The 57671-nt window shown below is 47.8% G+C and carries 55 protein-coding genes, 1 pseudogene and 1 riboswitch (2 of these 57 running past the window's edge); of the genes and pseudogenes, 26 read left to right on the top strand and 30 right to left on the bottom strand.

Annotation, left to right across the window (positions count from 1 at the left end; all coding sequences use genetic code 11):
* Both CP943_RS18430 and sspJ read right to left on the bottom strand, forming a co-directional pair.
* Window positions 1–848: the 5' portion of an amino acid permease gene (locus CP943_RS18430; protein ID WP_020452927.1), read on the bottom strand. Its footprint begins 556 nt before the window's first position; the window shows 848 of its 1404 coding nt (coding positions 1–848); it begins with the start codon at window positions 846–848; its stop codon lies beyond the left edge, outside the window.
* Between the two features lie 114 nt (window positions 849–962).
* Window positions 963–1139: riboswitch (Lysine riboswitch) on the bottom strand.
* A 159-nt stretch (window positions 1140–1298) separates the two neighbouring features.
* On the bottom strand, window positions 1299–1439 hold the full coding sequence (sspJ, locus tag CP943_RS18435; protein WP_003185183.1) for a small acid-soluble spore protein SspJ: 141 nt from the start codon (window positions 1437–1439) through the stop codon (window positions 1299–1301).
* A gap of 239 nt (window positions 1440–1678) precedes the next feature.
* Here sspJ and CP943_RS18440 point away from each other — a divergent pair, with 239 nt between their 5' ends.
* From CP943_RS18440 to CP943_RS18450, 3 genes are all read left to right on the top strand, one after another.
* Complete coding sequence (locus CP943_RS18440) at window positions 1679–2149, top strand: metal-dependent hydrolase (protein WP_023856262.1); 471 nt, start codon at window positions 1679–1681, stop codon at window positions 2147–2149.
* Between the two features lie 99 nt (window positions 2150–2248).
* Window positions 2249–4108, top strand: a complete 1860-nt coding sequence (locus tag CP943_RS18445; RefSeq protein WP_025809883.1) for an LTA synthase family protein — start codon at window positions 2249–2251, stop codon at window positions 4106–4108.
* Window positions 4109–4307: 199 nt separating this feature from the next.
* The gene (locus tag CP943_RS18450; RefSeq protein ID WP_023856264.1) at window positions 4308–5759 is read left to right on the top strand and encodes an MDR family MFS transporter; all 1452 of its coding nucleotides are present in this window, start codon (window positions 4308–4310) and stop codon (window positions 5757–5759) included.
* Window positions 5760–5798: 39 nt separating this feature from the next.
* On the opposite strand, the gene CP943_RS18455 is transcribed toward CP943_RS18450, so the two are convergent.
* Together CP943_RS18455 and CP943_RS18460 are read right to left on the bottom strand one after the other, a co-directional pair.
* Window positions 5799–6638, bottom strand: a complete 840-nt coding sequence (locus CP943_RS18455; RefSeq protein ID WP_020452931.1) for an aldo/keto reductase — start codon at window positions 6636–6638, stop codon at window positions 5799–5801.
* An 87-nt stretch (window positions 6639–6725) separates the two neighbouring features.
* Window positions 6726–7586 carry an ROK family protein gene (locus tag CP943_RS18460; RefSeq protein ID WP_020452932.1) on the bottom strand — a complete coding sequence of 287 codons (861 nt, stop codon included), beginning with the start codon at window positions 7584–7586 and terminating at the stop codon, window positions 6726–6728.
* 264 nt (window positions 7587–7850) lie between these two features.
* Between CP943_RS18460 and CP943_RS18465 the strand changes: the two genes are divergently transcribed.
* Both CP943_RS18465 and CP943_RS18470 read left to right on the top strand, forming a co-directional pair.
* On the top strand, window positions 7851–8975 hold the full coding sequence (locus tag CP943_RS18465; RefSeq protein ID WP_105981221.1) for an aminotransferase class V-fold PLP-dependent enzyme: 1125 nt from the start codon (window positions 7851–7853) through the stop codon (window positions 8973–8975).
* A gap of 76 nt (window positions 8976–9051) precedes the next feature.
* Window positions 9052–9462 carry a DUF5412 domain-containing protein gene (locus CP943_RS18470; RefSeq protein ID WP_101561474.1) on the top strand — a complete coding sequence of 137 codons (411 nt, stop codon included), beginning with the start codon at window positions 9052–9054 and terminating at the stop codon, window positions 9460–9462.
* A gap of 88 nt (window positions 9463–9550) precedes the next feature.
* On the opposite strand, the gene CP943_RS18475 is transcribed toward CP943_RS18470, so the two are convergent.
* The 3 genes from CP943_RS18475 to CP943_RS18485 form a co-directional block, all read right to left on the bottom strand.
* Complete coding sequence (locus tag CP943_RS18475; RefSeq protein ID WP_105981222.1) at window positions 9551–10435, bottom strand: carboxylesterase; 885 nt, start codon at window positions 10433–10435, stop codon at window positions 9551–9553.
* A gap of 474 nt (window positions 10436–10909) precedes the next feature.
* Window positions 10910–13246 carry an RNA polymerase recycling motor HelD gene (helD, locus tag CP943_RS18480; protein WP_105981223.1) on the bottom strand — a complete coding sequence of 779 codons (2337 nt, stop codon included), beginning with the start codon at window positions 13244–13246 and terminating at the stop codon, window positions 10910–10912.
* Between the two features lie 178 nt (window positions 13247–13424).
* Window positions 13425–14033, bottom strand: a complete 609-nt coding sequence (locus CP943_RS18485; protein ID WP_003185205.1) for a trimeric intracellular cation channel family protein — start codon at window positions 14031–14033, stop codon at window positions 13425–13427.
* Window positions 14034–14157: 124 nt separating this feature from the next.
* Here CP943_RS18485 and CP943_RS18490 point away from each other — a divergent pair.
* A pseudogene (locus CP943_RS18490) lies at window positions 14158–14681 on the top strand (GrpB family protein).
* Between the two features lie 95 nt (window positions 14682–14776).
* Here the strand turns inward: CP943_RS18490 and CP943_RS18495 are convergent.
* The 4 genes from CP943_RS18495 to CP943_RS18510 all read right to left on the bottom strand — a co-directional run bounded on the left by CP943_RS18495 (window position 14777) and on the right by CP943_RS18510 (window position 18692).
* Complete coding sequence (locus tag CP943_RS18495; protein WP_075212675.1) at window positions 14777–15262, bottom strand: GNAT family N-acetyltransferase; 486 nt, start codon at window positions 15260–15262, stop codon at window positions 14777–14779.
* A 94-nt stretch (window positions 15263–15356) separates the two neighbouring features.
* Window positions 15357–15770 carry a disulfide oxidoreductase gene (locus CP943_RS18500; RefSeq protein ID WP_003185211.1) on the bottom strand — a complete coding sequence of 138 codons (414 nt, stop codon included), beginning with the start codon at window positions 15768–15770 and terminating at the stop codon, window positions 15357–15359.
* Window positions 15760–16455, bottom strand: coding sequence for a thioredoxin domain-containing protein (locus tag CP943_RS18505; protein WP_020452939.1), 696 nt, complete (start codon window positions 16453–16455; stop codon window positions 15760–15762). The genes CP943_RS18500 and CP943_RS18505 overlap by 11 nt, the downstream gene beginning before the upstream one ends.
* A gap of 125 nt (window positions 16456–16580) precedes the next feature.
* Window positions 16581–18692, bottom strand: a complete 2112-nt coding sequence (locus CP943_RS18510) for a heavy metal translocating P-type ATPase (RefSeq protein ID WP_105981224.1) — start codon at window positions 18690–18692, stop codon at window positions 16581–16583.
* A gap of 255 nt (window positions 18693–18947) precedes the next feature.
* On the opposite strand from CP943_RS18510, the gene CP943_RS18515 reads away from it, so the two are divergent.
* The 14 genes from CP943_RS18515 to CP943_RS18580 all read left to right on the top strand — a co-directional run bounded on the left by CP943_RS18515 (window position 18948) and on the right by CP943_RS18580 (window position 35053).
* A complete protein-coding gene (locus CP943_RS18515) occupies window positions 18948–20168 on the top strand; it encodes an ABC transporter substrate-binding protein (RefSeq protein ID WP_105981225.1) in 1221 nt (406 codons plus the stop codon).
* Window positions 20169–20194: 26 nt separating this feature from the next.
* Entirely contained in the window at window positions 20195–21088 is an 894-nt protein-coding gene (locus tag CP943_RS18520; protein WP_023856274.1) for a carbohydrate ABC transporter permease, read from the top strand.
* Window positions 21085–21906 (top strand): carbohydrate ABC transporter permease, encoded by an 822-nt coding sequence (locus CP943_RS18525; RefSeq protein WP_020452943.1) that lies wholly within the window; start codon window positions 21085–21087, stop codon window positions 21904–21906. The genes CP943_RS18520 and CP943_RS18525 overlap by 4 nt, the downstream gene beginning before the upstream one ends.
* Before the next feature lie 23 nt (window positions 21907–21929).
* Entirely contained in the window at window positions 21930–24239 is a 2310-nt protein-coding gene (gene yicI / locus CP943_RS18530) for an alpha-xylosidase (protein ID WP_020452944.1), read from the top strand.
* A gap of 14 nt (window positions 24240–24253) precedes the next feature.
* A complete protein-coding gene (locus CP943_RS18535) occupies window positions 24254–27196 on the top strand; it encodes a glycoside hydrolase family 3 C-terminal domain-containing protein (protein ID WP_105981226.1) in 2943 nt (980 codons plus the stop codon).
* 224 nt (window positions 27197–27420) lie between these two features.
* The gene (locus CP943_RS18540; RefSeq protein ID WP_075212680.1) at window positions 27421–28164 is read left to right on the top strand and encodes a metal ABC transporter ATP-binding protein; all 744 of its coding nucleotides are present in this window, start codon (window positions 27421–27423) and stop codon (window positions 28162–28164) included.
* Window positions 28164–29021: a metal ABC transporter permease gene (locus CP943_RS18545; protein ID WP_020452947.1), complete on the top strand. Its 858-nt coding sequence runs from the start codon at window positions 28164–28166 to the stop codon at window positions 29019–29021. Before CP943_RS18540 ends, CP943_RS18545 begins: the two co-directional genes overlap by 1 nt.
* A gap of 28 nt (window positions 29022–29049) precedes the next feature.
* Entirely contained in the window at window positions 29050–29979 is a 930-nt protein-coding gene (locus tag CP943_RS18550) for a metal ABC transporter substrate-binding protein (RefSeq protein WP_023856279.1), read from the top strand.
* Between the two features lie 104 nt (window positions 29980–30083).
* Window positions 30084–30410, top strand: coding sequence for a four-helix bundle copper-binding protein (locus tag CP943_RS18555; RefSeq protein ID WP_020452949.1), 327 nt, complete (start codon window positions 30084–30086; stop codon window positions 30408–30410).
* A 109-nt stretch (window positions 30411–30519) separates the two neighbouring features.
* Complete coding sequence (locus CP943_RS18560; protein ID WP_003185233.1) at window positions 30520–31299, top strand: MurR/RpiR family transcriptional regulator; 780 nt, start codon at window positions 30520–30522, stop codon at window positions 31297–31299.
* 83 nt (window positions 31300–31382) lie between these two features.
* Entirely contained in the window at window positions 31383–32297 is a 915-nt protein-coding gene (gene pfkB / locus CP943_RS18565) for a 1-phosphofructokinase (protein ID WP_023856281.1), read from the top strand.
* A 13-nt stretch (window positions 32298–32310) separates the two neighbouring features.
* Entirely contained in the window at window positions 32311–33711 is a 1401-nt protein-coding gene (locus tag CP943_RS18570) for a PTS fructose transporter subunit IIC (RefSeq protein WP_026580109.1), read from the top strand.
* Window positions 33712–33717: 6 nt separating this feature from the next.
* Window positions 33718–34176 carry a PTS sugar transporter subunit IIA gene (locus CP943_RS18575; RefSeq protein WP_026580110.1) on the top strand — a complete coding sequence of 153 codons (459 nt, stop codon included), beginning with the start codon at window positions 33718–33720 and terminating at the stop codon, window positions 34174–34176.
* A gap of 25 nt (window positions 34177–34201) precedes the next feature.
* Window positions 34202–35053 (top strand): tagatose bisphosphate family class II aldolase, encoded by an 852-nt coding sequence (locus CP943_RS18580; protein WP_095323710.1) that lies wholly within the window; start codon window positions 34202–34204, stop codon window positions 35051–35053.
* A gap of 41 nt (window positions 35054–35094) precedes the next feature.
* On the opposite strand, the gene CP943_RS22520 is transcribed toward CP943_RS18580, so the two are convergent.
* The 11 genes from CP943_RS22520 to CP943_RS18630 form a co-directional block, all read right to left on the bottom strand.
* Entirely contained in the window at window positions 35095–35244 is a 150-nt protein-coding gene (locus tag CP943_RS22520; protein WP_023856286.1) for a hypothetical protein, read from the bottom strand.
* The gene (locus tag CP943_RS18585; protein WP_050820781.1) at window positions 35241–37676 is read right to left on the bottom strand and encodes a heavy metal translocating P-type ATPase; all 2436 of its coding nucleotides are present in this window, start codon (window positions 37674–37676) and stop codon (window positions 35241–35243) included. The genes CP943_RS22520 and CP943_RS18585 overlap by 4 nt, the downstream gene beginning before the upstream one ends.
* A gap of 36 nt (window positions 37677–37712) precedes the next feature.
* On the bottom strand, window positions 37713–37922 hold the full coding sequence (gene copZ, locus CP943_RS18590; protein WP_020452955.1) for a copper chaperone CopZ: 210 nt from the start codon (window positions 37920–37922) through the stop codon (window positions 37713–37715).
* A gap of 94 nt (window positions 37923–38016) precedes the next feature.
* Window positions 38017–38322, bottom strand: a complete 306-nt coding sequence (gene csoR / locus CP943_RS18595) for a copper-sensing transcriptional repressor CsoR (RefSeq protein ID WP_020452956.1) — start codon at window positions 38320–38322, stop codon at window positions 38017–38019.
* Between the two features lie 124 nt (window positions 38323–38446).
* Window positions 38447–38998, bottom strand: coding sequence for a DJ-1/PfpI family protein (locus tag CP943_RS18600; protein ID WP_003185255.1), 552 nt, complete (start codon window positions 38996–38998; stop codon window positions 38447–38449).
* An 85-nt stretch (window positions 38999–39083) separates the two neighbouring features.
* A complete protein-coding gene (locus tag CP943_RS18605) occupies window positions 39084–39845 on the bottom strand; it encodes a DeoR/GlpR family DNA-binding transcription regulator (protein ID WP_080131506.1) in 762 nt (253 codons plus the stop codon).
* A gap of 79 nt (window positions 39846–39924) precedes the next feature.
* A complete protein-coding gene (locus tag CP943_RS18610; RefSeq protein WP_105981227.1) occupies window positions 39925–41406 on the bottom strand; it encodes a rhamnulokinase in 1482 nt (493 codons plus the stop codon).
* A complete protein-coding gene (rhaI, locus tag CP943_RS18615; RefSeq protein WP_023856289.1) occupies window positions 41403–42623 on the bottom strand; it encodes an L-rhamnose isomerase in 1221 nt (406 codons plus the stop codon). Before rhaI ends, CP943_RS18610 begins: the two co-directional genes overlap by 4 nt.
* A complete protein-coding gene (locus tag CP943_RS18620) occupies window positions 42616–43005 on the bottom strand; it encodes a sensory rhodopsin transducer (protein ID WP_023856290.1) in 390 nt (129 codons plus the stop codon). The genes rhaI and CP943_RS18620 overlap by 8 nt, the downstream gene beginning before the upstream one ends.
* Window positions 43006–43059: 54 nt before the next feature.
* Window positions 43060–45129 (bottom strand): bifunctional aldolase/short-chain dehydrogenase, encoded by a 2070-nt coding sequence (locus CP943_RS18625; RefSeq protein WP_105981228.1) that lies wholly within the window; start codon window positions 45127–45129, stop codon window positions 43060–43062.
* Window positions 45101–45508 carry a hypothetical protein gene (locus tag CP943_RS18630; RefSeq protein ID WP_158700707.1) on the bottom strand — a complete coding sequence of 136 codons (408 nt, stop codon included), beginning with the start codon at window positions 45506–45508 and terminating at the stop codon, window positions 45101–45103. Before CP943_RS18630 ends, CP943_RS18625 begins: the two co-directional genes overlap by 29 nt.
* On the opposite strand from CP943_RS18630, the gene CP943_RS18635 reads away from it, so the two are divergent.
* Window positions 45487–46686 carry an MFS transporter gene (locus CP943_RS18635; protein WP_023856293.1) on the top strand — a complete coding sequence of 400 codons (1200 nt, stop codon included), beginning with the start codon at window positions 45487–45489 and terminating at the stop codon, window positions 46684–46686. The two genes, CP943_RS18630 and CP943_RS18635, sit on opposite strands and share 22 nt — an antisense overlap.
* Window positions 46687–46705: 19 nt before the next feature.
* Here CP943_RS18635 and CP943_RS18640 read toward each other — a convergent pair whose 3' ends face one another.
* The gene (locus CP943_RS18640; RefSeq protein WP_035337705.1) at window positions 46706–47932 is read right to left on the bottom strand and encodes an MFS transporter; all 1227 of its coding nucleotides are present in this window, start codon (window positions 47930–47932) and stop codon (window positions 46706–46708) included.
* A gap of 525 nt (window positions 47933–48457) precedes the next feature.
* On the opposite strand from CP943_RS18640, the gene CP943_RS18645 reads away from it, so the two are divergent.
* Window positions 48458–49207: a tRNA-dependent cyclodipeptide synthase gene (locus tag CP943_RS18645; RefSeq protein ID WP_105981230.1), complete on the top strand. Its 750-nt coding sequence runs from the start codon at window positions 48458–48460 to the stop codon at window positions 49205–49207.
* Window positions 49204–50424, top strand: a complete 1221-nt coding sequence (locus CP943_RS18650; RefSeq protein WP_105981231.1) for a pulcherriminic acid synthase — start codon at window positions 49204–49206, stop codon at window positions 50422–50424. The genes CP943_RS18645 and CP943_RS18650 overlap by 4 nt, the downstream gene beginning before the upstream one ends.
* Here the strand turns inward: CP943_RS18650 and CP943_RS18655 are convergent.
* The 3 genes from CP943_RS18655 to CP943_RS18665 form a co-directional block, all read right to left on the bottom strand.
* Complete coding sequence (locus CP943_RS18655; RefSeq protein WP_105981232.1) at window positions 50421–50876, bottom strand: radical SAM protein; 456 nt, start codon at window positions 50874–50876, stop codon at window positions 50421–50423. The genes CP943_RS18650 and CP943_RS18655 overlap by 4 nt on opposite strands.
* Before the next feature lie 16 nt (window positions 50877–50892).
* Window positions 50893–51372, bottom strand: a complete 480-nt coding sequence (locus CP943_RS18660) for a MarR family transcriptional regulator (protein ID WP_020452967.1) — start codon at window positions 51370–51372, stop codon at window positions 50893–50895.
* Between the two features lie 114 nt (window positions 51373–51486).
* The gene (locus CP943_RS18665; RefSeq protein ID WP_105981233.1) at window positions 51487–52665 is read right to left on the bottom strand and encodes an amidase; all 1179 of its coding nucleotides are present in this window, start codon (window positions 52663–52665) and stop codon (window positions 51487–51489) included.
* A gap of 183 nt (window positions 52666–52848) precedes the next feature.
* Between CP943_RS18665 and CP943_RS18670 the strand changes: the two genes are divergently transcribed.
* Window positions 52849–53898, top strand: a complete 1050-nt coding sequence (locus CP943_RS18670) for an oxidoreductase (protein WP_105981234.1) — start codon at window positions 52849–52851, stop codon at window positions 53896–53898.
* A gap of 31 nt (window positions 53899–53929) precedes the next feature.
* On the opposite strand, the gene CP943_RS18675 is transcribed toward CP943_RS18670, so the two are convergent.
* The 4 genes from CP943_RS18675 to CP943_RS18690 form a co-directional block, all read right to left on the bottom strand.
* Entirely contained in the window at window positions 53930–54565 is a 636-nt protein-coding gene (locus CP943_RS18675; RefSeq protein WP_020452970.1) for an FMN-dependent NADH-azoreductase, read from the bottom strand.
* A gap of 440 nt (window positions 54566–55005) precedes the next feature.
* A complete protein-coding gene (gene trhO / locus CP943_RS18680; RefSeq protein ID WP_105981235.1) occupies window positions 55006–55974 on the bottom strand; it encodes an oxygen-dependent tRNA uridine(34) hydroxylase TrhO in 969 nt (322 codons plus the stop codon).
* 196 nt (window positions 55975–56170) lie between these two features.
* On the bottom strand, window positions 56171–56326 hold the full coding sequence (locus CP943_RS18685) for a hypothetical protein (RefSeq protein WP_228767692.1): 156 nt from the start codon (window positions 56324–56326) through the stop codon (window positions 56171–56173).
* A 25-nt stretch (window positions 56327–56351) separates the two neighbouring features.
* Entirely contained in the window at window positions 56352–56945 is a 594-nt protein-coding gene (locus tag CP943_RS18690) for a sigma-70 family RNA polymerase sigma factor (protein WP_020452972.1), read from the bottom strand.
* A 157-nt stretch (window positions 56946–57102) separates the two neighbouring features.
* On the opposite strand from CP943_RS18690, the gene CP943_RS18695 reads away from it, so the two are divergent.
* Entirely contained in the window at window positions 57103–57252 is a 150-nt protein-coding gene (locus tag CP943_RS18695; protein WP_105981236.1) for a YvrJ family protein, read from the top strand.
* 93 nt (window positions 57253–57345) lie between these two features.
* Window positions 57346–57671, top strand: partial view of an oxalate decarboxylase family bicupin gene (locus CP943_RS18700; protein ID WP_020452974.1) — the 5' portion only. The gene runs 829 nt beyond the window's last position; the window shows 326 of its 1155 coding nt (coding positions 1–326); it begins with the start codon at window positions 57346–57348; its stop codon lies beyond the right edge, outside the window.

Consider the following 57671-nt stretch of genomic DNA (forward strand, 5'->3'; position numbering starts at 1 on the left):
TCCGATGCCTGGAGCTGATCGTGCGGGATGACGCCCATCGTTATTAAAGTGATGACCATATAAATGCCGAGCGCAATTAACAGTCCGGTAATCGTCGCGCGTTTGACATCGCGCTGGGATGATGCGCGCCCTGATAAGATTACCGCAGACTCGATGCCGACAAACGCCCACAGCGTTGAAATCGCCGCATTGTGAACCTGTCCGCCCAGCCCAATACTTTTGCCTTCTGATTCGATTGGAAAATAAAATGATTCGAATAAAGCCGTCTGAAAAACGAACAAACCTGCAACAATAAACAGGACAAACCCAAGCACTTTTGAAAAAGTTGCTAAAAAGTTCAGTTTGCCCGCTCCATTTATGCTGGAGACTAAGATGAAATGCGTCCCCCATAACAAGATTGTACATACGATAAATGTCAAGAGCTGGCCGAGTGTAACGGGGTGACCGCCGAGTTCAATCAGCTCGCGTCCGTCAGTTAAGATCGGCAGGAAAGTCGTCAAATAGCCTGCAAGGCTTGTAATGATGGCCACGTTGCTGATCCAGCTTGCCACCCAATACCCCCATACCATTGTAAAACCTGCCGCATTCCCTTTTTTAGGGTCTGAGAATAAAGCTCTTGCATAGCTTTGCGGACCTGCTTTAAGATCCGGGCGGCGAATGGATAAATGACCGAATACAAGGGCGATCATCAGCACCCCCGCACCCGTCACCAGCCATGCCGCCGTTACGCCGAACGGGCTTGCCGTCTGGGCGAGTGTGCTGGGGAGCATAAAAATCCCTGAGCCGACCATATTGCCGACAACAAAAGCGGTAAGAAGCCAGAAGCCCCATTTTTTTGTCTGTTCCATAAGATATAACCTCCGAGCATTTTATAAAAAATATGCCGGACCAGACCGTGAGATCATTCAAAATAAAAAAAGCATGAACAAAAGTCCATGCTTTGGTTAAACATACACTCTTGATCTCCGGATAGCCCTCCGCGGGAAAACCCGCGGCAGTCCTGCACTTATTCAATGCAGACCCAGCATAAAGAATGAATGGCTTCCTTATGCTTCGGCGCTGATGCCTTTTGCATATGATCATCGGCCCCATCAGCCTCACACATGCGACTCATCATCCGCGCAACCTCTACCTCACTAAGAGTTAAGAGTGAGGATTTATCACATATTCTGAAAAGAGGTTACCAGAGAAATTTTAATCTGTCAAAGGGAAGTGATGGAAAAACGGACAGCCGCGCCAAAAGGCCGCCTGTTTCGGCAGCCTTCTGCAGAATGGAAGACGGCGCTTCCATCTGTCATTTATCGGTTGTTTTTCTTTTTGTTGACCGCCTCTTGCAAAGGGTCTCCTTTCAGCGCTTGTCCTGCATCTTCAAGCGCCCCCCGAACGGCGTTTTGGTCCTTTTCCTTATTTCCTCTATCTTTATTGAAGAAAATACCCAAATGAATCACCTCTTTAAAAATGTGGTACAATTTTAATTTGGCTTATCACTTTAAAATTATGCAGAATCTTGAATGTGTTTTTTAACTGAAAACACCATATTCTAGATGTAAACATGCTGATTGCCTCAGGAAAATGCGTTTTTTGCCTGATAAGTTGCCACCATCTGTCTTGAAGGCCGCCAGAACTCTTGATATAGTTTTCATTAGGAAATTGTTATAGGTCTTAAAGGAGAAGCGATATGACAGGAAAAACACACATCATGGGAGGGGTCGCTTCTTGCACGGCTGCTGCTTATTTTTACGGATATGATCCAGTGTTCATGACAGCTTCGGGCGTTATCGGAGCATTGATTCCGGATATTTGCCATACAAAGAGCAAGATCGGCAGAAGGCTACCGATTTTATCAGCAGTGGTCAGTTCTGTCTTCGGGCACAGGACGTTTACACACAGCCTGCTCTTTTTGCTCATCACGGCATTTGCGGCACATTTATATTTTACAGATCAGAGCATATTTGTCGGATTGATGGCCGGAATGGCGAGCCATCTGCTCCTTGATGCCGGGACTGTAAACGGCATCAAACTTTTCTTTCCGTCCGCCATTAAGGTTCGGCTGCCCCTTTATATTAAAACCGGCGGGAAGGCGGAACAAGGCGTTCTGACTGTGCTCACCGTTGTTTCGTGCTATTTTATTGCGAACTTGATCGCCTGACGAAAGGGACGGTTTGACCGATTGCTGTATTATGCTTTGTTCAGTCGTTTTATCTTGGTGTTGTTTACCTGCGGGGATTATATGTGAGGAGCTATTTATATGAAAGAACAATTTTTTAAAAAGCAGTGGTTTTTATGCCTATCCATATTTTTTATGTGGATGAAAACGTACTTCATCTACAAGCTGGGCTTTAATTTACAAATCGACAACGCACTTCAGGAATTGATCCTGTTTATCAACCCGCTTAGCTTTCTCATCCCTGTACTCGGCATCAGCCTCTTTTTTCGCGAAAAAACGCAGCGCCTCTATTTAATCGGGGCTAATGTCGTCCTGACGGGCATCTTGATTGCAAACAGTATTTTCTATGGTTTCTACATCGATTTCATCACTGTTCCCGTCCTGTTCCAGGCAAAAAACCTCGGGGGGCTTGGGAGCAGTTTTCAGGAGCTGTTCAATCCGGTTTTCATCGCGCTTTTTCTGGATTTGGTTCTTTTGGTCTGGCTGGCAAAAACGCGCACTAGAACCGGCAAAAAGCTTTCCGCTAAAGCCGTTAAGATCTACTACGCGGCAGCCGCCGGCACGGTACTGTTTAATCTCGCCCTGTCGGAGCTGGATCAGCCGAAGTTTTTAAGCTACTCCTACGACAGGGAAGTGCTTGTAAAAAACATCGGCTTATATCAGTTTCATCTGTTGGACGGCATTTCACAGACCTTTAATTTGACACAAAAAGCTGTCGCTGATGAAAACAGCCTGGCAACGATCGAGAACTACACAAACGCTGACTACAGCAAACCGAACCAAGATATGTTCGGGATTGCCGAAGGACGAAACGTCATCTTTGTAACGCTTGAATCCACTCAGACATTTGTCATTAATGAAAAGGTGAACGGGCAGGAAATCACGCCGTTCTTAAACAAATTCATTCAAAAAAGCTATTATTTCGACCATTTTTATCAGCAGACCGAACAGGGAAAAACGTCCGATTCGGAATTCATTGTCGCCAATTCGCTCTATCCGTCTCTGAGCGGTTCGGTGTTTTTTACGAAGAGCGAAAATGCGTACAATTCGATGTATAAAACACTGGCGAACCACGATTACAGAACATCGGTTTTCCACGCCAACCATAAAAAATTCTGGAACAGGGACGTCATGTACAAAGCCCTTGGCATCGACAGCTTTTATGACGTCTCCCATTTTCATGTGACACCTGAAAATTCAACGGGCTGGGGGCTGAAGGATAAGGAGTTTTTAACGCAATCGGCCGACTTGATGAAAGACTTGCCGCAGCCCTTTTACAGCAACCTGATCACATTGACGAACCACTTTCCGTTCCAAATTGATGATAAGGATAAGCTGATCGATGAATACGACTCGGACAGTGAGATTTTAAACCGGTATGTCACGACGGTACGCTATGAAGACGAATCATTGAAGCATTTCATTGCAAAACTGAAGAAAAACGGCCTTTACGACAATTCCGTGATCGTCTTCATGGGAGATCACTACGGCATATCAGAAGCGCACAACGATGCGCTGGCTCAATTTTTGGGCAAAGACGAAATCACCCCTTACGATACCGTTCAGCTGCAGCGTGTGCCGCTGATTATCCACATTCCGGGGGTAACGGATCAAGACCCGAAAACGATATCTGAAACAGGCGGCCAAATTGATGTCAAACCGACATTGCTCCATTTGCTCGGAATTGATACAAAAGGCATGATTCAATTCGGTAATGACCTGTTTTCGAAAGAAAGAATGCCTTTCGCTGTGTTAAGAAACGGCAGCTTTATAACAGATGATTATATCTACACGAAAAATACGTGCTACAGCAAAAAAACCGGGGACATGATCAACGACAGTGAGGACAAATGCGGTCCGCTCATAGAGAAGGCGAATCAAGAGCTTTCCCTTTCCGATAAGATTATTAACGGTGATTTGCTGAGATTTTATAAAAAATAATCCGTCCCCTTTAAGCCGGATTCCCCCGGCTTAAAGGGGCTGTTTAAATTGAGGGACAGCTGGGTATTATATACCGAATGTTAAAAATGAACTTGCGGTTTTGCAGTTCCTTCGTTACCCTAAATAAAAAGAGAAGTTATTTCGAGTACCGATTATTTCATAAAGTGTTATAAAAAATGATAAATAAGAAGGTTTTAATATGAGTGAAACACAGCATAAGACAAATCAATTGCCGATTGTTGCCGTCTTGATTATGGGGACTTTTATCGCCATTTTGAATCAGACGCTATTGACCACCGCTTTGCCTCCGATCATGAGGGACTTAAACATTACGCCGGGGCTTGCCCAATGGCTGACGACCGTTTTTATGCTCGTGAATGGGATCATGATTCCAGTTACGGCTTTTTTAATTGAAAAATTCACGACGAGAAAGCTGTTCATGGCGGCAATGTCTTTATTTACGGCTGGGACTCTGATCTGCGCCTTGTCATTCAGCTTTCCGGCGCTGATTGCAGGACGCGTCGTCCAGGCGGCCGGCGCGGGCATTATGATGCCATTGATGCAGACGGTGCTTTTATTGATTTTCCCAAAAGAAAAGCGTGGATCAGCGATGGGAATGGTCGGGCTTGTGATTGCCTTCGCTCCCGCTGTCGGACCGACCCTGTCAGGCTGGATCGTCGACCGCTACCCTTGGGAAGTATTGTTTTATCTGTTGCTTCCGTTTGCCGTTATCGACATGATTGCCGCACACTTTATTTTAAAAAATGTCACCGAACAGACGTCACCTAAGATGGATGTTACTTCCATCATCTTGTCTTCACTTGGCTTCGGCGGCATTTTGTACGCCTTCAGCAGCGCCGGTGTTGCGGGCTGGACGGGTGCGGACGTGCTGGCTGGCTTCGCGGTCGGCAGCGTTACGCTGTTTTGGTTCATTTGGAGGCAGCTCCATTTGGAAGAACCGATTTTGGAATTCAGGGTATTTAAATATCCGATGTTTACACTTGCGACGATTATCGGGATGGTAGTCTTTATGTCGATGATCGGAGCGGCGACGATCGTGCCGATGTATATGCAGGATATGCGCCATTTCACGGCGATGGAATCGGGAATGATGCTGTTTCCGGGAGCTGTCGTGATGGGGCTGATGTCTCCGATTACCGGAAGAATTTTTGACAAAATCGGCGCGCGGATCTTGAGCATCACCGGTTTGACGGCGATCTTCGTGACCACATTGCTCTTGACCCATCTGACAAAGACGACGCCTTTTGCGTATTTGTCTGTCGTCTATGCGATTCGGATGGTCGGCATGGGGATGGTGCTCATGCCTGTTACAACAGCCGGCTTGAACCAGCTCCCGCGCCATTTGATTCCTCACGGAACGGCCATGAACAATACGATGAGACAGATGTCCGGATCGATCGGGACGGCTGTTCTCATCACCATCATGACACAGCGTGCGCTTGCCGATCCTGCCGGTCCGTCTTCGGATACGGCGATGATTCACGGCGTCAATCTGGCGTTTATGACCGCGGCCGCATTGTCGGGAATCGGATTGGTTCTCTCATTCTTTATTAAGCAGCACCGCCGCGGACGGCTCGACGGCAGCAGAAGGAAACAAGCGAAAGGCCGCTTGGCCATTCATGAAAAATAATAAATCCCGGGTTTTTATGAACCCGGGATTTTCTTATGCTTATTCGAATCCATGAACCATTGTGTCAGGATCGGGACCGACGCGCTCATCTTTGTTAAGAGCGTTGATTTTTTCGATATCTTCCGCTGTTAATTCAAAGTCAAATATGTCGGCATTTTCAATAATGCGGTGTTCTTTGATTGACTTCGGAATGGTAATGACTTCATTTTGCAAATCCCAGCGCAGGATGACTTGAGCGACGGATTTGTTGTATTTTTTAGCGATGTCAGTCAGCACTTGATCATCGAGGAGTTTTCCCTGCATGAGCGGAGACCATGCTTCCACCTGAATGCCCTGCTTTTTGCAGTAGTCCCTGAGCTCAGCCTGAGTCAGCCGCGGATGGAACTCAACCTGATTGACCATCGGTTTAATTTCCGCATCTTCCAATAAGCTTTCCAAATGGTGCACATTGAAGTTGCTGACGCCGATCGCTTTTACTCTGCCGTCTTTGTACAGCTTTTCAAGCGCGCGCCACGTATCTTTATATTTGTCTTTTCCAGGCCAATGAATCAAATATAAATCAAGGTAGTCAAGGCCGAGTTTTCGAAGGGTTTCATCAAAAGCCGCCAATGTTTTTTCATATCCCTGATCGCTGTTCCAAACCTTTGACGTGATGAAAAGCTCTTCGCGGGGAACGCCTGCTTCTTTAATCCCTTTGCCGACGCCTTCTTCGTTTTGATAGATAGCGGCTGTGTCAATGCTCCGGTATCCGTTTTTAATGGCTGCTTTCACAGATTCTACAACTTGGCTGCCTTCTTCCACTTTGAAAACTCCAAGTCCGAACCATGGCATTTTCACACCGTTATGTAATGTCACAGTATCCTTTAAACTGCTTACCATTTTGAACGACCACCTTTCTTTTTTTCATGCTTTTAAACGCACCGCTGTTATTATCTCACACTGGGTGGATTTTACAAAACAACTTGCTCAACCGGCTTCATAAGCCAAAGCGAGCGCACCGGTGATTCCCTGATCGTCGCCGAGACCCGGCGGTACGATGTATCCTTCAAGATCAGGCAGGTCAACATATCCGTTCATATATTCGGCAAGCTTTTTGCGAATCAGCGGGAACAGCTGCTGCTGCTTCATGACACCGCCGCCCATGATGATTTTTTCAGGGCACAGGATCAAGATATATTGCATGAGAGCCTGCGCTAAGTAGTCGGCTTCAATCTCCCAAACTTCCTCGTTTTCAGCCAAATCATTGCCCTTTTTCCCCCAGCGCTTTTCAAGCGCCGGACCCGATGCCATTCCTTCAAGGCAGTCCTTGTGATACGGACAGATTCCTTCAAACGTATCGTGCGGATGCCGTCTAATGAGAAGGTGACCCATTTCAGGATGGAGCGTGCTCTGCACGAGCCGGCCGCCGACAATCGCTCCTGCTCCGATTCCTGTACCGACTGTAATATACAAGCAGCTTTCCAAGCCTTGCGCCGCTCCTTTTGTCAGTTCGCCAAGCGCGGCAGCGTTTACATCAGTCGTAAACGAAACCGGTATGCCGAGCCTTTTTTTCAACTCGGGAATAAACGGGTACCCCTTCCAGGCTAATTTCGGCGTATTGGTTATGTATCCGTAATCCTCTTTATCTTTTGCAACGGATATAGGTCCAAAAGAGCCCACTCCCATTGATGTGAGCTGATACTTGCTGAAGAAATCAGTCAGTTTTCCAATAGTCTCTTCAGGAGTCTCCGTCGGGATCGTAAGCCTGTCAATGATTTCTCCCTTTTCTGTTCCAACTGCACAAACAAACTTTGTGCCTCCTGCTTCTATTGCACCGTAATGTTTCATCCTCTCGGCTCCTTTTCATCTGTTTGAATTGCTTTAATTGAATCATAAATCAGACGATGAAAGAAAGCAATCGCACTGAACAATGATTCACCAGAGCATGGGAGCTTTTGATGCTGACGGAAGAAAGCTTCCCGAAAATGTGACAGTTTTCAAACAGCTGCAGCGGTTGTTCTTTCGCTTAAAGAGGCTTCTGCCCGCTTAATTTCAACTGTGAAAAAGAGGATTTTTTCAGGCCCGCTCGAAGCTTTAATGAGGAGGGATATCATGAAGCATCCATTCCACACTTACCGTTCTTTATTTCCGATATTGTCTGGTCATGTTCACCTTGCCGCATGCTCCGGCAGCGCGTTGGCTCTGCCTGTTGCCAAAGCGGTTGATGAGTATCAGAACGGCCTTTTAACAGCCGGTGCAGACTGGAAAGCGCATCTCGACAAGATGGATGAAGCCAAGGAAAAATTCGCCAGGCTGATCGGTGCCGAAAAAGAAGAGATAGCCGTTTTGCCGTCAGTATCTAACGCAGTGGCGGCTGTCGCTGCTTCATTGCCGCAGCCACCACACCGAAGGCAGATCGCCTTCACGGATATCGATTTTCCTGCCGTCGGCCAAATTTGGCTTGCGCAAGACCCCTTCAAAGATCACCTCATCATCATTCAGAGCGAAGACGGGATGATTGACTTGGAACAATACGAAAAAGACGTTACCGATCAGACGCTCTTGACTTGTGTACCCCATGCCGGCTATCGGAACGGGTTTAAACAAGATGTAAAACAGATTGCCGAGATTGTTCATCAAAAAGGTTCGCTTTTATTTGTCGACGCCTATCAAACCGCCGGACACATTCCGATTCATGTCAAAGACATGGATATCGACATCCTTGCGGCGGGGACGCGCAAGTACATGCTCGGCATTCCCGGAACGGCTTTTTTGTATATGAAACGCGAACTTTGCGGACAATTTGAGCCGAAGACGGCCGGCTGGTTCGGCAGGAACAAACCATTTGCCTTAGATTCATGCTTTGCGGAAGGTGCGAAACGCTTCGAGTCGGGGACACCGTCATTTATCAGCATTTACGCGGCAGACGCGGCACTGAAGCTGCTGCTTGAAGCAGAGCCCGACAGGATCGAGCCCTACCTGCGGGAGCTCGCGGCATTCTCTTTGCAATACGGGGCGGAAAAAGGCCTGAAGATCATAGGCCCCGAGACCGTACATAACAGAACAAGCCTGATCTCGGTGTATGCCGAAGAGGCTGGCCGTATGGAAGCTCTCTTGCGTGAAAAGCATATCATCGTCTCAGCGCGAAACAACGTCATCAGAATAGCCCCGCATTTTTACAATACAAAGGAGGAAATCGGGTTTGTGATGGATGAGATGGCGGCGCTCTTTGGTTAACCCTGCTTCAAAATAGACAGAATACGATTTTTTCCTTAAACTATAAAAAACAATTTTCATCAAGGAATGAGACAAATTGGAGCTTTATATTGACGGAGAAATAGAAAAGCAGAGGAAGTTACCGTGCCGAAGCGTCTTGTTTGCCATTTTGGCTGTTTTGCTTGCGTCAGGCATTACCATCGGATATATCGTGTATACGCATTTTTACTCGATGAATCATCTGCCGAAAGGAAATTGGATTCAGTCTTCCGCTTCGCCGAATCAAGCATACAACCTGAATTTGTATAGCGTGAATAAAGGCGGGGGAACGAACTCCCCTTCCGTCAGAGGGGAATTGACAACGGTTGCCACCGGTGAACGAAAAAACATCTATTGGGGATACGAAGAAGAACATGTCAAAATCGAATGGCAGGACAAATACCATGTGTCCATCAACAACAACGTGCTGGATGTCAGAACTGATATATATGATGGAAGAAGAGAGTGACAGCGTCACTCTCAGCCTTTGAAAAAAGTTTGTATGACCGCTCGTATAAGCCGCTGCATCTCCATGAAATGGACAACAAAACTGTGGTTTATTTACTGAAAAAACGTAATATACGTTCATTTACGTTTTGAGGCTGTTCCATTGATAAAACGTGACCTGCCTGTTTTATGATTTCCGCTTCAATACCTGGAACTAATGTTGAGGCGCGATGTAAGGCTGATTGCGGGTCATAGATGACTTCATGCTCACCCAGCAATAATAGAATAGGGACTTTTACTGATTTTAATTCGTCGTCAGTGAAAACATACGGAAATCCGTCGGCGTTAGGCCTTGGCTGTCTTAATCCATCCTGCCACATTACGCCTGCATGAAACTGCTCTGCAAAAACCGGGTGTAACACATTACGATCTGTCATCATCCAATTTAAGAAATTCTCTACTCCATCAGGCTCTGTGAGGCTAAGAGCGTATTGATAAAAATCGTGATGAAACGGCAAAAATGTTTCCGCGGGACTAAGGATCGCTGCGCTCTCTACTCTCTCTGGCGCACGTAAAGCGAAATTCATCGTATGAAGCCCGCCAAGCGAAAGACCAACCATGTGCGACTTCTCTATCCCCAAAGCGTCGAACACTTCGAGAAGCCAATCAGCGTAACCCGCCCTCGTACCGCATAAATCTGCAGGGATGCTTTTGTTCTTATCACCTATGATATCAATTGCGTATGTTCGGTATTTGCTGCTCCAATCCTCGATATTGGGGTACCACATAGTGGAACTGAATAATGCGCCGTGAAGCAATACAAGCGGCGGGGCATCTTCAGGTCCGCTTGCAACAATATGCGTTTGGCCGAAACGGGTAGATACGTAGAAAGTTTTGTAATGAACTGGCCAAAGACCAAGGCTTTCCTTATAAGCCCGAAAATAGCGAATGCCGCTGTCACTTAAATCAGGGGTAATCGGTGAATGGTTTGACATGAAATATTTCCCTCCCAATAAATCCTCTTCAAATGAATATGCCGTTTCGTGCAGGGGAGTTTGTCATTATATATAACAGACTCTATATATAATATATTACAGAATAAATTAATCATCAAATCCCAATTTTAAAAAGCTTTATATTATGATACAGAACTATAAAATTTAATATAACAGATTTTAATTAACGATTTCGATTTCGTAATCTCCTGCATGTAAAATGAAAATAGAAAATATGTTATATATCCTCAAGAAAAAGAGAAGCGATTTGATGAATAAAAGCTTTTATATTATTTAGCCAGACCACTTTCCTCTATATACGCTGGAAATCATTTCATTTTTGTTTAAGATGACAAACTCTTTAACCTGCCAGAATATGAAGAAGATTGCCACAGACTCAGCCTAGTGTAGAAAAGTTTGTAAATAAAAAAACTTATGGAAACAATGGTTTCTCCAAAAAAGAGAGTGACACCGTCACTCTCTTTTCGTATACATATCATTTGAAACACCGTTTAAAAAATGCGTTTCCTTTCCAAGGGAAAAGAGATGGAGCTCATGCATCGCCCTCGTGCACGCCGTATAAAACAGAGTTCGCTCTCTCTCTTTTTTGTATTGTTTTTCAGAAGCGTCATAAATGACGACGGCATCAAATTCGATCCCTTTCGCCAAATAGACGGGAATGACGATCACGCCTTTTTGAAACGTTCTCGTTTCTTTATCGATCAGTTTAAGCTCTGTATGCTGCTGAAGATGCCGGAACGCATCCCTGCATTCCCGGACTGTTTTACAGATGACTGCAATCGTCTCAAGTCCTTCTTTTTGAAGGGCGGTTATAAGGGAAGCCATCTGTTTATGGTGTGCATGAAGGTCGGCCGATATTGTCAAAGTCGGTTTTTTGCAGTTCCTGTTAAAGGCTTCGATCTCTTCGCCTCCCTCGATGATGCGCTTTGTCAATTCAACAATTTCTTTCGTCGACCTGTAGCTGCGCTTCAAGGTGATGATCTCCGTTTTTTCGCCTTCAAACACGCCTCCCGACAGGAGCGTCTTATCGTGATACGCATGGGCAAGAATCGCCTGGTTTAAGTCTCCCAGCATTGTGATGCTGCACGCGGGAAACAGGCTCTTCAAAAAAGCAAGCTGAAAAGGCGTGTAATCCTGGGCTTCATCAATGAATAAATGGCGGATTGCCGTGTTTTTTCTCCCGCCTGTCAGCTGGTTTTTCATATATAAAAAAGGGACGGCATCTTCATAAGGCAGCTTCTCAAAACGAAAGCTTTTCCGGGTGAATGTGCAAGTGCTTTGCCAGTCATCAGGACGGGTTTGCGGGGTATAGCGCCCGGAAAAAAGCTGAAGGTACGTTCCTTTAAAATCAATAAAGCCGAACGCTTTTACCGCTTGCTTGAGCGGTTTGAACTCCCTTTCGGCAATGATAGCGGCAAGGAGGTTTTGTTCCCTTTCATAATCGTCAAACGTATTCTCCGTAAATCGCTGTTCTTCCTGAAGACGTTTATAGGCCTTTAAATATTCCTCTTTATCCAGCAGCTCGCTTTCCTCGATGACCCAGTCTTTTTTTCTTTCTTGGCGTTCGTATTTGTTCAGCAGCTGTAACAGCCATTTCCCCGTTTTTTCAATCCGGTTGGACAGCGTATCTGCATGATCAAGGGCCGCGAAAAATTCCCGCACCTGATCGCTTGTAATGATCCTTTTTCCGCGAAAGGCGATATGTTTAAACACCAGATCCAGACGCCCTTTTGCCAAACATTTGACATAATCATCGATAATGCCTTTGAAGGCCAGACCTGATTTCAATTCGATTGATTTCATCCGGATGCGCTGCTCCTCATCGTCTGAAGCCGTTAAACAATATTCGAGCTGATCGAACGGAGTCTCGCACGAAACCTGCTTTCCAAGGCGGCGCGCCACAAATTCCTGGAATGTCTTCTGCTGGATGTTTTCCTCTCCGAGCTCAGGCAGAACATTGGCGACATAGCTGTTAAAAAGCAGGTTTGGAGAGAATAGCAGCATCTGGCTCGACTCGATCTGCCCGCGACCGCGGTACAGCAAATACGCAGCCCGCTGCAATGCCGCCGACGTTTTTCCGCTGCCAGCCGCTCCCCGAACAATTAAAAAGCGGCTTCTTTCGTTCCGAATAATCTGATTCTGCTCTTTTTGAATTGTGGCGACGATGCTTTTCATCTGAATATCTGCCTGCTGCCCCAGGACTTCCTGAAGAACTTCATCTCCAATCGCCATATCCGTATTAAACATCGCTTTCAGCCGGCCGTTTTTGAAGAGAAATTGCCTTTTCAGCTCAATCGTTCCCCTGACCGTCTCGTCCGGAACTTCGTATTGAGCCGCACCGGGACCATAGTTGTAAAACAGACTGGAAATCGGCGCTCTCCAATCATAAATCAAAAACCGCTCTTCTTTTTCGTCCATTAAAGAGGCGAGTCCGATGTAGACGGATTCAGCGTTTTCTTCGCCGTCCTCCAAAAAATCTACACGGCCGAAATAAGGCGATTCTTTCACTTTTAACAAGTTTTTCAACTCGTTGTAAAACTGCTTATGACTCCTTTCCCTTTCAGCCAAAAACTCAGCCTGCTGTTTAATGCTAAAAAATGTTTCAACCGCTTCGTTTTCATCGGCCAAGTTTACGGTGACATCGCTCCAGAAATGTTTCCGTAAATCGATGATATCCTCCTTCAATCCGCCGGTCTTTCCCTTTAGAGAATGAAGCTTCTGATCCAATTCCTTTAAAACAAGCCGGATTCGTTTTTCCTCTTCCAGCCATTCCTGACCGTTTTCCTGCACGCTGACCACTCCCTAAAAAGATTTGACATCAAAAAAGATTCATGATAAAATAAAAATGGATAATACTATAATATTTGAAATTTTATGTTAAAATACACTTCATCTTATCATATAACCTTTGGTCAAATCAATATAAAAAGCCGATTTTTCAATCAACGAAAAATCGGCTTTTTTCTATTCAGCTGTGGGACCGCAGCGAACGATTCGGCAGCTTCCAGTTAAACATGTACGAACATACGCGGCATGCGACCAGCAAAGCAAACAGGATATACAGCGTGAGCGGCTTCTCCGCCCAGCCCATGCCGATAATGAATCCGCCCAAAGCGGCCCAAACGGCGTAGATCTCGGTTTTCAGCACGAGCGGCTTTCTTCCAGCCAAAAGATCCCGGATCATTCCGCCGCCGCTTCCTGTTAAGACCGCCGCAACGATCACCGCGCTGACCGGATGGTTCATGTGAACGGCATAAAGCGCTCCTTGTATCGCAAATGCGGCAAGACCGATCGCGTCTGAAAAGCTCCCCCAGATGCTCCAGTGCTTTAACAGGAGCTTAGGAAACAAAAAAACGATCGTGATCGAAACAAGAGCGATTAGAAACAGGCTCCCCTGCTCCCACAAGGCGGACACCGGAACTCCGATGAGCAGGTTTCTGATCGCCCCTCCGCCGAACGCCGTCACAATCCCCAATATATAAACTCCTAAAATATCATACTCTTCTTCCATTGCAACGATCGCTCCGCTGATCGCAAAAGCGACGGTACCGATGATGCTCAACACTTCCCAAGCCATCTAAGGTGTCCTCCATACTAAACTTCAATCTTTTTGATTTTATAACTTCTCCAACCTTTAAATCAACCCTCTCTGAATCAAAATATCTTATAATATAAAAAGACGTTTTTAAAGGGGTGGAAACATGGAACAGGAGATCATCATCGAAAAAGCGAAAGCCGGGTGGGCTCAGGAATTTGCAGCTGAAAAACAGCGGCTCACGGATGTCCTCGGAAAAAAAGTTCTCGCTATCGAACATATCGGCAGCACCTCTGTTCCCGGTCTTGCGGCAAAACCGGTGCTCGATCTGATGGCCGGCGTCAACAGTCTCAGCGAAGCTTCAGCCTGGATCGAACCGCTTGAGCAGCTCGGTTATGAGCACGTATTTCACGAAGCCTTCCCTGCCAGGCGCTTTTTTCGAAAGGGAATGTGGAGGGCGGGCACACACCATCTGCACGTATATGTTTTTCAAAGCGAAGAATCCAGCTGAGATTCCGAAATTATTTAAGAAAGCACTCCGCCGAGCGGCAAGAATATGAAACATTGAAAAAAACCTTGGCGCGGCGCTTTCCATATGACCGCACCTCGTACACAGAAGGAAAAGAATCATTCATTAAAGACGTGATTGAGAAAGCAAAACATTTGGAAAGGAGTGGCCCGGTATGCTGAAAAAGACAAAACATAAATTGCTTACAATAGCCATCGCCTTCATTATGGCGGTCTTGTTATACTACTATGTCCAAGTCACGAAGTGAAAGCGGGCATTATACGCGCAAGGCCATTCGGACCGTTTTGAGGATATGCCCTTCAAATTCTTCATCATATTCGGAGACATCCTCAAAACCCTTCGCCTTGTAAAAGTTTTTTCCGGTACGGTTTTCTGTTTCAACCTCTACAAAGATCTTTTTTACTCCCTCCAAATGTTTTATCCCCTCTTCCAATAATGCGGTTCCGATGCCTTTTCCTTGGTATTCCGGGGCTAAATAAATGGCAGCGAGATAGGCCTCCCCTCCTTCTCTTACAAATGAGTAGTTAACAAAGCCGACGATTTTTCCGTCCGCTTCTGAAACGAGCATTAACGAGTGTTCCAAACGCTGCTGCATTATCTCATCATTGTACGCTTTCTCTAAGAATTTCTCTTGAATATCGAAAGGGATTATCCCTTCATAAGTGTGATTCCAGCTTGTTTTGGCAATCTGCTGCACTTGTCGGATGTCTTTCTTTTTCATTTTACGAATCTTAAATTCCATCCTCATCATCCTTATCCATTTAATAATTTCCAAATATTATAGCATTCATTTTGTTGAACATGTAAAAAAAGAGCATTGTCAGACAATGCTCTTTTTACTCATCTTTCCCCTTGAGAAAGCACATAAAAATGATAATCAAAATAAATGCGATAAGGGCGAGAAACGGAATCGTGATGAAACCGAACCAATTGATATACTGCCCTGAGCAAGGCACTCCTGTGACACACGGTTTAATACCGTTGAATCCGGGAATTTTTTGTTCCATGTAATGCATCAGGGAAATGCCTGCGCCGATCACCGCCATCGGCAGCACGTATTTTTTCACGCGGGCATCGCCCTGAAATGTCGCAATTCCAAGGATCAGCACGAGCGGATACATCATAATCCGCTGATACCAGCACAGTTCGCAAGGAATGAATTTACGGATTTCGCTGAAGTACAGGCTGCCTAGTGTCGCCGTTAATGAGACGATCCAGGCGCCGTACAGAAAAAGCAGTTTATTTTTCATCAGACTGACCTTTCAGCTCTTTGGCGATCGTTTCTTTGATTTTGTCATAATCAAACGGTTTGTCGATTTTTACGTCGTTGACAAAGATCGTCGGCGTCGAGTCTACACTGTATTTGCTGATGAGCGAATTGTCCGTTTTTAATTGCTCAGAGAACGTTTTGTCATTTAAGCTGCTGATGAGCTTATCGCGTTTGATTTTCGTATTCGCTTCCGTGATGTCCGCCAATTTTGCCGGCGTCGCCCACTCGTTTTCCATCGTGTCATTGTCAGGCTGCGCTTTGTACAGTGCTTCATGGAATTTCCAGAATGAAGCCGGGTCTTCCTTCCATACTTGCTCGGAAGCGAGGGCGCTCAATTCAGAGCCTCTGCCGTGCTGTTCATTGACGAAGTTAATATATGAAAAATTAACTTGATCTTTATCGATGTAATCCTTTTTCAAATCCGGAAAGACGGTCTCAGTCCACTGTTTGCAGCTTGGGCATTTGTAATCTCCGAATTCTGTGATCGTTACAGTCGCATCTTTGTTGCCAAGAAGCGGCTGTCCTTCAGTTGAAGGCTTGTCATCAAAGGTTTGCGAAGCATTTTGGGTTTGATTGTTGAGTACGACAAGTGCGCCGATCAGAAAAACGACCACGACTGTCATAATCACTGCAAATTTCATCGGTGACTGCTGTTTCTTCTTCACTTAGACACCTCATTATTCTTATTTTTTAGTACGCCAGTTTGATAACCTCTTTCATTTTAACAAGACAAGCCGCATTCGTGAAGATGCTAAAAAAGGAATTTCCAGTTCATTAGGTGGTAAAAAAGTTACATTTCTTTTACTTTTAAAACCCTCATCGCATTTAAAACGGCTAAAAGGGTAACACCGACGTCTGAAAAGACGGCTTCCCACATCGTTGCGATGCCGAAAGCACCCAAGATGAGAAAAACACTTTTAACGCCGAGCGCAAAGATAATATTCTGCCAGACAATCGCCCTCGTCCGCTTAGCAATGCTGATGGCTTCTGCAATTTTTGAAGGCTGGTCAGTCATGATCACAATATCAGCCGCTTCGACTGCCGCATCAGAGCCAAGGCCTCCCATGGCAACCCCGATATCCGCTCTCGCCAAGACCGGCGTATCGTTGATGCCGTCTCCTGCGAAAAGCAGCTTTTCTTTTGGAAGCTTTTGCTTGTCAAATGCTTCAATGCGGTCCACCTTGTGCTGTGGAAGAAGCTCCGCATGCACTTCATCAATGGACAGTTCCGCGCCGACCGCCTCGCCGGTTTCTTTCGCGTCACCCGTCAGCATCACCGTTTTTTTAATCCCCGCTTTTTTCAAAGCAGAGATCGCACGCTTGGCATCCTCTTTGATTTCGTCTGCGATAACAATCGAGCCGATAAACATATCGCCGGCGGCTACATAAACAACGGTACCGATTTCGCTTTCCTCTTGATACTGTATGCCGAATTTCTTCATGAGCTTGGCATTGCCAGCCAAAATGACGGCTCCGTCTACAACCGCTCTGACGCCGAAGCCGGCCGTCTCGCTGTAATCTTTGATGCGATCCGCTTGGACTTCCTTCCCGTATGCTTCACGGATCGACTCGGCGATCGGGTGGCCTGAGAAATGTTCGGCAAGCGCCGCATATTCAAGCAGTTCCTCTTCTTTGACACGGCCTGCCGGCGACAGCTTAACAACGGCAAATTCGCCTTTTGTTAATGTGCCTGTTTTGTCAAAAACGGCGTATTTGACATCATTGAGCGCTTCTAAATAATTGCCGCCTTTTACGAGTATACCTGCTTTTGACGCCGCCCCAATACCGCCGAAAAAGCCGAGCGGAATGGAAACGACAAGTGCGCACGGACAAGAAATGACCAAAAAGACGAGGGCCCGGTACACCCAATCCGACAGCGCGGCTCCGGAAATGATCAGCGGCGGGACAAAAGCGAGAAGAAGCGCGACTATGACAACAAAAGGCGTGTAGTACTTGGCGAATTTGGTGATAAAGTTTTCTGTTTTCGCTTTTCTGCTGCTGGCATTCTGGACGAGGTCAAGAATCTTTGAAACGGTTGATTCACTGTATTCTTTGTCCACTTTCACTTCAAGCACTCCGTTTTTGTTGACAAATCCGCTCAGCACCTCTTCGCCGGGTGCGGCTTCTCGTGGAACGGATTCCCCGGTTAATGCGGACGTATCGACAAGCGATTTGCCCGCTCGCACTTTGCCGTCAAGCGGGACTTTCTCTCCTGGCTTGACGATGATGATATCACCCGCTTTAACCTCATCGGGAGATACTTTGACCGTACCGCCTTCCGTTTGAAGATTGGCATAATCGGGACGGATGTCCATCAAATCGCTGATCGATTTCCTGGAGCGGCTGACCGCGGCTCCCTGGAACAGCTCGCCTACTTGATAGAACAGCATTACCGCCACGCCCTCGGGATACTGCTGAATGATAAATGCACCCAGAGTGGCGATCGTCATTAAAAAGTGCTCATCAAAAACCCGGCCGCGAAAGATGTTTTTGACGGCTCTTAATACGACATCACCGCCGATGATGAGGTAAGCAAGGAAAAAGAGAATCCACTCAGCTGCGGTACCGCCGGGAAGCAGAAAGCCTGCCGCGCCGAGAACGGTGCCTGCAGCCAGTCTTGCGATCGTTTTTTTAAACCGGCCATCACCTTCGGATGGAGCCTGTTTTGTCCCTTCCTTCAACATCACGTTGACGTGCGGTTCGATCTCGGTTACTTTTTTCTTTATTTTTGAAGAAATGTCTTCGCCGCTGTTTTGGTCGACTTTGACAGTCAGCGTGCTTGTTGCAAAATTGACTGAACACGCTTCAATCCCTTTCATACCGGCTATCTCATGCTCAATTTTTTGTGCGCAATTGCCGCAGTCGAGACCGTTTAACATGTATTCCTGCTTCACCTTTTCCATCTCTCTCACCTTTCTTTTTCAGCGCCGGGCTTTATTTTATATATGAGCATATACGCATATATTATTTATCCTTATTATATGCTTCATTCGAAAAATGTGTCAATCGATCTTTGTTATCATACGCACCGGACTGTTTCCGCGTTTTACCCTGCTTTCGCGCCTGCGAAACTCTGCTGGCATATTAGAAGCGATGCCCAAATATACTTAGTTTAGCTATTAAACTAACAAGCTTTTTTTCATAAGGAGTGAGCGTTTTTGAAAAAATCGTGTCTGATGATCATCTGCCTCTCCCTTCTTCTCGTTTTTTCCGCAGGCTGCAAAAGCGGCACCAACGCCGGCGAAAAGCATGCTGAAGAAATCAAAGTCTGGGATTATTTCACCGGCAGACAGCAGGAACTTTATCATGAACTTGTCGACCAGTACAATCGGTCTCAGGATCGGTACAAAGTCGTAACAGAGTACATTCCTTTTAATGAAGTGAAAAAGCAGCTGTCTGTCGGAGCAGCCGGCAATGCCATGCCTGACGCCGTTTTCCTTGACAATGTCGACAATGCCTCATTCGCCGCCATGGGCGTGCTCGAAGATTTGACAGAGAAAGTCGAGCAATGGGGGCAGGCTGACCGGTATTATGAGGGGCCGCTCTCATCAGCCGTATATGAAGAGAAGTACTACGGCATCCCTTTCGCAAGCAATGCGCTTGCTTTGTTTTACAACAAAGACATCTTGAAGGATGCAGGGATTTCCAAGCCGCCTGAAACGTGGAGCGAGCTGAAAAAAGCAGCAAAAAAAACGAGCAAAGGCCAAACGAAAGGATTTGCCCTGTCAGCCGTCAAATCAGAGGAAAGCGCTTTTCAATTTTATCCGTTCCTTTTGTCTTCCGGAGCAGATTTAAAACAGATGCATTCAAAAGAAGCAGCCTCTTCCCTGCAGTTTTTAACGGATCTGGTCAAAGAAGGCGCAATGAGCAAGGAAGTGTTAAACGCCACCCAGGATGATCTGGCCAGACAGTTTGCAGCAGGTCAACTCGCTATGATGATCAACGGCTCCTGGAATATTGAACGGCTGAAAGAAGCCGGTCACTTACATTACGGGATTACCTTCATCCCGAAGGATCAAACATTCGCTTCCGCCCTTGGCGGGGAAAATATGGCAGTCGTTAAAGGAAAAAACACCGACGGCGCCTGGGATTTCATCACTTGGCTGATCGATCCGGAGCGGCTCGAAACGCTGACCGCGGAAACAGGTGTATTCCCGCCGCGTAAGGATTTGCTCGAATCATCAAGTCATTGGAAAACAGATGACAATTTAAAAGCCTTCATTCCAATCATGGAGATTGCATCAGCCCGCGGCCCTTCGAAAAACTGGCCGAAAATTTCGGAAGCTTTACAGACGGCCCTGCAGGAAGCATTGAGCGAAAGTAAAACGCCGAAAGAAGCGCTGGATGAGGCCGCACAAAAAATCAACGCCTTAAACTAGCTTTAAGCGCACGAAGGAGTTTTGACATGATCAAAGCCATCATTCGTAAATGGGAAGGGTGCTTCTATTTGTTCCCGGCCGTTCTTTTTATGCTTGCCCTTATCGGTTATCCTCTCATCTACAACATAATTCTCAGCTTTCAAAACGTGTCGCTTGCAAATATAGCATCAAAGGATATCAGCTTTATAGGAATCGACAATTATCAGCGGCTTGCGCAGGATAAAGTATTTTGGGCATCTTTAAAAAACACGCTGCTCTACACGGCTGGAAGCGTCGTTTTTCAGTTTGCAATCGGCTTTTTGCTCGCTTTGTTTTTCAGCATGAAATTTCGGCTTGCCCCGTTTCTCAGGGGATTGATGATGGTGAGCTGGCTCATTCCGCTGACGGTTACGGCGCTTTTATTCAAGTTTATGATGGCTTCAAATGAAGGCGTGTTCAATCAGCTGCTCCTATCATGGGGAATGATCGACAATCCAATCCCCTGGCTGTCAGATCCGAAGATTGCCATCTGGTCCGTTATTATCGCCAACATCTGGGTCGGCATTCCCTTTAATATGCTGCTCATATCCGCCGGTCTCAGCTCCCTTCCGGAAGACGTCTATGAAAGCGCAAGCCTTGACGGCGCCAATGCTTTTCAGAAATTCATTCATCTGACCCTGCCTTTATTGCGGCCGGTGATTACCGTCGTCATGATGCTCGGCTTCATTTATACGTTCAAAGTGTTCGACCTTGTGTTTGTGATGACTGGAGGCGGCCCCGTGCACGCCACTGAAGTCCTGTCAACCGTCAGCTACCGCTACTCCTTTGACGAATTTCAATTCAGCATGGGCGCAGCAAGCGCCAATGTCCTGTTTTTCATCCTTCTTTTGGTCAGTCTTGTCTATTTGCGGCTGATCAAAAAAGATGAGGTGATGTCATGAAAACGAAGCAAAAGGAATGGCTCTTTAACATTATTGGCGTCCTCGTTACGGCCGGCTTTTTATTCCCCGTTTACTGGATGATCGCCACAGCTTTCAAAAGCGAGGCAGAATTGTTTAAAACACCGCCTTTATTGTGGCCCGAGACATTCCGGACGGCCGGCTTCGAAGCTGTGTTCACTTCAGGCATCGCCGGATACTTTTTGAACAGCCTGCTGATTTCCGGGGCGGCTGCCGCCATCGTTCTCATATTGGCCGTTCCTTCCGCCTACGGCTTGGCGCGCTTTCGGATCAAGGGCAAAAAAATGTTCATTTTACTGTTTCTCATCACGCAAATGCTGCCTGCCACCGTTGTTTTGACTCCGCTGTTTATCGCCTTTAATCAGCTGAACATATTAAACACGTATATCGGACCGATTTTGACGGGAGCAACGCTCGGCGTTCCTTTTTCGGTATTAATGCTCAGAACTTTTTTTCTCGGGATTCCCAAGGACCTTGAGGATGCGGCCAAAATCGACGGCTGCAGCCGTTTTACCGCATTCATCCGCATTATTTTGCCTATCAGCGTACCCGGGATTGCCGTCAGCGGAGCGGTTTCCTTCTTTTTCACATGGGGAGATTTGATTTACAGCATGACATTCAACCGAAATCAGGAGCTGTGGCCGCTGACGGCCGGCATTTACAATGTGATCAGCCAATACGGAATCCAGTGGAATGATCTGATGGCATTTGCCGTTTTATCGGTTTTGCCTGTCATCATCATTTTTATACTGCTTCAAAAGCAGCTTGTTAAAGGTCTGATCAGCGGATCCATCAAGTAAAAATAGAAAGGGTGTTTTCGATCATGAAATTTTCAGACGGCTACTGGCTGACGCGCGAAGGATATCACATCAACACGCCAAAAGAAGCCTACGCCCGAATGATTGATCAGCAATCATTGACTGTATACGGGCCTGTCAAAGCGGTTCAAAAGCGCGGGGACACGCTGGACACCCGCATGCTCACCGTCAGATTTTCGAGTCCTCTTGAAGACGTGATCCGTGTGCAAGTGTCCCATTTTCAAGGGGAAACGCCTCGCAAGCCCGAGTTTCAGCTGGATATGACAGACGTTGAGCCGGTTATCTCCGAACAAGATGATGCGCTGACCTTCCAAAGCGGCAGCCTGTGCGTTGAGGTGAGCAAAAGCGGTTGGCGCTACCAATTTTCACGTGATGGACAGAGCCTGACCGCAAGCGAATCGAATAGCCTCGCCTATATCACGAGCAATGACGGGCGCACCTTTATGAGGGAACAGCTCAACATCGGCGTCGGCGAATTGATCTACGGTCTCGGCGAGCGTTTTACGGCATTCGTGAAAAACGGCCAAACCGTAGACATCTGGAATCAGGACGGCGGCACAAGCACGGAGCAGGCGTATAAAAATGTGCCGTTCTATTTGTCAAACAAAGGGTACGGTGTTTTTGTCAATCATCCCGAGCTCGTTTCGTATGAAATCGGTTCTGAAGTCGTATCCAAAGCGCAGTTTTCGGTCGAAGGGGAAACGCTTGACTATTTTATTATCAGCGGTGCTGAACCGAAGGATGTTTTGAAACGCTATGCGTCGTTAACGGGAAAACCGGCGCTTCCCCCGGCCTGGTCTTTCGGCCTCTGGCTGTCCACATCGTTTACAACCGACTATTCTGAGGAAACCGTGACACGTTTCATCGACGGGATGACCGAACGCGGCATCCCGCTCAGCGTGTTTCATTTTGACTGCTTCTGGATGAAAGAATTTGAATGGTGCAATTTCGAATGGGATGAACGATATTTTAAGCAGCCTGAAGCTATGCTCAGCCGCCTGAAAGATAAGGGGTTGAAAATATGCGTCTGGATCAACCCTTACATCGCCCAAAAATCGAAGCTTTTTCAGGAAGGAAAAGAACACGGCTACTTTTTAAAAAACAGCCGGGGGGATGTGTGGCAGTGGGACCGGTGGCAGGCCGGCATGGCAATCGTCGACTTCACCAATCGAAAAGCGCGTGACTGGTATTGTTCAAAACTTGAAAGCCTGCTCGACATGGGCGTCGACTGTTTCAAGACCGATTTCGGAGAACGGATTCCGAGAGACGCGGTTTACTTTGACGGATCAGACCCCGACAGAATGCACAATTATTATTCTTTTTTATACAACAAAACCGTATTTGACCTGTTGAAGCAAAAGCGCGGCGAACGGGAAGCGGTCGTGTTTGCAAGGTCGGCGACGGCCGGAGGCCAGCAATTTCCCGTACACTGGGGCGGGGATTGTTTTGCCAGCTATGATTCAATGGCTGAAAGCCTTCGCGGCGGCCTGTCGCTTTCCCTTTCAGGCTTCGGCTTCTGGAGCCACGATATCGGCGGATTTGAAAGCACGGCAACAGCCGATTTGTATAAGCGCTGGACCGCATTCGGCCTCTTGTCGACGCACAGCCGCCTGCACGGGAGCGAATCATATCGCGTTCCGTGGCTGTTTGACGAAGAAGCGGCCGATGTGATGCGGTATTTTGTCAAACTGAAGCACAGGCTGATGCCTTATTTGTACGCCGCCGCGCATGAAGCGCACGCTGAAGGCATTCCGATGATGCGGGCGATGCTCCTCGAATTTCCCGGGGACAACACTTGCCACTGGCTTGACAGACAGTACATGCTCGGCGGAAGACTCCTCGTCGCTCCCGTTTTTCAGGAAGACGGCGTTGTCCGTTATTATTTGCCAAAAGGCACCTGGACACACCTTTTGACGGGAAAAGAGACGGAAGGCGGAGAATGGAAAGAAGAACAGTACGGGTATATGGGGCTTCCCCTGTTCGTCAGGGAAAATACGCTGCTGCCGCTCGGGCAGGAATCCGGGCGACCTGATTATGATTATCTCGACGGTGTGACGTTCTGCCTTTACCAATTAAAAGACGGCTGCACAGCCGAACAGACGATTTACAATGAAAAGTGCGAAGCAATGACAGTCAGAGCTTCACGGCATGAAAATACGATTACCGTGAAAACAACAGGCGTCCAAAAGAAATGGAAGCTGCTCATCCGCGATCTGTCTGTCACTTCTGTCATAAACGGCGCAGCGGAAGCGCTTCAGGAGGGAACAGCAATTCAGCCAAAAGAAAAGGACCGGGATGTCTTCATTTTTTTCTAAAAGGAGTGATCAGGATGCTGAAAACGGTCCGCACCATCATGTTGGCGGCAATGTGCACGATCCTTTCCGCCGCCGCTGTCAATCCGCCGCCCGCGGCCGCTAAAACCCAGGCTGATGAATATGAATATCCCTTTCAAGATCCAAGTCTCCCTGTTCAAAAAAGGGTCAGCGACTTGCTTTCTCGACTGACCCTTGAGGAAAAAGTGTCGCTGATGCATCAATATCAGCCTGCCATTCCCCGGCTGGGCATTCCCGCTTTTAAAACAGGCACAGAAGCGCTTCACGGCGTTGCCTGGCTCGGGGAAGCGACCGTTTTCCCGCAGGCTGTCGGGCTCGCACACACATGGGACCGCTCTTTAATCAAACAAATCGGCTCAGCGGTCGGCGATGAAGTCCGCGGCTTCCACCACCTTGATCCCGCGGCAAACGGAGTCAATGTCTGGGCGCCGGTCGTTGATCTGCTGCGGGATCCAAGGTGGGGTAGAAATGAAGAAGGCTATTCCGAAGACCCTTTTTTAACAGGGGAAATAGCAACCGCCTATGCCTCCGGTTTAAGGGGCGAGCACCCCTTCTATTTGAAAACAGTTCCTACCTTAAAACATTTTCTTGCCTATAACAACGAAACAGACCGGGGATTCAGCTCCTCAAGCATTGATCCCAGGAACATGAACGAGTATTATTTGAAGCCCTTCAAAACGGCAATTTCCGCAAAAGCCGCGTACAGCCTGATGCCAGCCTACAATTCTGTCAACGATAAACCGGCCATTTTGAGCCCGCTGCTCAACAGCACAGTCAAAGGAAAATGGGCCGGAGACGATTTCTTCATCGTCAGCGACGCCTTTGATCCTTCAGGAATCGTCACTGACCACAAGTATTATGACAGCCACGAAAAAGCGCATGCCCACGCCGTAAAAGCCGGCATTGACAACTTTACAGATCAGGGAGAAAATCCCGGGCTGACGAATACCGCCTTAACCGGCGCCTTAAAGAATGGCCTTATGTCTGAGAAAGACCTCGATCAAGCCTTGGCCAACACATTCAGCATCCGTTTTCGAACAGGCGAGTTCGATCCGGACGAACTCAATCCGTACAGCCGCCTGACAGATGGCGTCATCAACAGTCCAAAGCACCGGCAGCTTGCGAAAAAAGCGGCTGAAAAAGCCATTGTTTTACTGAAAAACGACCGGAATCTGCTGCCCTTCAATACCCGGAAAAATGAAAACATCGCAGTTATCGGACCGTTCGGAAATGCGCTTTACGAAGATTGGTACAGCGGAACGATGCCGTATCGGAAAACCCCGCTTGACGGAATCGCGGACAAAATCGGCAAAGACCGCGTCTCCTTTGCCGAAGGGCTGGAACAAAGCGGGTTCAAATCCGCCCTGACAGGAAAGTTTGTAACCGCAGGCCGGGACGGCAAACAACCGCTCACAGCATCGGCTGACAAGCTTGAGAAAAGCGCGGCATTCGATGCGGCGGATTGGGGAGAAAGCATTTTCACCCTCCGCGCCCAAGTGAACGGTCTCTATGTCTCGCTTCAGGATGACGGCAAACTGATCGCTGATCAGAAACAGCCGAACGGCTGGACCGTCAAAGAAACTTTCCAGTTTGAACAGCAGCCTGACGGGACATTTGCCATCAAAAATACGGCAAACGGCAAATATCTCACCGCTGGAAAAGACGGGACATTAACAGCCGCTGCCGAAAAGCCGGCGACAGCAGCGGAAAAGTTTTCAAAGGCGATCATCAAGAGCAGTACGGAGGAAGCGGTTCGACTGGCAAAAACCGCGGACAAAGCCGTCGTGTTTGTCGGCAACAATCCTTACATCAACGGCCGGGAAACCGAAGACCGGAAAGACATTACACTACCTCCGGCCCAGGAAAATCTGCTGAAAGCTGTTTCTAAAGCCAATCCCAATACGGTGCTTGTCGTAACGAGCAGCTATCCGTTCGCTCTCAACTGGGCTAAAGCGCACATTCCTGCGATCATATACTCCGCACACGGAGGCCAGGAGGCGGGAAGCGCATTGGCGGACATTCTCTTTGGAGATGAAAATCCGGGCGGACGGCTGACGCAAACTTGGCACACGTCAGTCAAAGAACTGCCGGATATGATGAATTACGATATCATCAAAGGGAAAAGAACCTATAAATATTTCGAAGGCAAGCCGCTGTATCCGTTCGGCCACGGGGTATCCTATACAGCGTTCCACTACAGCGGTTTAAGCGTTTCCTCTGACAGCATCAAAAAAGACGACTCCGTCACGATCCGCGTCAACGTCACCAACACAGGCGGAAGAAAAGGAGATGAGGTCGTTCAGCTCTATACTTCTCCCCTGTTTAACACGCGGGTTAAACAGCCCAATCTGGACTTGAAAAACTTTCAGCGCGTTAAGCTGGCACCGAAAGAAACGAAAACCGTGACATTCAAGCTGAAACAGGCAGACCTTGCCTTCTGGGATGTAACGAGCGAAACGTTTGCCGTTGAAAGAGGCGCATACAAAATATCGGTCGGGAGCTCGGCGGCGGACATCCGAAAGACAAAGCGGATTTTCGTCCAGGGTGAAACGATTCGAGAACGGAACTTGCGGCGGCAGACAAACGCTGAAAACTACGACGACTACAAAGGCGTGCTCATCACCGAAGAATCCAAATACGGCGGCGATGCTGTAAAAAGCAGTACAGCAAACGCGTGGATCGCCTTCCATGATGTCTGCTTCAAAGGCGAAAAAAGGATAAAAGCAAAGGTTGCAAGCAGAGGCGGCGGCGAAATCGGCATCTTCCTCGATCATCCTCAAAAAGGAAAGCAAATCGGCTCGTTAAAAGTGCCTGACACATCCGGATTGCATAACTGGAAAACGATAAAAGCTTCCGTCCGAAAATCGGCAGGCACCCATCGCATCTACTTTGTCTTCAAAGGGAAAGTCGCAATCGATACGTTTCAATTTGAACGATAAACCGGCACAGAAGAAATTTTTTTAAAGCCATGCAGCTTGATCTGCATGGCTTTTACCGTTTTTCAGCAATTTTAGTGCTTTACAACTTAAGAATGATATATTAGAATTCAATCAAAAGTTGCATTAGGTAAAAAAAATGTCTTAAGGCAATAAAATATTACCGCAACAAAAATATTGTATTCAGGTTAACTTTCATATAGACATAGAAAGGGGTTAATGAACCTATGAAACCCGCGATTACTGTAAAAGATTTATATGTTTCTTATCACGGCGCAGAAGCGCTTCGCAATATCAATTTCTCGCTTGATCAAGGAATGATGGCGGGCGTTATCGGACCGAACGGCGCAGGAAAATCAACACTGTTAAAAGCCATGCTCCAATTGATTCCAAAAGATAAAGGCGACGTCCGTCTGCTCGGAAAACCGCTCAAACATGTACGCAAGCAAATCGCCTATGTTCCGCAGCGGAATGATATGGATTGGACGTTCCCGATCAATGTGCTCGACACCGTCATCCTCGGCACGTATCCTGAACTCGGCCTTTTCAGACGTCCGAAAAAACGCGATAAAGAATGGGCATATCACTGTCTTGAAAAAGTCGGGATGGAAGCATACGCCAAGCGCCAGATCGGTGAACTGTCAGGCGGGCAGCAGCAGCGCGTTTTTCTCGCCCGGGCGCTCGCCCAAAAAGCTGAGCTGTTCTGTCTTGACGAACCGTTCGTCGGAATTGATGTGACGAGTGAAGAAATGATCGTCAGCATCTTAAAGGAACTTCGTGATGAAGGAAAAACCGTTCTTGTCGTCCATCACGATTTGAGCAAAGCGGACAGCTATTTCAATGAATTAATTTTGCTGAACAAAGAGCTGATTCAAAAAGGCCCGGTCTCCGACATCCTCAATCCCGACGTGATGATGAAAGCCTACGAATCTCAGCTTCCGTTCCTGCAATCGAAAAGGGGTGCGATGTGATGGAATTTATCCATGGTTTGATGGAATATTCGTTTCTGCAAAAATCGCTGTTCACATCGATTATGGTGGGCATCATTTGCGGCGTCATCGGCTGCTTTATCATTCTCAGGGGAATGGCGCTGATGGGAGATGCGATTTCACACGCGGTCCTTCCCGGCGTCGCCATCTCTTATATGCTCGGCGTCAATTTTTTCTTCGGCGCCGTCTTTACGGGTATCCTGACGGCTCTCGGAATCGGCTATGTCAGCCAAAACAGCCGAATTAAAAACGATTCGGCCATCGGTATCGTCTTCACAGCCTTTTTCGCCGTCGGGATCATTTTGATCACGCTTGTCAAAAGCTCAAGCGATCTGTACCACATCTTATTCGGAAATGTGCTGGCCGTTCGTTCATCCGACATGTGGATCACGCTCGTCATCGGAGTCATGATTCTTACCGCCGTCTTTTTGTTTTACAAAGAGCTGCTCATCACCTCTTTCGACCCGACGATGGCGGCCGTCTACGGCTTGCCGAACCGGCTGATTCACTACTTTTTAATGACGCTTTTAACGATGGTCACGGTCGCATCGCTTCAGACCGTCGGCATTATCCTCGTCGTCGCGATGCTGATCACGCCTGCCGCAACCGCTTATTTATTAACGGACCGGCTGTGGGTGATGATCTATTTGTCCGCTTTCCTCGGCGCTTTGTCAGCGGTCGTCGGTCTTGGATTAAGCTATACGTACAACCTCTCCTCAGGAGCGGCGATCGTGCTCGTGGCTACGATTTTGTTCGGACTTTCCTTTACATTTTCACCGAAACAAGGCGTGCTTTGGAGAGCTTTGAAATCAAGAAGAAAGCGGGCAGCACTTCAATAATCCACAATATAAAGGGGGAACACAAAACATGAAATGGAAGCAAACATTAGCCATTGCGGCGGCATTAATTCTTGTTCTCGCCGCTGGCTGCTCATCGAAAAGCAGCAATGAAGAAAACGGAAAGCTGAAGGTCGTCACCACCTACTCCATTCTCTATGACATCGTCAAACAAGTCGGAGGAGATCACATCGATTTATACAGCATTGTACCTGTTGGAACAGACCCGCACGAATACGACCCGCTGCCAAAAGACGTGCAAAAAACGACGGACGCCGATGTCATCTTTTACAACGGCCTGAATTTGGAGACAGGAAACGGCTGGTTTAACAAGCTGCTGGAAACAGCTGAAAAAGACGGCGATGACGCCCCTGTCTACAAGCTGAGCAAAGGGGTCAAGCCAAAGCATCTCACTGCCAAAGGTAAAGAAACGGAAGAAGATCCCCATGCATGGCTCGATATAGAAAACGGGATTCAATATGCCAAAAACGCGAGAGATGCGCTGATAAAAAACGATCCCGACCATAAAGAAGATTACGAGAAAAACGCTGAAGCCTATATCGGCAAGCTGCAAAAGCTTCATAATGAAGCGGTGAACCGCTTTAAAGATATACCGAAAGAGCGCCGCGTCCTTGTGACGAGCGAAGGAGCTTTTAAATATTTCGCTTCGGCCTACGGCGTCGACGCGCAGTATATTTGGGAAATCAATACCGAAAATGAAGGAACTCCCGGTCAGATGAAAAAAATCGTCGACACGGTGAAGAAAAAGGAAGTTCCGGCCTTATTCGTGGAGACAAGCGTTGACCCGCGGAGCATGGAAAGCCTGTCAGCGGAAACAGGCGTGCCGATTAAAGCAAAAGTCTTCACCGATTCGATCGGAAAGCCTGGTGAAGCGGGAGATTCCTATTATAAGATGATGAAAGAAAACCTTGACCGGATCCATCAAGGTCTCGCCGAATAACCAAAAACTGCTGTACAGGATGTACAGCAGTTTTTTTCGCATGTTTTCCCGATTTTAAAGCAGGGTACAACGAAGGGAAAACGCAGAAAAAAGGAGTGTATTTCGTGAAATCTGTATACGAGGAATGCATCAAAGCCTGCCGGGAATGCCTTGAAGCATGCAATCACTGCTTTGACAAATGTCTGATGGAAGAAGACGCGGGGATGATGGCCGAATGCATCCGACTTGACCGGGAATGCGCGGAGATGTGCGGATTCGCACTTCAAGCCATGACGCGCAACAGCCCGTATGCCGAAGACATTTGCCAGCTTTGCGCAAAGGTTTGCGAAGCTTGCGGCAATGAATGCAGCCTGCACAAGCATGACCACTGCCAGCTTTGCGCTGAAAGCTGCTTTGCATGTGCGGAAGCATGCAGAAAAATCGCTTCTTAACTTGAAATATCCGGCTCTCGGGCCGGATATTTTTATGTCGGAAACGTTTATTTTTTCTCCTCCCCCCTTGCTAAACTGATACAATATGACTATAAAAGGGGGTTTTAATATGAAAGACAGCGTGTTTCAAATGACTTCTGACACATATCAGTCGCTCAGCGATTCAGAACGGCATTTGCTCGAGTACATTTATCAGCACTTAGATGTCATCGCCACTTTATCGATTGTAAAATTAAGCGAGGATGCAAATGTTTCAACAGCCACGATTGTCAGGTTAATGAAAAAGCTCGGTTATGACGGCTACACTTCTTTTAAGTACGCATTAAAAGAAAAACACCACCTCGGCCACGCTCCGCTGATGGATGATATCGACAGCCAAATTAAACAGGCCGTGCTCAAGAATGAAAGAGAAGTTCTGGATACGATTAAAATGCTTGATATCGGGTTGATCGAAGATGCCATTCAAAAAATCAGCAATGCCGAAAAAGTTTACATTTTCGCAAGGGGATTGTCTGAAATGATTGGGACTGAGATGACGATCAAGCTTCAGCTACTCGGCAAAAACTGCGAGATGCACAGCGACCCGAATATTATCAGAGGCAAGTCAAAAACACTGGCAAAAAAAGACCTCGGCCTTTTTGTTTCCCTGAACGGCGAGACAGAGGAGCTTGTTGAAGCCGCGCAAAATTTCAAATTGCAAGCCATTTCCACCATTACATTAACAACAAGGATCGATTCGCGTCTTGCGAAATTATCAGAGATCGTACTAGTCGGGTTTAAAGGTGAACAATCATTTTTTCCCGATTATGAAGTCCGCTCGCGCCTCCCTCTGCAAGTCCTCTCCCGCATCATGCTGGACTCATACGTCATCCGCACTGCTCATAGCTGAAAACCTTTACACAACCTGTAAACATCCCCCCTTTTATCTGTGACATAATGTCTGTGAAGCCACAGATAAAGGGGGGATACAGCATGATCTATACATGCACGATGAATACCGCGGTCGACTTATTCGTTGAAACCGACGAGCTGCTTCCCGATGTCGTCAACCGCACTAAAGATGAAGATTATCAGCCAAACGGAAAAGGTGTCAATATTTCTTTTATGCTCAAGCGCCTCGGCCTTAACAATACCGCGCTTGGATTTACAGGCGGATTTACCGGGCGTTTTATTGAAAATGAACTGCTGAATGAAAAAATCGTCACAGACTTTGTCGAAGTCGAAGGCATCTCACGGATTAATATTTTTATTAATGCCACCCGGGAATTCAAAATCGTAAACAAAGGTCCGCTCATATCTGAAGGCCGAAAACAGGAGCTGATCAACAAAATCCGTCAAATTCCGTCCGGCCGCTTTTTATTTGTTTCAGGCAGTCTTCCGAGAGGAGTCCCAGATGACATGTACCTTTCGCTTTCCGAGATTGCCGCCGAAAACAAACTGAAGTTGATCTTGGATATCAGCTCTCCCGTCCTATTAGATTGTCTTTCATACCATCCTTACCTGATTAAACCGAATGAACAGGAGCTTGCCGCTTTTTTCAGCCGGAAGAAAGCGCTGTCTGAAGAAGAAATCATCCACTACGGAAAGGAGCTCCTCAATCGCGGCGCTCAAAGGGTTCTCATCTCACGCGGCAAAGACGGCGCCCTTTATTTGGACCGCCAAAGAACCTTAAAAGCGACAGCCGCCAAAGGCAAAGTTGTCAATACCGCGTGTGCCGGCGATGCCATGCTTGCCGTGTTCGTCGGAAAACAGGAGCTGGGCTGTTCTGTTCCTGAAGCACTCAGACACGCCTCTGCCGCCGGATCCTTGACGGCTTTCTCGAAAGGCCTCGGAGATGTGTCCAAACTCGATCAAACAGCTTCACAAATTCAAATCACTCATTTATAAAGGGGGTTTTCTTATGAAAAAGTTCAAAATCATCGCGGCAACCGGCTGTCCAACAGGCATTGCCCATACATTTATGGCTGAAGAGGCCTTAAAACAGGCCGCCGCCAAACTGGGTGTAGAAATCAAAGTCGAAACACACGGACAAATCGGAGTTCAAAACGAACTATCGCCAGAGGACATTAAACAAGCCGACGGAGTCATTGTCGCGGCTGACAAAGATGTAGGCGCCGAGCGTTTTGCAGGCAAACGCGTCCTTGACGTCCCGGTTGCGCGGGGCATCCGAGATGCGGAATCTTTAATTCGGGCGCTGCTGAACGGCGAAGCGCCGATTTACCGCGAACAAACAGCGGCAAAAACAGAGGATGAACTCCAAACAGGCGAAGCCGCTTCCATCGGCCGTAAAATATATAAACATTTGATGAACGGGGTTTCCCACATGCTCCCATTTGTCGTCGGCGGAGGGGTTTTAATTGCACTTTCCTTTTTATTCGGCATCCATTCAGCAGATCCTGAACATCCTAGCTACAACGCTTTTGCCGAATTGCTGAATAAAACGGGCGCATTCGGCTTCCAGCTGATGGTTCCGATTTTATCCGCTTATATCGCCGCTTCAATGGCCAAACGTCCCGGCCTGATTGTCGGGTTTATCGGCGGCATGATCGCCAGCACGGGGGGAGCGGGTTTTCTGGGCGGCATCGTATCCGGTTTTTTGGCGGGACTGATCATTTACGGTCTCTCGTATGCACTTAAAAAAATGCCTCAATCCCTTGAAGGGCTAAAAGCAATTTTTCTTTATCCGGTTATCGGCATTTTTCTGATCGGTGCGGTCATGTTTTTCCTCGTGGAGCCGATGACGGCCATCAATGAAGGGATGAAGGACTTTTTAGCCGATTTTCAAGGAGCGAATCCCGTCATTCTCGGCTTGATTATCGGCTGTATGAGCGCATTTGACATGGGCGGTCCGGTCAATAAAGCCGCTTATGTCACCGGCACTGCTCTTCTCGCTGAAGGGAACCAATATTTCATGGCAGGCGTTTCCGCCGCGTGCATCACACCGCCGCTCGTCATTGCGTTTGCCACTTTGCTTTTCCGCAAATATTTCAGCCAGCAGGACCGAAATGCAGGGCTTGTCAATTTTATTCTCGGCGCCACTCATATTACCGAAGGTGCTATCCCGTTCGCCGCAAAAAAACCGATCCCTGTCATTCCGATTTTGATGATCGGCTCTTCGATATCGGCGATATTAACATACTCATTCGCAGTTCAAGTACCTGCCCCGCACGGCGGATTCCTTGTACTTCCCGTTGTCACAGGAGCCTTTCAATGGGTGTTGTCGATTATCATCGGATCGCTTATCGGCGCCTTCTTATACGGTTTTTATCAAAAACGGACATATGAAAAACAGAAAGGCTGATCAAACATGGGCACAACAGCTTTAATCAAAAAAGAGCACATCTATCTTCAAGAAACGTTATCTTCCCAAGCGGAAGCATTTGACCGGGTGGCTCAGGTCGCATATGAATCGGGAGCCGCCCAAACAAAACAAGCGGTCATACACGGATTGGCACAAAGAGAGGCTGAAAGTACGACCGGCTTCATTGAAGGCTTTGCCATTCCCCATGCAAAACTGAAGGACATCACAGAAGCATCTGTCATCATCATTCAAAACCAGATGGGCATCGAATGGAACGCGCTTGATCAAAACCCTGTCACATTTATCATTGCTTTATTGATACCAGATGCCGAGGCAGGCAGCACACATCTCAATCTATTATCATCGGTGTCTCGCATGCTTGTTCACGAAGATGCGAGGCAGCAGCTGCTTAAAGCCTCGAGTCCTGACGACATTCTGAACACCTTTTCGAGCTATATATCCTAATTTTGATCAGAAAGAAGGAATCGATATGCTGACAAATACGAAGAAAATGCTGTTGGACGCACAGACAAACGGCTATGCGGTACCGGCCTTTAACATTCACAACCTGGAAACCGTGCAAGCCGTGACAGAAGCGGCTGAAGCCCTAAGGTCCCCCGTGATTCTTGCGGCTACTCCCGGAACCTTCAGCTATGCAGGCCGCGACTATATTCAAGCGATTGCAGAAACGGCCGCAGCGCGCTGTTCAATCCCGGTCGCCCTCCATCTCGATCATCATGAAGAGATTGATGATATTCGCGAGTCTTTATCATTAGGGACAAAATCGGTGATGATTGATGCTTCGCACCATCCATTTGCCGAAAATACCGCAATTGTAGCGAGCATCGTACAATATGCCCGGCAAAAAGATGCCACTGTAGAAGCCGAGCTCGGAAGGCTCGGCGGACAGGAAGATGATTTAATCGTGGATGAAGCCGACGCTTATTACACCGATCCGGATGCAGCAAAAGAGTTCGTCGAGAAAACCGGAATCGATTCGCTTGCGGTGGCAATCGGTACAGCCCACGGGCTTTACTCAAAAGAACCCAATATCGATTTTGACCGGCTGGCCGCGGTTCAAAAACGGGTTTCAGTTCCGCTTGTCCTGCACGGCGCCTCAGGAATTCCGCAAGAAGATGTAAGAAAGTGCATCAAGCTCGGCTGTGCAAAAGTAAATATCGCGACTGAATTAAAAATTCCTTTTTCAGATAAACTGCGCCGTTATCTGCATGAACACACTGATGCAAGCGATCCAAGAAAATATATGACCCCCGCCAAAGAAGCCATGAAAGAAATCGTTCAGGAAAAGATTTTGATGTGTATGAGCAATAACAGATACTAATGCAAAAAGCCGGATGTTCTTTAACATCCGGCTTTTTCAAATCATTTGGCATGCTCTTCTAAAGCATGACCGTCATGAGGCTTTTCATCGGGTATCGGTTCCTGAGCGGCCAATATGCTGTATACGAGCATGACAATTCCTACATAAACAACCGCCGAAACCGTCCAAACGAGTACTGTTTTATCCTTCAAGACGGATTCCTCCAATCAAGCTTCACCTTTTGCAGCCTGAGTGCATTCAGAACGACCGAGACCGAACTGAACGCCATCGCGGCACCTGCGATCCACGGGGCCAAAAGCCCGACGGCCGCGAACGGAATGCCGATGCTGTTGTAGGCAAACGCCCAGAAAAGGTTTTGTTTAATGTTTTTGATCGTCAGCCTGCTCATTAGGATCGCATCGGCGATGCTGTTTAAATCGCCGCGGATCAAGGTGATATCGGCGGCTTCCATGGCGACGTCAGTCCCCGTTCCGATCGCCATTCCGGTATCGGCTGCCGCCAGTGCCGGCGCATCATTGATGCCGTCGCCGACCATCGCGACTTTTTTGCCTTTTGCCTGGATTTTCTTCACTTCATCTGCTTTTCCTTCAGGCAGGACTTCTGCAATGACATGCTGAATGCCGGCTTCAGCAGCAATCGCTTCTGCCGTCCGCCGGTTGTCTCCGGTGATCATGACGACTTCAAGCCCCATATCATGCAGCCTTTTCACCGCTCTCTTCGACGTGTCTTTTATCGTATCGGCGACGGCGATCAGCCCGGCAAACCGACCGTCGATGGCGGCAAGCATCGCCGTCTTTCCTTGTGTTTCAAACTTCTCCATTTCGCTGTGCGCCTCTTGAATGTCAATATCACGGCTTTCCATCAGCCGTCTTGTGCCGATCAAAATCCGTTTTTCATTGACTGCGGCTTCGATACCATAACCGGGTATCGCTTCAAAGCTGTCTGCGGAGGCCGGTTCTATCTCTCTCTTTTTAACGCCTTCGACAATGGCTTCAGCAAGCGGATGTTCAGAGTTTTTTTCCGCAGCACCGATAAGCTTGAGAAACGATGTTTCATCGATCCATGGTTCAGTGCGCACATCTGTGAGCTGAGGCTTTCCATTTGTGACCGTCCCCGTCTTGTCAAGCACGATCATCTCCAAGCGGTGAGCCGTCTCCAAATGTTCGCCGCCTTTGAATAAAATTCCGAATTCAGCCGCACGGCCCGATCCGGCCATGATCGAAGTCGGTGTTGCCAAACCGAGCGCACACGGACATGCGATCACAAGCACCGCAATCAGCTTTTCCAGCGCCGTGCCGAATTCACCGGGGCTAACCGCCAAATACCAGACGAGAAATGTGATGACCGCGATCGCCACGACAATCGGCACAAAAACCCCGGAAATCCGGTCTGCGAGCCGTTGAATCGGAGCTTTTGAACCTTGCGCCTCTTCCACGACTTTTATAATCTGCGCCAGCGCAGTATCTTTGCCTACTTTTTCTGCTCTTACTTTTAAAAATCCATTTTTATTGATTGTAGCACCGATAACCGGATCTCCAACCGTCTTGTCAACAGGGATGCTTTCACCGGTGATCATTGATTCATCCAGCGCAGAACGTCCTTCGACAATCTCTCCGTCTGCCGGTACTTTTTCACCGGGCTTCACGTACATGATGTCGCCTGCCAATACGTTTTCAATCGGCACGGTCATCTCTTCGCCGTTTCTGACGACGGTCGCCGTCTTTGCCTGCAGCCCCATCAGCTTTTTGATCGCTTCGGATGAGCGCCCTTTCGCTTTCGCTTCAAACAGCTTTCCTAAAATGATCAAGGTTAAGAGGATGGCGCTTGTTTCATAATAAAGTCCGTCCGGATGCCGGTTCGTGCCGAGGCTTTCAATGCTTAAATACAAGCTGTAGAAATACGCGGCAGACGTGCCGAGAGCGACCAGCACATCCATGTTCGCGCTTTTGTTCCGAAGCGCTTTATAAGCCCCTGTGTAAAACTGTTTCCCGACGATAAACTGAACCGGTGTCGCCAACGCGAACTGAACCCAGGGATCCATGAACATCCCCGGCAGCCATATAAATGACGTGAATTTGAAATGGCTGACCATTGCCCAGAGCAGCGGAAAAGATAAAATGGCCGAAAAAATAAACTTGCCAGTTTGACGCTGAATGCCTTTTTCTCTTTGTTCCGCCGCTCCATCCGCAGTTTGGTCTTTTTTCAGCTCGAGTTTGTAGCCGAGCTTTTCAACGGCTTCGATCATTTCCTCCGGCGAAACCGCACCGGTATGATAGTCGACTGCCGCAGTCTCTATGGCAAAGTTGACGGCGGCGTTTTTGACGCCCGGCAGCTTGTTGAGGCGCTTTTCAACCCGGTTGGCGCAAGCCGCACACGTCATGCCGGAAATTGCGAATTCGGCTTTTTCCGCTGGAACTTGATAGCCGAGCGATTCGACTTTTTCAGCCAGCTGTCCGACTTCGATTTGCCCCGGATCATAAACGATTTTTGATTTTTCCAGCGCCAAGTTCACATTTGCGTCCTGAACGCCGTCAAGCCTTTTCAACCCTTTCTCGATCCGCGCCGCACAGGCGGCGCAGGTCATGCCAGAGATTTGGAGGGTGGCTTCTTTTTGTCCGTCCATATCCTTCACTCCTTATATACCCCTTATAGGTATACATTAGCCTGCGACATCATACCCCTGATCTTCGATCGTATCGATGATTTCTTTCAGCGATACTTTGCCTGAATCAAACGAAACTTCGACCTTGCCCTCGCTTAAATTCACTTTAACGGACTCTACTCCGCCAAGCTTTCCGACGTTTCCTTCTACTGCCTGAACACAGTGGTTGCAAGACATGCCTTCGACTTTCAGTGTTTTTTGTTCCATATTGAAAACCTCCTATGGTTTGATGATATTGATCGGTTTTATATTACCATACCCCTGTAGGGTATTTCAAGAAAACGATTTTCCCTTTTTTCGTTCACGACTTTGAAAAACGCTTAAACACATCAAGCAGCTCCTCGATGGCCTCTTCGCCTTCACCGCTTTTAATCGCGTTTGCGACACAATGGTGGGTATGATCTTCAAGCAGGCTGAAAGCCACCTTTTGCATCGCGGCTTGCACAGCTGAGATTTGAACAAGAATATCGACGCAGTAGCGGTCATTTTCGATCATGTTTTGAATGCCTCTGACCTGCCCTTCAATCCGCTTTAAACGGTTTGTGATTTGTTCTTTTCCTTTAGAACTTTTGGGATTTAATGTGTGTTCATGATGATCTGCTGACATCGGAGCACCTCTCTTTCCATTATATTTTGTCCAAGTTACCCGTTTGTACCATTATAAAATGCGAAGCGAAACATGTCTAAAAAAAAGAGACAACCCCAATTTTCTGCGGGGTCGTCCCTGCATATTATTTGTTTAACGCTTTAAAAAATTCTCTCATAAACTCCGGCAGATTGGACCAGTCATGGCCTGAGACCAGATTGGCGTCGACATGAAGCTTCTCCTCTACATAAGTCGCGCCCGCGGCTTCGACTTCCGGTTTGCAGGCGATGTAAGCCGTCAGCTCCCGACCTTTCAGATGTTCTCTCAGGCTTGTGAAAATCAGGCTCGCGTGACAAATCGCGCCGACCGGTTTATTTTCCTCAAAGAAATGAGCAACAATTTTCAGCAGGGAATCGTACATCCGGATAAATTCCGGCGCGCGTCCGCCCGGAATGATGATGCCGTCGTATTCGGACGGATCAATCTCATCAAATGAAGCATGCGCGTCAATTAAATAGCCCGGCTTTTCGGTGTATGTATCCCAATCCAAAAAGTCATGAACAACCGTATGAATCTTTTTCTTTTTCGGTGCGGCGATCGTCGTTTCATAGCCCTCTTCAAGACAGCGGTAATAAGGATAATACACTTCCAGCGCTTCAACTGCGTCGCCCGTTACGATCAAAATCTTTTTCGCCATCAAAAACATCTCCTTTCCTTTTTTACTCTTCTATTTTATCCCATTTGCGCCTGATTTTAAAATCAAGTGCTTGAAAAGCTTGGTTTCAGCCGACGATCGTGATGGTCTCTGTAATGTCTTTCAAGAGGGCAAGGTTTGCTTTGTCAATTCCTGAATCTGTGATGATCCTGTATCCGTTATGAAGGCGGTCGATTTGCGAGAAAGCACGGGTCCCGAATTTGCTGCTGTCCGCCATCAAGATCGTTTCGTCCGCAATCTCGATCATCCGTTTTTTCAACAGCGCCTGCATTTCGTTTGAATCGCTCAAACCGCTCGCAGGGTCGACGCCTTTGCAAGATAGAAATGTTTTGTTGACGTGATACATATCAAGGGAGCGCTCAGCCAAAGGACCGACATATGACATCGATTGCGGCAGCAGCATCCCGCCGGTTGAAATGACCGTCACCTTTTCTTTTTTGCTGAGTTCAATCGCGACTCTGACTGAATTGGAGATGACGGTCAGCGGGATGTTTTCAAGTGCTTTTGCCATGTACCATGCCGTCGTGCTGGCGTCAAGAATTATTCGTTCCCCGCTTTTCACGTGCTTAACGGCTTCAAATGCAATCATCTTTTTTTCGTTTACGTTTGTAATTTCGCGCTCGCGAAAATGCACCTCCGCTTCTTCGGTCTGTACGCTGACAGCGCCGCCATGACTTCTTTTCAGCTTATTTTCCTTCTCAAGCTTTTCCAAATCGCGCCTAATCGTTTCTTCCGTGACGGAAAAAAGCTCGCTCAGTTCTGTGACGCGTACGCTCGAGCGCAGATTGACAAGCTCGACGATTTTTTGGTGTCTTTCAGCTACAAGCATCCGTTTACTTCCTTCCTTTTTTGGTAAAAGTCACTGTTACTTTCATGATAGCGCATCAGCGCCGATACAGGAAATGTTTTCAGCGGGAAGCGGCGCCGAGAATCTGACTTGTATAGCGGCGGTATGCCGCCTCCCACGCTTCTGTATCTTCCGGTACATACGTTTTTTGAGGGAAGGAAGTCCTGATCGCTTTTCGGGCGCTTTGAATATCCCAAAACATGTCGAGTGCGATGGCCTGTACGGCAATGTTGCCGATGGCGCTCGCCTCTGATGGTCCGGCCCATACATTTCTGGCCAGTACATTCGCCGTGTATTGGCACAGCAGTTCATTTCGAATCCCTCCGCCCGCCATGTGAAGTCCGTCATATTCTTTTCCTGTCAATGTTTCAATCCGTTCAAGCGTAAACCGGTATTTAAACGCAAGGCTTTCCAGCACGCAGCGGATCATCTGTCCGGGCGTTTCCGGCACGTGCTGCCCAGTTGCACGGCAATACTCCCTGATCGCCTCAGGCATATGCACGGGATTAAGAAACACCGGGTCATCCGGGTCAACCGCCGACCTGAATGCTTCCGACTGTCCGGCAAGTTTGACAAGCTCAACGCTCGAATAGCTGATCCCGTCTTTTTCCCAATCCGCCTGACAGCGCTGGAACAGCCACAATCCCATAATGTTTTTTAAAAAGCGGAATGTACCGCCGGCACCGCCCTCATTTGTAAAATTCCAATCGAGCGCCTGTTTTGACATCAGCGGAATGTCAAGTTCAGTTCCAATCAGCGACCAGGTGCCGCAAATCAAATATGCAAAGTCTTCCGTTTCAGCGGGAACGCCGACAACTGCAGAAGCCGTGTCATGTTCGCCGACGGCAATGACCGGTACGGCAGGCACCGACAATTCGCTGCACACTGATTGTGACAGCCTCCCCGCTTCGCTTCCTGGTTTTGCTATATCCTTCGGAAAAATATTGGCCGGGAGTCCCATAAGGCTGATGAGCTCCCAATCCCAATCTGACGTTTTCGGGTTGAACAGCTGAGTTGTCGTCGCATTTGTAAACTCGCTTTTTTTCTCGCCCGTTAAAAAATAGCGCAGCAAATCAGGAATCATTAAAAGCGTTTCCGCGTGTTCCAACAGCGGAGAATTCGCTTTTTTCAGCGCCCGGAGCTGAAAGATGGTGTTGAACGGCAAAAGTTGAATACCGGTTCTTGAAAACAGCTCTTCTTTTCCGATTTCATTCAGCACCTCCATCATCATTCCATCCGTGTAAGGGTCTCGGTAATGATAAGGGTTCCCCAACAGCTCTCCGTTACGATCAAGAAAGCCGACATCAACCGCCCAAGAATCGATTCCGATACAGCTGATTCGTCCGCAGCCGTTTTTCGCCTTTAAAATGCCTTGTTTGATTTCATGATAAAGCCTGAGAATGTCCCAATAAAGGTGTTTTCCCGCCTGAACGGGCTGATTTGGAAAACGGTGAATTTCCTCCGCTTTGATCAGACCGCCGTCCACATGACCTGCATAAGCTCTGCCGCTCGACGCACCAAGATCAAAAGCGAGAATCGTCACCAGCTTGCACCGCCTTTGCCGCGTGCCAGTATTTTCTCCGCATACCCGCTTTCCGCATAAGCTTTGAGCGGATCAGGCGGGACGTTCATTTCCTCCCGCACGGCGTAAAGGAGCGGTTTGACGTCAATTTCAAATGCTTCGCGGATCGCAGCCTCTGCGGCAAGAACGTCATGATTTTCCTGCGCTTTCTTCACTTCATCGAAGTTGATCAAAAGCGCTTTTGCAAATTGAGTCTGCACATTCATGACCGAGCGCAGTACAGCCGGGATTTTAGGTTCGAGATAATGGCATTGATCAAGCATATACGAAATATGTTCGGCCGTCTTCCGGACACTCGGGTCGGAATCGCGGCAGGCGTCCAAAATTTGATAAAAAATGAGAAACAGTTCGTACGGGTTGTGCGCGCCTGCGATCAAATCGTCATCAGCGTATTTGCGGCTGTTGAAATGAAAGCCTCCGAGACGTTTTTCGTCAAGCAAATAAGCGACAATGTGCTCGATGTTCGTCCCTTGGGGATGGTGGCCGGTGTCGACGAGCACCTCAGCCTTCGGCCCGAGCTTTTGCGCCAAATTGTAAGCCATCCCCCAATCCGCCAGGTCTGTATGATAAAATGCCGGCTCAAAAAACTTGTATTCAATCAAGAGCCGCATATCATCGTCAAGCGCTTCGTATACTTCAGCCAGACACTCATACATCCAATTTTTCCGTTTTCTGATGTCGCCCTGACCGGGATAGTTGGTTCCGTCGGCAAGCCAGAGGCTGATTTCCTTGGATCCTGTTTGTTTTGCAATATCGACGCATTCGAGCAATTGCTCAGTCGCTTTTTGGCGAATGTCCGCTTTAACGTTTGTGACGCTTCCGAATTTGTAGTCATCGTCCTGGAACAAGTTCGGATTCACGGCGCCGACGGCAAGGCCAAGCTGCTCGGCGTGCGCTTTCAGCTTTCCGTAATCATCAACTTGATCCCACGGAATATGGATGGCGACGGAAGGACAAGTTCCGGTTAATTTGTGAACGACTGATGCATCTTCCATTTTTTCAAATGGATCCCTCGGTACGCCCTCTTGCTGAAACACTTTGAAGCGCGTGCCCGAGTCCCCGTATCCCCATGAAGGCGTCTCGATTTTAAGCGCTTTCAATTTTTCCTTTACTTCAGAAAGGCTGATGCCTCTGTCTTTCTGCTGTTCTTCAAATAAAGCGTAAGCCCGGTCATTCATCATGTACACCCTTCCCCCTTGTTTTTAACGGATATGCCATGGTTGACATTAACGCAAGTTCCGGCTGGGTTGTGTCCAGCCGGCTGTACTGGACGATCACAGGTACATCGCTTGCGATCTCGATCGCATAAGGAACATTTTCAGGAATGCGTTCTCCTGCTCGGTGCAAAGAACTTGTGCGAATATGCTTCGTTCTCTTGCCCTGAACCGTCTCGGGAATGCCTTCGAGCGGCGGACGGTCTTCAAAGTATACTGTGATCGCAAGGTTTGCGTCTTCTTCATGGCAATTTAAAACACAAATGGCTTCATGGCTCGTCAAGCTTCCGGAACTTTCCGGAGGAATAAAACCGTCCGGTATGATCCAGTGGGTCTCGCCCTTCATCTCCCTTTTCCCCCTTTGTTTTCTGAAAGGACGGCCGAAGCCGTTCCTTTCCAATTACCTTGAAAATGCGGCCGGCACTCCCCCGTCAACCGTCAGCATGCATCCCGTCGTTTTTGCCGTTTTTTCTGAAGCGAAATAAGCGATCGCTTCGGCGATGTCGGCGGGATAAATGTTGACGGAAAGAGTCGTACGTTTGCGGTAATGCTCTTCAAGCCGATCGGGTTCAATCCCGTAGGCGGCGGCTCTTTCTTCGCGCCACTTGGAGTCCCAGATGGCCGACCCTTGAAGCACCGCATCCGGAAGCACTGAATTCACGCGGATTCCATACGGTCCGCCTTCAGCGGCGATGCATCTCGCCAAATGAACCTCAAGCGCTTTTGCAGAGCTGTATGCCGAAGCGTTTTTGCCTGCATAAACGGAATTTTTCGAGCCGATAAACACCATGCTGCCGCCTGAACCCTGTCTTTTCATTTGCTTAAAAGCTTCTCTGGCGACGAGAAAATATCCTGTTCCAAGTACATTCATATTCAAATTCCATTCTTCGAGAGTCGTTTCATCAAGCGGGCTGGATGTCGCAAGCCCCGCGTTGTTGACGAGAATGTCGATCCCGCCGTAATTAAGGACGATTTCCTCGAATGCCGCCTGAACGTCCTCTTCTTTCGTCACATCCATACGGACGGCGGATGCTCGTTCCGCACCGTATTGTTCATTAATCTCTGCGGCTGTTTTTTCTGCGCCTTCTATATTAATGTCAGCAACAGCAACATGCGCACCTTCTGAAGCAAGGCGGCGGCAGGTCTCGCTGCCGATTCCGCCCGCTCCTCCCGTCACAAATGCGATCTTGCGGGAAAATTCGGCTTCCGGCGGAGCAAGCGTTAATTTATAAAGCTCAAGCGGCCAATATTCGACATTGTAGGATTCTTCCTCATTTAGAGATACAAAGTTTCCAAGGACTTCTGTTCCCTTCATGACAGCAATCGCCCGCCGATATAAATCTCGGCTGACCTTTGCCATCGCCAGGCTTTTACCTGCTGCCACCATGCCGATTCCCGGGATTAGCATCACGCGCGGCGCCGGTTCAAACATCTCGTCTCCTTCATGCCGGTTTCTTTGAAAATAGGCGGCATACGATTCTTTAAACCTAGCAATCTCGGTTTTGATCCGTTCGACCAGCTTCTCTATGTCCTGTTCAGCGGGATTCCACGGAATATAGGCAGGCGTCCGCTTTGTATGCACAAGGTGATCCGGACATGCGGCGCCGACCTGTGAAAGCGATGGAGCGCGCCTGCTGTTCGTGAATTCGAGTACATCATCAGCATCGCACCATGTGAGCAGCATGCGTTTCTCTCCGCTGACAGCGCCGCGGATAATTGGCAAGATATCGGCTAAAATCCGTTTCCGGTCCTCCGGTGCAAGCGGCTCGACCATCTGTCCGCCAAACGGCTGATGATCTTCTGAACGGCTTTTAATGTATGCTTCCGCTTCGCGAATCACAGCAATCGTCTGATCATAGCTTTCTTTCGCCGTTTCCCCCCAGGTGACGAGCCCATGCTTCTCCATTAAAACAAGCTCTGCATTCGGGTTGTTTTTCACACCTTCTGCTATCAGCTTCGATAAAGCGAAGCCCGGTCTGACATAAGGCACCCATACAAAGCGGCTGCCGAATATCTCCTCTGCGATCTCTTTTCCATTATCAGCGCAGCAGATGCTGATGATCGCATCGGGGTGGGTGTGATCGACATGCGGAAACGGCAAAAAAGCATGAAGAAGCGTTTCGATCGACGGCCGCGGGTGCTTTCCGTCCATCATGCAATGGGACAAATATGCCGTCATTTCTTCATCGGTCATGCTGCTCCGTTCCATCAGCGGACGAATATCATCGAGCCTCAGCCCGGTAAATTGGCCCGCTGACATCGTCGCCAAGTCCGAGCCGCTGCCTTTCACCCACATCACCTCGATGTCCCTGCCCCTGAAATCCTTTTCCGTCGTTTTCATCGATGTGTTTCCCCCGCCCCAGTTGCAGACCGATCGGTCAGAGCCGATCAGGTTGGAACGGTAGACGAGTTCGTCAAGACCCGGACGCAGCGATGCAGCCTCAGTTTCTGACCATAAATATTCCACCATACGTATCACTCCGTTTTTGTTTGTTTATTTTTGAATATGTTTGTTTAAAGAGTAACATATTTTGTTTTGTTTTGTAAGCGCTTTTTTCAGAAGCCATTTTATGATAGAGCTGTTTCAATCGGTCTATAAATAAAAAACCCCCAACAGCAGGCAGCCGTAGGGGGGCAGGAATGTGGAATGTTTTAACCTTTGAAAATAAAATGTCAGATTTTAAGAAAGCGCTGGCATCATGATGATGACGCTTTTTGTCCCGCCGGCTAACCGTTTTGGGAACATATTGATCCACAACAAACGGTTGAAAATCGGCTTTTAATCTTTTAATATATAAACTCATGTTTTTTAAAAGGAGGGGGCAGGATGAATAAAACACTGCACGCACCAGTCAAACTGATCATCGCAATTTTTATGATTTGCACATTTTCTATCGGCTTTACAGAGTACGTCGTTATGGGTATATTGACTTCCATTTCAAAGGATCTCTCTGTTCCGATTTCATCTACTGGCTTATTGGTAACGGCATATGCGGGAAGCGTTTGTCTGACGGGGCCGATCGTCACCATATTGTCGGTCAAAATGCCGCGAAAACCGGTATTGATCGGCTTGATGAGTGTGTTTGTACTGTCGAATGCGCTCAGTTTCCTGGCGCCGAACTTCACCGTTTTGTTGATCTCAAGAATCCTATCCGCTTCCATTCATGGCGCATTTTTTGCAACGACGATGGTGTTCGTCAGCGAAATGGTACCGCCCGAAAAGCGGGCCGCCGCTGCCGCTTCAATGAACGGCGGCTTGACCATCGCCCTGATGCTCGGCGTTCCGTTCGGTTCTTATTTAGGCGACCTTTTCAACTGGCGGATCGTTTTTCTGATGATCGCATTCCTCGGATTGATCGGCCTCGCCGGCATTTGGCTGACGGTGCCGCACAGAAAACCGAAAGTCGTCCCTAAATTGATCCATGAATGGGATGTGTTTAAAAATAAACAAGTTCTTTTCTCTTTTGCTATCACAATTTTCGGCTATTCAGGTGTATTCATCGCCTACACGTTTATTGAACCGATGCTGCGGCATTCTGCCGGTTTTGGCAGCCTCGGCATTACAGCCGCCCTTTTCGCCTACGGATTTGGCGGAGTCGTCGGCAATTTCTACGCCGGAAAGGTGCCGTTTCACCTGTTAACCCGCTCCATGATCGGCGTGATGATCGCGCTCATGGCGATCCTTGCGGCCTTCCCTTTTGTCAGCGGACACCCTGCCGGCGCCATCATCGTGACGTTTTTATTCGGAGCCGGCGCTTTCGGAACGGTGCCCCTTTTGCAAACAAAGGTCGTGGCTGCGTCTGAACACGGAACAACGATCGCCACCTCTGTCAGCATCGCTGCATTTAACTTGGCCAACGCGCTCGGCGCATGGATCGGCGGACTCATTCTTCATGCATCAGAGTCCTACACATACCTTGCCACAGGCGGTGCGCTTATGACCATGTGCGGACTGACGCTGACGATGTTCGCCTTTGTGTCTGAGAAAAGACAAGTGAAAGAAGAAATGTGGAGAACGGATCTGTAATTAAAAAAGCTGCCCGGTTTTAAGACCTGGCAGCTTTTTTGTTTGGTTCTTGCAGCGTCTTTGTCTGAGCTGCTTTCCGCATGATCGCGATCATCAAAAGGGCGGCCGCGGCATAGACGATGCCGAAACAGCCGAAAACGAAAACAGAAGATGACATTCCTAATAACACGCCTGATAGAACAGGACCGCAGGCCATTCCCGTATACCTGATAAAATTAAACATGCCCATCGCACTGCCGCGGTTCTCATCAAATTCATTTGCCATCATCGTAGAGAACAGCGGCGGGATCAGCCCCATCGTGACGCCGAAAAGAACGAGGGCCGCCGACAACGCGAAAAGTGAAAACGAGTGGGTAAAGCCAAAACAGACGACGCTGGCCGCGGCGGTCAGATTGCCGATCAGAAACAGGCGTCCGAGCGACAATCTCTTTTGTATCCACTTAAACAGCACGCTGCCGGCAACCGTACTGACCGCTATCGGCAAATACAGCAAGCCGACGATCTGCAGATCAAGGTGATAATGATCAGTCAGCAAAATCGGCAAATATACGATCACTGAAAAATAAATAAAGAAAAGAAGATAGCTTAATATCAAAACGGCATTTCCCGTCCTGTTTTTGAAAATATCCTTATAATGCGACAACAGGCTGCCCGCGCTGAGATTGGTCTTTTTCTCCGCATGGCTCTGCGGAAAGCAAAACGCATTTCCGAAAAGCAAAAGAACAGACAAGACTGCCAAAAACCAAAAAATTCCTGGATAATTATAGCGCTCCCCGATAAAACCGCCGAGAATAGGCGCCGCTGCCGGTGCAAGGGAAAGCAGCATTTGATAAGTCCCCATCGCACTGCCCCGCTTCGTTCCCTGGAACAGAGATCCGATTGTGGTTGCCGCAATTAATGGAAGCGCTGCCGTCCCTAAAGCCTGCAGCACCCTAAAAAAAAGAAACAGTCCAAAATCCCTTGCGACGGCGCAGCCGATTGTAGCAATGACCGTTACGATCATGCTCGCCATCATCACAAACCTCGATCCTTTAAAGTCGACAATTGAGCCGACAATGATCTGCATCACAGCTGTAATGAAGATGAACAGCGAGACGGACAGGTTGACCATCGATACGGAAACGTGAAACGAATCTCTGATTAACGGAATGATGGGTGAATAGATATTTTGATTCAACGATGCGAAAAAGGCGCTGATACACACAAAATACATAATGAAAGAAGCATTTAATTTCATTGGTCTCATGTCAAACCGCCTGCCTTGTTTTTGTTTATTCGTTAACAATTCCTTTAATATCGTTCACCGGTTAACAATATTAATTGTAGATGACTCCTTTATCAATGTCAACGAACATTTCTTACTGCAACCTTAAAGTTTTTACAAACTTTTTACTTATCGGGTTTCTTCACTCGAAAAACGCCTTAAAAAAAGGTTCCTTCTGATCAAAATTCCTCAGATTCACAAAAAACGTTACGAATATTTTCATATTTTGAATTTGATTTGTGTTGACAACTGGAAAAGATAGGGATAAAATGACTATTGTTTACCAGTAAACTTTTATGCTGTACCTTGCCTGATTTTGAGCTCAAACTCTTGCCCTGCTTTAACTATTGAACAAATGTGATACCCCTTCATCATGACCCGCACCATCGCTTATTCTTCTCGATTCATCGTGAAGTTGAGACCAGCCTATTCCCAGCTCGATAAACCGCACGTATCCCATCATTGATTGCAAAAGAAGTCATTCTATGTCCGTTAAGGAGGAAATCAATGACAGAGCTTACAATGGAGAGCAAACACCGGCCATTCAAAACTGAAACTCTTACCCGAAACTGCAATGAAATACTAAAACGCAGACGCCATGTTCTCATTGGCATCAGCCCGTTTAACAGCCGATTTTCCGAAGATTACATTCATCGGCTTATCGGCTGGGCCGTCCGTGAATTTCAACATGTATCCGTGCTTTTAGCCGGAAAGGAAGCAGCCAACCTTCTCGAAGCGCTCGGCACCCCGAATGGGAAGGCCGAACGGAAAGTCAGGAAAGAAGTCTCACGGAACCGGAGATTCGCTGAAAAGGCGTTGGAAGCGCATGGCGGCAACCCCGAGGCCATTCATACATTTTCCGATTTCGCGAACCAGACCGCATACCAGCGTTTGCGGATGGAAGTCGAAGACGCCTTTTTTGACCAGCCGCATTTCCGCAAAACCTGCCTGGAGATGTCGCATGCGGCGATCCTCGGACGGGCCCGGGGCATTCGGATGGATGTCCAGGAGGTCAGCGCCGCCATGCTGGAGCTGGCTGTTGAATACGTCATCGCTGAACTTCCGTTTTTCATCGCCGCCCCTGATATTTTAGGCGTCGAAGAGACGCTTCTTGCTTATCACCGTCCATGGAAGCTCGGCGAACAGATCTCCCGTCATGAATTTGCCGTCAAAATGCGCCCAAATCAAGGATATCTTATGGTTTCCGAAGCGGACGAAAGTGTGGAATATAAAAGCATGCAGGAGGAACGAGTATGAATCAATCGCTAAAAACATTCAGCGTGTTGTCAGAACAATATCACGAGAATCCGTATCAATATTTCTCATACCTTCGGGAATCTGATCCCGTCCATTATGAAGAATCGCTAGACAGCTATTTTATCAGCCGCAACCAGGATGTGCGCCGCGTGCTCCAGAATCAGGACGTCTTTACAACGAAATCGCTTGCCAAACGGGCCGAGCCCGTCATGCGCGGACCTGTGCTCGCCCAAATGAAAGGCAAAGAACACACGGCGAAAAGGAGAATCGTTCTGCGCCGTTTTATCGGGGAATCCCTTGATCACCTCACGCCGCTCATTAAAGATAATGCACAAAGGCTTTTGGCCCCTCATCTGGAGAAAGGGCGGATCGACCTTGTCAATGATTTCGGCAAAACGTTCGCCGTTTGTGTGACGATGGACATTTTAGGTTTGGACAAGAACGACCACCAAACAGTGAGAAACTGGCACAGCGGCGTCGCCGATTTCATTACCAGTTTGAATCAGGCGCCTGAGGACCGGGAGCATTCCCTTAAATGCAGTGAACAGCTCGCTGAATATTTGAATCCGATTATCGAGGAAAGGCGCAAAAACCCCGGCCATGATTTAATATCCATCCTTTGCACTTCCGAATACGAGGGAGTAGCGATGTCTGACCGCGACATCCGCGCGCTGATTCTCAATATATTGCTTGCCGCCACGGAACCGGCGGACAAGACGCTCGCATTAATGATTTATCATTTGCTTCATCATCCCGATCAAATGAATGACGTGCTGGAAGACCGCACGCTCCTGCCTCAGGCCATCGCAGAGACGCTGCGCTACAAGCCGCCGGTGCAGCTCATCCCGCGCCAGCTTTCACAGGACGCGGTGATCGGCGGAGTCGAGCTCAAAGAAGGGACGACTGTATTTTGCATGATAGGCGCGGCAAATCGCGATCCTGAAACGTTTGAGGAGCCAGACGAGTTCAACATCCATCGCACCGACCTGGAAGTCAAAAGCGCATTCAGCGGTGCTGCCAGGCATCTCGCATTCGGTTCAGGCGTCCACAACTGTGTAGGAGCGGGGTTTGCGAAGACGGAAATCGAGCTTGTCGCAAATATCGTCCTGGATCAGCTGAAGAATATCCAGCTGGAGGAAGACTTCGTTTACCGTGAGACAGGCCTTTACACACGCGGCCCCGTCTCGCTCAACATCAGATTTGATACGAAACATTAATCTTGTGAAAAAGCCTTCTCCTCCCGAGAGGAGGCTTTTTCAATTGCCGCTTCACTGATCTTCGCCAGCTCTTCAAAATCCTCCTTCCCTTCGCTCGCATGTGAAAGTTCGTGGCATTGAACGATTTTAAAACCATTCATTTTAAACATCGCGATGATTTCAATTCTCCCCCGGTCTCCGTTTGTTTTGACAACATTGACCGTATACCTGACCGCTGCGCTTTGCAGTCGCTCGTCAAACAAAAACTCATGAAAGGGCGACACCGTTATGGTGCGGGCAACCTTTTTCAGCGTCCTCATGTGATCTTTAAACTGCACAAGGTCAATTTGACTGCCGTCGGTTACTTGAACATAATTCTCGCTGAAATAATCGGGAATTTTTTCAGTATTCATTTCACTCAAGATGTCCTGATACATGCTGCTTAAAAACTGTTGGGCTTCACTTTTATTCATTCGCTGCTCCTCTTGATTAAATGTGTTTTGACCATTCGTTTAAAAAGCGGATGACGGTTTCCAGCTCGGATTCGGAAAACCGCTCAAACAGCTCGATATAGCGCTGCTTTGCAATTTCGTGCATCCTGTCATGAATGTCGGCCAGTTTCTTCCCCTCGTCTGTTAATCTGTAATACAATTCTTTGTTGTTGTTCGGTTTTTTGTGCGATTCGATCATCCCGTGCTTTGTAAGCACATTGACCGCTTTTGTCACTGCCGCTTTTGATATTTGAAGTTTTGCTGCCAGGAAAGCGTTGTTGACGTCTGCCTCGTTTTCGCTGATAAGCGAGATAATGTGAAGCTGGGTCAGTGTCCAATGCTTCCGGATGCTGTCGACTTCTTGAAAAGCTTCCTTTGCGAGCGCCTGCTGTTCATGCTGAGCCCGCTTTTCTCTTTTGAGAATAAAATCCTGGACGGCTTGAAATGCTTGCTCATACGTCTTGTTTTCCACGATCATCATATCCTTTCCATCATCGTTAACCGGTTAACTATTTAATAGTTTACCAGTTAACAATAATTAAAGCAAGCAAAAGGCATATGATGCAGAAAAGATCCGCAGCATATGCTTCCCTCATACTTGAAGAGATAACACGTGCTTTTCAGTCCAAGCCAGAAGCTTCAGGTCCTGTTTGCGGCCGGCGATGAATGAAAGCCCCAAAGGCTCGCCGTTTTTTGCCGGTAACGGAACGGTGATCTGCGGAAGCCCGCCAAGCCCGGCAATACACGTCAGTTTCATCGTGCGCGCCCTTCTCTCATGTAATTCGTTTTCCGGCAGCCCGCGGAGCGGCGGCGTGCCGGGAGCAGTTGGAAGGACGAGCAAGCCGTCTTCCGCGAGCCATTCCGACAGTCTCCTTTTCACCGCTTCTCTTTTCATCAACACATGCTCATGATCGCTTTTCCTAAGACTTGACGTCCATTCAAATCTTTCTGCGATTCCAGAGCCGAACACTGGATTTGTGCGCTCGATCCAAGCTCCATGCTCCTCCCAAATATCCAGACCCTGCAGCAACTTGAACATCTCCGCCCATTCCGCGAGGCCTCCGTCAGCGGCAATGCACCAGTCGAATTCGCCGTCTATCAGGCCTAATGCATGAGCGTATACTTGTGTCCGGTCGCTTTCTTCAAGCAGGCTCCACGCCTCTTTTTCAAAATAAATCCGCTTGAAACAGGCCCCTGCCTCCTCCTGTCCGCTAAGCAGGACGCGGCCTGCCGCATGAAGAATTCCGATATCTTTTGACATCCATCCGACAGTGTCAAAGCTTTTCGCCAGCGGTATGACTCCATTAACCGGCACCTCGCCGTGCGTCGGCCGAAATCCGAAAATTCCGCAGTAGGAAGAAGGGATTCTGACAGACCCTCCGGTGTCTGTTCCAAGGGCAAAATCGGCCATGCCGGAAGCTGCCGCCACGGCCGAACCGCTTGAAGATCCTCCAGGAATGTTGTCCTTGGCACAAGGATTGACTGGCGTACCATAATGGACATTTTCTCCGTCAAGGCTGTACATCAGCTCATCCGTGTGAGCAGCACCTTTAAGCCTTGCCCCTTCACGCAGCAGCAAGTCAACGGCTTCCGCGTTTTTTTCGGCAGGTTCGTGCGTCCTCAGCCAATCAGGATTTCCCGCCGCATTTGTATGGCCTTCTACCGCAAACACATCCTTTACCGCAAACGAAAGGTTTTTCAAGCTTCCTTCAGCTGATGCCGGCTCGACAGCCAAATCCTTGTTCATAAAAGCGCCCCAATCATACTCCATTTTCAAAATCCCCTCTTTTGGTTTTTAACGATAACCGGACACCTCTTCAAATTGAACAAAATTGTGACAAAATCTTCCGTTCTCCGGTTGAAAAAGGTCTTTAGGTTTGTTCCTATAGGCAAACAGGGTAAAATAAAGGTGTGTTAATTACATATTAAAAACGAACATGGGAGAGGAGAATGAATGGTGAACAAGGTTCGCACAGGAATATTAGGATACGGTTTGTCAGGTTCGGTGTTTCATGCGCCTTTATTATCTGTGTTAGAAGATTTTGAGATTCGAAAGGTGATGACTTCAAGAAAAGAACAAGTCAAACAAGACCTCCCCGAAACAGAAGCCGTCAGCTCGATCGAAGACATCACAAATGACCCTGACATTGATCTCGTCATCGTGACCACGCCGAGCGGCCTTCATTACGAAATGGCGAAAGAGTGCATCCGCGCCGGAAAGCATGTCGTCCTGGAAAAACCGATGACGGCAACAGCGGAAGAAGCTGAAAAGCTCATCAATGCCGCGAAAGAAAAAGGGGTGCTTCTCAGCGTCTACCACAACCGAAGATGGGATAACGACTTTTTGACGATCAAACAGCTCATCAAAGAAGGGCGCCTCGGAGAGGTTAACACATTCCACGCCTCCTACGACCGGTTCCGGCCGAATGTCAGACAGCGCTGGAGAGAGCAGAAAGGACCGGGCTCAGGCGCACTGTACGATTTGGGTTCACACCTGATCGATCAGGTGCTTCATTTATTCGGCATGCCAAACAGTGTCACCGCTCAAGTGACCGCTCAAAGAGCCAATGCGGAAACAGACGATTACTTCCATGTCGTCCTTCACTATGATCAGCGCCAAGTGATTCTCCACTCGGGTTCGATTGTTCCGGCCAACGGTCCCCGCTACCAAATCCACGGTTCAAAAGGAAGCTTTATTAAGTATGGTATCGACGGCCAGGAGGATGCACTCAGAGCGGGTCAAAAACCTGCAGGCGATGAGTGGGGAGCCGATCAACCCAAATATTACGGGGAACTGGCCACAGTCGAAGGTGACGAGGTCATTAAGGAAACAGTGGAAAGCATCCCGGGTTCATACTTAACCTATTACAAGCAGCTTGCTTTAAGTATTCTTGAAGGCGGCAGCCTGCCTGTCACGGCTGAAGAAGGACGCGACGTCATCCGCATCATCGAAGCCGCGCAAAAAAGCAGCGAAACGAATCAAACGGTGTTCTTACACAAATAAAATAAAACCGCGGATCACGTCCGCGGTTTTTTCAAAAGGTCCGGCCCAATTCTTTGGCGCGGGCAATTGCATTTCGTTTAATTTCTTCGGCTTTATCCGGCTCTGCATTATGCCCTTCTATAAATAAACCTTCAAATTCCGGCACTCCGAAAAACTGCATCATGATGCTGATATAGCGGTGCCCCATCTCAAGTTCCGCAGCCGGCCCTTCTGAATAGTAGCCGCCTCTCGCCTGGATGTGCAGGGCTTTTTTATCGGTTAACAGCCCGATCGGTCCCTGTTCGGTATATTTAAACGTCTTTCCCGCTACAGCGACCGCATCAAAGTACGCTTTCATCACCGGGGGAAAAGAGAAATTCCAAAGCGGCGTGACAAACACGTATTTGTCTCCCGCGATAAATTGCTCGCTCAGCTCATTCAAACGGCCGACTTTTGCCTTTTCGTGTTCAGAAAGCTGTTCAAATCCCGATCCCGACTGCAATTTTCCCCAGCCGCTGAAAACATCCGCATCAATCTGCGGAATGTTCTCCTTGTAAAGATCAAGATGTATGACTTCATCATCCGGATGAGCTTCTTTGTAAGATTCGATAAAAGCTTTTCCCGCCGCCATGCTGTATGATGCCCTTTCGTCATGCGGGTGAGCGGTAATGTAAAGGGTTTTTGTCATCTCTTTTGCTACCTGCCTTTTTGTATTGTTATTGGATAGTATGGGACGTTTTCAGGCAAATATTCAGAAAAACTCGGCTTATGCTGGAATCATCCGCCGGTCCAAAAACGTATAGCCGGAAATAGCTCGCAGACAGGATGCAAACTTCCCATACGGAAGTTTTACGACGCAGTTTGCACATATTGCTGATCGCCTGTTTCGCATTTTTGCACTAGCGGCTTGATCAAAAGCGTTAATTGATACTTTCGTTCAGCAGTCTGATCGCCTGCAAATACTTTCATTCTGCTTGCAATTCACGAATAAAAAAAGGAACGCCTCGATTTTTCAGGTCAAGGCGTTCCTCCATTCAAAACGAAAGCAGACTCCCTTGCAGGAGCAATGCCATTTCTTAGATGCTTGCGGCATCTTCGTTTTTTAGATGATACTTTTATATACAGCTTTTATGACTGCGTTGTATGCCCCTCTTCTTCCAGCTTTTCGAGTCTCTCTTGCACCTCTTCTTCTGAAAGGCCGTGCTCTTTGACATACAGGTTGCGCGGATGAACCCGGCACTCGTGCGTGCAGCCCCGCAAATAGCGGTGTTCATTTTCTTCAGAGCAGATGATCTGCTTGTTGCATTCAGGGTTGGCGCAGTTGACATAGCGCTCGCAAGGCTCGCCGGTGAAATAATCCTTGCCGACGATGACATGCTCTTTCTGGTTGACCGGAACGCTGATTCTTTCATCGAAAACATAGCACTGCCCGTCCCACAGTTCACCTTGAACTTCAGGGTCTTTTCCATACGTCACAATCCCGCCGTGAAGCTGGGACACGTCTTCAAATCCTTCTTTTTTCAGCCATCCCGAAAATTTTTCGCAGCGGATACCGCCCGTGCAGTAAGTCAATATTTTCTTGCCTTCGAGCTTTTCTTTGTTATCACGGATCCATTCAGGCAATTCGCGGAACGCCTTAATGTCCGGTCTGACCGCGCCGCGGAAATGTCCCAAATCGTACTCATAGTCGTTCCGTGCGTCGACGACAATCGTATCTTCCCGCTGCATCGCCTCATAAAATTCTTTTGGCTCAAGGTATTTTCCCGTTAATTCATTCGGATCGATATCATCTTCCAGACGGAGCGTCACAAGCTCATCGCGATGGCGGACATGCATTTTTTTGAAAGCGTGCCCTTCTGATTCATCGATTTTAAACACCATATCTTCAAAGCGGGGATCGTTTTTCATTTCACTCATATAGCGGTCTGTCTGCTCTACGGTTCCTGACACGGTTCCGTTTATTCCTTCACCCGCCACAAGGATGCGCCCTTTCAGGCCCAAATCTTTGCAGAACTTGAGGTGATCTTCGGCAAATTGCTCGGGGTTGTCGATATGAACATATTTATAATACAACAATACTCGGTATTGATTTTTCATGATATCTTACCACCTATCTGATGCATGTTTTTACAGGAGAAAAAATGGAATATCCATCCATTTATTTTATCAAACCTTTGTTCATATTAAAACAAATCATCACCATGATTTCAATGAAGCTGCTTGAACATTCCCTTAATCAAATGCTAGAAATTTTAACACTTCCGGCCGTTTTACGCAAGCAAAACAACTCAGGTTAAAGGACTTTCAGCAATTCTGTTATAAACTCCCAAAACCCAGGAACTTCTTGACATAAAAGCATCTCCGCTTTTTCGCAAATTTTCATCTTCAGCTCCTGTTCAAGATCCTCCCTCTCTTGATAGGATGTGTTGTTTAATTTGCTTTTGATCATCGGCGTGAAATTTTCCAGCAATTTCTCAATCTCTTTTTCGTCGTGCAGACTCACTGTTATCATTCCCCTCTGCTTTAGAATTCAGCAGCTCTCTTATCTTTTCGAGTGCCCTTTTATGAATTCTTGAAATATTTTGCCTTGATTCTCCCAAAGAGTCAGCCATTTCCTGCATGGATACCCCGTGAATGTAAATTTGCGCAAGCACTTTTTTCTGCTTGTCCGTCAATTGCAAAAACGCTTCATAAAGCATCGGGTCTTGCAGATGTTCACTTAAATCCTCTTCCTGTTCCAAGACATCGTCTAACAGGTCCCCTCGGGGCGGCTCGGGCAAAGTCGGACTGTCGTCGATCATCAATGGAAAACGCTCTCGATTTTTCCGGACTCTTTTATCAAAGTCGACGGAGAAAATCCGGATCATCGAGTTGATGTATTTGATCATGCGGATGTTTTTGTAAAACCGCTTAAATTCGCGATCGAGACACTCTGCCTCTTCAGAATCCGGATGTTCCAAAACGTGGTTGAAAAGCCGCTCATACCGGGGGTTGCTCAAAAAATGCTTCACAAGCGGATGCCCTGTGATTTCCTTGATTTTCGCACGCAGTAACGTTTGATCAATCATAAAAACCGCCTCCTATTTATTTAGATGAAAGAAATGTAAAAAAAGTAAACTCATCTCTTCTTATTAACATGCAAACATAAGTTCCCATTCAGAGAAAATAGTTCTTTGCTTACATTTTTCAGACTTTCTTCACTTCTTAACATAGGAGGTGGTAAGAATGGACAGTGCATTCATTGAGGAAGCAGCGAAACAAATCGGCAATGTCGGCTTTCCGGCTGTATTGGCAATTTACCTGCTGACGCGTTTTGAAAAGAAAATCGATGAACTGATCGAATTGATCAAAGAAAAAAGTGACTCCGATGATTGACATCGGCCTCACTTTTTTCACTTAACATGACAGAAGGGGAAAACGAAAGGCCTTTCAGCTCTCCTTTACATTTTGAGAAAGAGGGGATATCACATGGAAAAAAACAAATCAATTCCACAGCCGATCAGAGGAGAAAAAGGAGCGGAAACGAAAATTCCGCATAACGTTGAGCGCGATCGCCAAAATCCGGACATGCTTGCGCCGCCGGAAACCGACCACGGAACGGTGTCAAACATGAAATTTTCATTTTCCGATGTCCATAACCGACTCGAAAAAGGCGGATATGCACGGGAAGTCACCGTTCGCGAGCTGCCGATTTCAGACAAGCTTGCCTCTGTCAACATGAGGCTGAAACCTGGAGCCATCAGGGAACTTCACTGGCATAAGGAAGCCGAATGGGCATATATGCTGTACGGAAA

The organism is Bacillus paralicheniformis (assembly GCF_002993925.1).
Classification (GTDB): domain Bacteria; phylum Bacillota; class Bacilli; order Bacillales; family Bacillaceae; genus Bacillus; species Bacillus paralicheniformis.

Coding starts and splice junctions, on each gene's coding strand:
- CP943_RS18440 (WP_023856262.1), top strand. CDS start 1,679: ATGACAGGAAAAACACACATCATGGGAGGGGTCGCTTCTTGCACGGCT.
- CP943_RS18445 (WP_025809883.1), top strand. CDS start 2,249: ATGAAAGAACAATTTTTTAAAAAGCAGTGGTTTTTATGCCTATCCATA.
- CP943_RS18450 (WP_023856264.1), top strand. CDS start 4,308: ATGAGTGAAACACAGCATAAGACAAATCAATTGCCGATTGTTGCCGTC.
- CP943_RS18455 (WP_020452931.1), bottom strand. CDS start 6,638: ATGGTAAGCAGTTTAAAGGATACTGTGACATTACATAACGGTGTGAAA.
- CP943_RS18460 (WP_020452932.1), bottom strand. CDS start 7,586: ATGAAACATTACGGTGCAATAGAAGCAGGAGGCACAAAGTTTGTTTGT.
- CP943_RS18465 (WP_105981221.1), top strand. CDS start 7,851: ATGAAGCATCCATTCCACACTTACCGTTCTTTATTTCCGATATTGTCT.
- CP943_RS18475 (WP_105981222.1), bottom strand. CDS start 10,435: ATGTCAAACCATTCACCGATTACCCCTGATTTAAGTGACAGCGGCATT.
- CP943_RS18485 (WP_003185205.1), bottom strand. CDS start 14,033: ATGGCTTGGGAAGTGTTGAGCATCATCGGTACCGTCGCTTTTGCGATC.
- CP943_RS18495 (WP_075212675.1), bottom strand. CDS start 15,262: ATGGAATTTAAGATTCGTAAAATGAAAAAGAAAGACATCCGACAAGTG.
- CP943_RS18500 (WP_003185211.1), bottom strand. CDS start 15,770: ATGAAAAATAAACTGCTTTTTCTGTACGGCGCCTGGATCGTCTCATTA.
- CP943_RS18510 (WP_105981224.1), bottom strand. CDS start 18,692: ATGGAAAAGGTGAAGCAGGAATACATGTTAAACGGTCTCGACTGCGGC.
- CP943_RS18520 (WP_023856274.1), top strand. CDS start 20,195: ATGATCAAAGCCATCATTCGTAAATGGGAAGGGTGCTTCTATTTGTTC.
- CP943_RS18525 (WP_020452943.1), top strand. CDS start 21,085: ATGAAAACGAAGCAAAAGGAATGGCTCTTTAACATTATTGGCGTCCTC.
- yicI (WP_020452944.1), top strand. CDS start 21,930: ATGAAATTTTCAGACGGCTACTGGCTGACGCGCGAAGGATATCACATC.
- CP943_RS18535 (WP_105981226.1), top strand. CDS start 24,254: ATGCTGAAAACGGTCCGCACCATCATGTTGGCGGCAATGTGCACGATC.
- CP943_RS18540 (WP_075212680.1), top strand. CDS start 27,421: ATGAAACCCGCGATTACTGTAAAAGATTTATATGTTTCTTATCACGGC.
- CP943_RS18545 (WP_020452947.1), top strand. CDS start 28,164: ATGGAATTTATCCATGGTTTGATGGAATATTCGTTTCTGCAAAAATCG.
- CP943_RS18550 (WP_023856279.1), top strand. CDS start 29,050: ATGAAATGGAAGCAAACATTAGCCATTGCGGCGGCATTAATTCTTGTT.
- CP943_RS18560 (WP_003185233.1), top strand. CDS start 30,520: ATGAAAGACAGCGTGTTTCAAATGACTTCTGACACATATCAGTCGCTC.
- pfkB (WP_023856281.1), top strand. CDS start 31,383: ATGATCTATACATGCACGATGAATACCGCGGTCGACTTATTCGTTGAA.
- CP943_RS18570 (WP_026580109.1), top strand. CDS start 32,311: ATGAAAAAGTTCAAAATCATCGCGGCAACCGGCTGTCCAACAGGCATT.
- CP943_RS18575 (WP_026580110.1), top strand. CDS start 33,718: ATGGGCACAACAGCTTTAATCAAAAAAGAGCACATCTATCTTCAAGAA.
- CP943_RS18580 (WP_095323710.1), top strand. CDS start 34,202: ATGCTGACAAATACGAAGAAAATGCTGTTGGACGCACAGACAAACGGC.
- CP943_RS18585 (WP_050820781.1), bottom strand. CDS start 37,676: ATGGACGGACAAAAAGAAGCCACCCTCCAAATCTCTGGCATGACCTGC.
- copZ (WP_020452955.1), bottom strand. CDS start 37,922: ATGGAACAAAAAACACTGAAAGTCGAAGGCATGTCTTGCAACCACTGT.
- csoR (WP_020452956.1), bottom strand. CDS start 38,322: ATGTCAGCAGATCATCATGAACACACATTAAATCCCAAAAGTTCTAAA.
- CP943_RS18600 (WP_003185255.1), bottom strand. CDS start 38,998: ATGGCGAAAAAGATTTTGATCGTAACGGGCGACGCAGTTGAAGCGCTG.
- CP943_RS18605 (WP_080131506.1), bottom strand. CDS start 39,845: ATGCTTGTAGCTGAAAGACACCAAAAAATCGTCGAGCTTGTCAATCTG.
- rhaI (WP_023856289.1), bottom strand. CDS start 42,623: ATGAATGACCGGGCTTACGCTTTATTTGAAGAACAGCAGAAAGACAGA.
- CP943_RS18620 (WP_023856290.1), bottom strand. CDS start 43,005: ATGAAGGGCGAGACCCACTGGATCATACCGGACGGTTTTATTCCTCCG.
- CP943_RS18625 (WP_105981228.1), bottom strand. CDS start 45,129: ATGGTGGAATATTTATGGTCAGAAACTGAGGCTGCATCGCTGCGTCCG.
- CP943_RS18635 (WP_023856293.1), top strand. CDS start 45,487: ATGAATAAAACACTGCACGCACCAGTCAAACTGATCATCGCAATTTTT.
- CP943_RS18640 (WP_035337705.1), bottom strand. CDS start 47,932: ATGAGACCAATGAAATTAAATGCTTCTTTCATTATGTATTTTGTGTGT.
- CP943_RS18645 (WP_105981230.1), top strand. CDS start 48,458: ATGACAGAGCTTACAATGGAGAGCAAACACCGGCCATTCAAAACTGAA.
- CP943_RS18650 (WP_105981231.1), top strand. CDS start 49,204: ATGAATCAATCGCTAAAAACATTCAGCGTGTTGTCAGAACAATATCAC.
- CP943_RS18655 (WP_105981232.1), bottom strand. CDS start 50,876: ATGAATAAAAGTGAAGCCCAACAGTTTTTAAGCAGCATGTATCAGGAC.
- CP943_RS18660 (WP_020452967.1), bottom strand. CDS start 51,372: ATGATCGTGGAAAACAAGACGTATGAGCAAGCATTTCAAGCCGTCCAG.
- CP943_RS18665 (WP_105981233.1), bottom strand. CDS start 52,665: ATGGAGTATGATTGGGGCGCTTTTATGAACAAGGATTTGGCTGTCGAG.
- CP943_RS18670 (WP_105981234.1), top strand. CDS start 52,849: ATGGTGAACAAGGTTCGCACAGGAATATTAGGATACGGTTTGTCAGGT.
- CP943_RS18675 (WP_020452970.1), bottom strand. CDS start 54,565: ATGACAAAAACCCTTTACATTACCGCTCACCCGCATGACGAAAGGGCA.
- trhO (WP_105981235.1), bottom strand. CDS start 55,974: ATGAAAAATCAATACCGAGTATTGTTGTATTATAAATATGTTCATATC.
- CP943_RS18685 (WP_228767692.1), bottom strand. CDS start 56,326: ATGATCAAAAGCAAATTAAACAACACATCCTATCAAGAGAGGGAGGAT.
- CP943_RS18690 (WP_020452972.1), bottom strand. CDS start 56,945: ATGATTGATCAAACGTTACTGCGTGCGAAAATCAAGGAAATCACAGGG.
- CP943_RS18695 (WP_105981236.1), top strand. CDS start 57,103: ATGGACAGTGCATTCATTGAGGAAGCAGCGAAACAAATCGGCAATGTC.